Annotated in this window: 64 protein-coding genes and 2 pseudogenes (1 of these 66 cut by a window edge); 37 read left to right on the top strand and 29 right to left on the bottom strand. The window is 36.6% G+C overall.

Annotated features, from left to right (window positions below; translation table 11 throughout):
- From hemY to GH715_RS03040, 6 genes are all read left to right on the top strand, one after another.
- Window positions 1-778 carry the 3' portion of a protoporphyrinogen oxidase gene (gene hemY, locus GH715_RS03065; protein ID WP_153833904.1) on the top strand. Its footprint begins 620 nt before the window's first position, so 778 of the gene's 1,398 nt are visible here — the last part of the coding sequence; its start codon lies off the left edge, out of view; it ends in the stop codon at window positions 776-778.
- A gap of 252 nt (window positions 779-1,030) precedes the next feature.
- A complete protein-coding gene (locus tag GH715_RS22005; protein ID WP_476729757.1) occupies window positions 1,031-1,339 on the top strand; it encodes a hypothetical protein in 309 nt (102 codons plus the stop codon).
- A 70-nt stretch (window positions 1,340-1,409) separates the two neighbouring features.
- Window positions 1,410-2,405, top strand: a complete 996-nt coding sequence (locus tag GH715_RS03055; protein ID WP_153833905.1) for a lipoate--protein ligase — start codon at window positions 1,410-1,412, stop codon at window positions 2,403-2,405.
- A 154-nt stretch (window positions 2,406-2,559) separates the two neighbouring features.
- Window positions 2,560-3,717 (top strand): M48 family metalloprotease, encoded by a 1,158-nt coding sequence (locus GH715_RS03050; protein WP_153833906.1) that lies wholly within the window; start codon window positions 2,560-2,562, stop codon window positions 3,715-3,717.
- Window positions 3,718-3,749: 32 nt separating this feature from the next.
- The gene (locus tag GH715_RS03045) at window positions 3,750-4,688 is read left to right on the top strand and encodes a hypothetical protein (protein WP_153833907.1); all 939 of its coding nucleotides are present in this window, start codon (window positions 3,750-3,752) and stop codon (window positions 4,686-4,688) included.
- Window positions 4,689-4,801: 113 nt separating this feature from the next.
- Window positions 4,802-5,674, top strand: coding sequence for an AraC family transcriptional regulator (locus GH715_RS03040; protein WP_153833908.1), 873 nt, complete (start codon window positions 4,802-4,804; stop codon window positions 5,672-5,674).
- Between the two features lie 196 nt (window positions 5,675-5,870).
- Here the strand turns inward: GH715_RS03040 and GH715_RS03035 are convergent, their stop codons facing one another.
- The gene (locus GH715_RS03035; RefSeq protein ID WP_153833909.1) at window positions 5,871-6,506 is read right to left on the bottom strand and encodes an O-methyltransferase; all 636 of its coding nucleotides are present in this window, start codon (window positions 6,504-6,506) and stop codon (window positions 5,871-5,873) included.
- Window positions 6,493-6,768 (bottom strand): hypothetical protein, encoded by a 276-nt coding sequence (locus GH715_RS03030; protein WP_153833910.1) that lies wholly within the window; start codon window positions 6,766-6,768, stop codon window positions 6,493-6,495. Before GH715_RS03030 ends, GH715_RS03035 begins: the two co-directional genes overlap by 14 nt.
- Before the next feature lie 127 nt (window positions 6,769-6,895).
- Here GH715_RS03030 and GH715_RS03025 point away from each other — a divergent pair, with 127 nt between their 5' ends.
- Window positions 6,896-7,342, top strand: a complete 447-nt coding sequence (locus tag GH715_RS03025; RefSeq protein WP_153833911.1) for a hypothetical protein — start codon at window positions 6,896-6,898, stop codon at window positions 7,340-7,342.
- 24 nt (window positions 7,343-7,366) lie between these two features.
- Window positions 7,367-7,780, top strand: a complete 414-nt coding sequence (locus GH715_RS03020; RefSeq protein WP_153833912.1) for a GNAT family N-acetyltransferase — start codon at window positions 7,367-7,369, stop codon at window positions 7,778-7,780.
- A 95-nt stretch (window positions 7,781-7,875) separates the two neighbouring features.
- Here GH715_RS03020 and GH715_RS03015 read toward each other — a convergent pair whose 3' ends face one another.
- The 4 genes from GH715_RS03015 to GH715_RS03000 form a co-directional block, all read right to left on the bottom strand.
- Complete coding sequence (locus GH715_RS03015; RefSeq protein ID WP_153833913.1) at window positions 7,876-8,733, bottom strand: LCP family glycopolymer transferase; 858 nt, start codon at window positions 8,731-8,733, stop codon at window positions 7,876-7,878.
- Entirely contained in the window at window positions 8,723-9,244 is a 522-nt protein-coding gene (locus GH715_RS03010) for a sigma-70 family RNA polymerase sigma factor (RefSeq protein WP_153833914.1), read from the bottom strand. Before GH715_RS03010 ends, GH715_RS03015 begins: the two co-directional genes overlap by 11 nt.
- A gap of 105 nt (window positions 9,245-9,349) precedes the next feature.
- Window positions 9,350-9,604: a DUF2651 family protein gene (locus tag GH715_RS21915; protein WP_153833915.1), complete on the bottom strand. Its 255-nt coding sequence runs from the start codon at window positions 9,602-9,604 to the stop codon at window positions 9,350-9,352.
- 83 nt (window positions 9,605-9,687) lie between these two features.
- Entirely contained in the window at window positions 9,688-10,140 is a 453-nt protein-coding gene (locus GH715_RS03000) for a DUF3939 domain-containing protein (RefSeq protein ID WP_153833916.1), read from the bottom strand.
- A gap of 192 nt (window positions 10,141-10,332) precedes the next feature.
- Between GH715_RS03000 and GH715_RS02995 the strand changes: the two genes are divergently transcribed.
- Window positions 10,333-10,863, top strand: coding sequence for a competence protein ComK (locus GH715_RS02995; RefSeq protein ID WP_153833917.1), 531 nt, complete (start codon window positions 10,333-10,335; stop codon window positions 10,861-10,863).
- Window positions 10,864-10,926: 63 nt separating this feature from the next.
- Here the strand turns inward: GH715_RS02995 and GH715_RS02990 are convergent, their stop codons facing one another.
- From GH715_RS02990 to GH715_RS02975, 4 genes are all read right to left on the bottom strand, one after another.
- Window positions 10,927-11,157 carry a hypothetical protein gene (locus GH715_RS02990; protein ID WP_153833918.1) on the bottom strand — a complete coding sequence of 77 codons (231 nt, stop codon included), beginning with the start codon at window positions 11,155-11,157 and terminating at the stop codon, window positions 10,927-10,929.
- Window positions 11,147-11,644: an RNA polymerase sigma factor gene (locus GH715_RS02985; RefSeq protein ID WP_153833919.1), complete on the bottom strand. Its 498-nt coding sequence runs from the start codon at window positions 11,642-11,644 to the stop codon at window positions 11,147-11,149. Before GH715_RS02985 ends, GH715_RS02990 begins: the two co-directional genes overlap by 11 nt.
- The gene (locus GH715_RS02980) at window positions 11,631-12,002 is read right to left on the bottom strand and encodes a hypothetical protein (protein WP_153833920.1); all 372 of its coding nucleotides are present in this window, start codon (window positions 12,000-12,002) and stop codon (window positions 11,631-11,633) included. Before GH715_RS02980 ends, GH715_RS02985 begins: the two co-directional genes overlap by 14 nt.
- A gap of 67 nt (window positions 12,003-12,069) precedes the next feature.
- Window positions 12,070-12,465, bottom strand: coding sequence for a YhjD family protein (locus tag GH715_RS02975; protein WP_153833921.1), 396 nt, complete (start codon window positions 12,463-12,465; stop codon window positions 12,070-12,072).
- A 187-nt stretch (window positions 12,466-12,652) separates the two neighbouring features.
- Between GH715_RS02975 and GH715_RS02970 the strand changes: the two genes are divergently transcribed.
- From GH715_RS02970 to GH715_RS02950, 5 genes and pseudogenes are all read left to right on the top strand, one after another.
- Window positions 12,653-13,321 (top strand): TVP38/TMEM64 family protein, encoded by a 669-nt coding sequence (locus tag GH715_RS02970; protein WP_153833922.1) that lies wholly within the window; start codon window positions 12,653-12,655, stop codon window positions 13,319-13,321.
- Between the two features lie 58 nt (window positions 13,322-13,379).
- Window positions 13,380-13,925, top strand: coding sequence for a signal peptidase I (gene lepB, locus GH715_RS02965; protein WP_018933408.1), 546 nt, complete (start codon window positions 13,380-13,382; stop codon window positions 13,923-13,925).
- Window positions 13,926-14,058: 133 nt separating this feature from the next.
- Window positions 14,059-14,884, top strand: a pseudogene (locus tag GH715_RS02960) (GNAT family N-acetyltransferase).
- 14 nt (window positions 14,885-14,898) lie between these two features.
- Window positions 14,899-15,801 (top strand): alpha/beta fold hydrolase, encoded by a 903-nt coding sequence (locus GH715_RS02955; protein WP_153833923.1) that lies wholly within the window; start codon window positions 14,899-14,901, stop codon window positions 15,799-15,801.
- An 87-nt stretch (window positions 15,802-15,888) separates the two neighbouring features.
- Complete coding sequence (locus GH715_RS02950) at window positions 15,889-16,506, top strand: DJ-1/PfpI family protein (protein ID WP_153833924.1); 618 nt, start codon at window positions 15,889-15,891, stop codon at window positions 16,504-16,506.
- 259 nt (window positions 16,507-16,765) lie between these two features.
- Here GH715_RS02950 and GH715_RS02945 read toward each other — a convergent pair whose 3' ends face one another.
- Genes GH715_RS02945 through GH715_RS02935 form a run of 3 tightly spaced genes read right to left on the bottom strand, consistent with a single transcriptional unit; the run spans window position 16,766 to window position 20,294 of the window.
- Window positions 16,766-18,199, bottom strand: a complete 1,434-nt coding sequence (locus GH715_RS02945; protein WP_153833925.1) for a PASTA domain-containing protein — start codon at window positions 18,197-18,199, stop codon at window positions 16,766-16,768.
- Window positions 18,192-18,863 carry an ABC transporter ATP-binding protein gene (locus GH715_RS02940; protein ID WP_153833926.1) on the bottom strand — a complete coding sequence of 224 codons (672 nt, stop codon included), beginning with the start codon at window positions 18,861-18,863 and terminating at the stop codon, window positions 18,192-18,194. The genes GH715_RS02945 and GH715_RS02940 overlap by 8 nt, the downstream gene beginning before the upstream one ends.
- Before the next feature lie 15 nt (window positions 18,864-18,878).
- Window positions 18,879-20,294, bottom strand: a complete 1,416-nt coding sequence (locus tag GH715_RS02935; RefSeq protein ID WP_153833927.1) for an ABC transporter permease — start codon at window positions 20,292-20,294, stop codon at window positions 18,879-18,881.
- A 391-nt stretch (window positions 20,295-20,685) separates the two neighbouring features.
- Between GH715_RS02935 and GH715_RS02930 the strand changes: the two genes are divergently transcribed.
- From GH715_RS02930 to addA, 7 genes and pseudogenes are all read left to right on the top strand, one after another.
- Window positions 20,686-21,168 (top strand): hypothetical protein, encoded by a 483-nt coding sequence (locus GH715_RS02930; RefSeq protein ID WP_153833928.1) that lies wholly within the window; start codon window positions 20,686-20,688, stop codon window positions 21,166-21,168.
- A 276-nt stretch (window positions 21,169-21,444) separates the two neighbouring features.
- Complete coding sequence (locus GH715_RS02925) at window positions 21,445-21,807, top strand: VOC family protein (RefSeq protein ID WP_153833929.1); 363 nt, start codon at window positions 21,445-21,447, stop codon at window positions 21,805-21,807.
- A 24-nt stretch (window positions 21,808-21,831) separates the two neighbouring features.
- On the top strand, window positions 21,832-22,407 hold the full coding sequence (locus tag GH715_RS02920) for an NUDIX hydrolase (protein WP_153833930.1): 576 nt from the start codon (window positions 21,832-21,834) through the stop codon (window positions 22,405-22,407).
- 9 nt (window positions 22,408-22,416) lie between these two features.
- Window positions 22,417-22,961, top strand: a pseudogene (locus GH715_RS02915) (GrpB family protein).
- Window positions 22,962-23,064: 103 nt separating this feature from the next.
- The gene (locus tag GH715_RS02910; RefSeq protein ID WP_153833931.1) at window positions 23,065-23,685 is read left to right on the top strand and encodes an HAD-IA family hydrolase; all 621 of its coding nucleotides are present in this window, start codon (window positions 23,065-23,067) and stop codon (window positions 23,683-23,685) included.
- A gap of 238 nt (window positions 23,686-23,923) precedes the next feature.
- On the top strand, window positions 23,924-27,397 hold the full coding sequence (addB, locus tag GH715_RS02905; protein WP_324186971.1) for a helicase-exonuclease AddAB subunit AddB: 3,474 nt from the start codon (window positions 23,924-23,926) through the stop codon (window positions 27,395-27,397).
- Window positions 27,397-31,101 carry a helicase-exonuclease AddAB subunit AddA gene (addA, locus tag GH715_RS02900; RefSeq protein ID WP_153833933.1) on the top strand — a complete coding sequence of 1,235 codons (3,705 nt, stop codon included), beginning with the start codon at window positions 27,397-27,399 and terminating at the stop codon, window positions 31,099-31,101. Before addB ends, addA begins: the two co-directional genes overlap by 1 nt.
- Before the next feature lie 20 nt (window positions 31,102-31,121).
- On the opposite strand, the gene GH715_RS02895 is transcribed toward addA, so the two are convergent.
- Genes GH715_RS02895 through GH715_RS02870 form a run of 6 tightly spaced genes read right to left on the bottom strand, consistent with a single transcriptional unit; the run spans window position 31,122 to window position 32,964 of the window.
- Complete coding sequence (locus tag GH715_RS02895) at window positions 31,122-31,340, bottom strand: spore germination protein (protein WP_100359577.1); 219 nt, start codon at window positions 31,338-31,340, stop codon at window positions 31,122-31,124.
- Window positions 31,341-31,389: 49 nt separating this feature from the next.
- Window positions 31,390-31,767: a spore germination protein GerPE gene (locus tag GH715_RS02890; RefSeq protein ID WP_163578426.1), complete on the bottom strand. Its 378-nt coding sequence runs from the start codon at window positions 31,765-31,767 to the stop codon at window positions 31,390-31,392.
- Window positions 31,751-31,957, bottom strand: a complete 207-nt coding sequence (locus GH715_RS02885) for a spore gernimation protein GerPD (protein ID WP_153833935.1) — start codon at window positions 31,955-31,957, stop codon at window positions 31,751-31,753. The genes GH715_RS02890 and GH715_RS02885 overlap by 17 nt, the downstream gene beginning before the upstream one ends.
- Before the next feature lie 6 nt (window positions 31,958-31,963).
- The gene (gene gerPC, locus GH715_RS02880) at window positions 31,964-32,503 is read right to left on the bottom strand and encodes a spore germination protein GerPC (RefSeq protein ID WP_153833936.1); all 540 of its coding nucleotides are present in this window, start codon (window positions 32,501-32,503) and stop codon (window positions 31,964-31,966) included.
- Between the two features lie 24 nt (window positions 32,504-32,527).
- A complete protein-coding gene (locus tag GH715_RS02875; protein WP_026287354.1) occupies window positions 32,528-32,734 on the bottom strand; it encodes a spore germination protein GerPB in 207 nt (68 codons plus the stop codon).
- Between the two features lie 11 nt (window positions 32,735-32,745).
- On the bottom strand, window positions 32,746-32,964 hold the full coding sequence (locus tag GH715_RS02870; protein ID WP_153833937.1) for a spore germination protein: 219 nt from the start codon (window positions 32,962-32,964) through the stop codon (window positions 32,746-32,748).
- Between the two features lie 157 nt (window positions 32,965-33,121).
- Here GH715_RS02870 and GH715_RS02865 point away from each other — a divergent pair, with 157 nt between their 5' ends.
- From GH715_RS02865 to GH715_RS02845, 5 genes are all read left to right on the top strand, one after another.
- On the top strand, window positions 33,122-34,300 hold the full coding sequence (locus GH715_RS02865; protein WP_163578425.1) for a DUF418 domain-containing protein: 1,179 nt from the start codon (window positions 33,122-33,124) through the stop codon (window positions 34,298-34,300).
- Between the two features lie 113 nt (window positions 34,301-34,413).
- Window positions 34,414-34,794: a YisL family protein gene (locus GH715_RS02860; RefSeq protein ID WP_018933387.1), complete on the top strand. Its 381-nt coding sequence runs from the start codon at window positions 34,414-34,416 to the stop codon at window positions 34,792-34,794.
- 245 nt (window positions 34,795-35,039) lie between these two features.
- The gene (gene asnB / locus GH715_RS02855; RefSeq protein WP_153833938.1) at window positions 35,040-36,887 is read left to right on the top strand and encodes an asparagine synthase (glutamine-hydrolyzing); all 1,848 of its coding nucleotides are present in this window, start codon (window positions 35,040-35,042) and stop codon (window positions 36,885-36,887) included.
- 38 nt (window positions 36,888-36,925) lie between these two features.
- Window positions 36,926-37,372, top strand: a complete 447-nt coding sequence (locus GH715_RS02850; protein WP_153833939.1) for a hypothetical protein — start codon at window positions 36,926-36,928, stop codon at window positions 37,370-37,372.
- A 185-nt stretch (window positions 37,373-37,557) separates the two neighbouring features.
- The gene (locus GH715_RS02845) at window positions 37,558-38,913 is read left to right on the top strand and encodes an alpha-amylase family glycosyl hydrolase (protein WP_163578424.1); all 1,356 of its coding nucleotides are present in this window, start codon (window positions 37,558-37,560) and stop codon (window positions 38,911-38,913) included.
- Between the two features lie 445 nt (window positions 38,914-39,358).
- On the opposite strand, the gene GH715_RS02840 is transcribed toward GH715_RS02845, so the two are convergent.
- On the bottom strand, window positions 39,359-40,069 hold the full coding sequence (locus tag GH715_RS02840) for an ArsR/SmtB family transcription factor (protein ID WP_153833941.1): 711 nt from the start codon (window positions 40,067-40,069) through the stop codon (window positions 39,359-39,361).
- 114 nt (window positions 40,070-40,183) lie between these two features.
- On the opposite strand from GH715_RS02840, the gene GH715_RS02835 reads away from it, so the two are divergent.
- Both GH715_RS02835 and GH715_RS02830 read left to right on the top strand, forming a co-directional pair.
- The gene (locus GH715_RS02835; protein ID WP_153834073.1) at window positions 40,184-40,786 is read left to right on the top strand and encodes a flavin reductase family protein; all 603 of its coding nucleotides are present in this window, start codon (window positions 40,184-40,186) and stop codon (window positions 40,784-40,786) included.
- Window positions 40,787-41,323: 537 nt separating this feature from the next.
- The gene (locus tag GH715_RS02830; protein WP_163578423.1) at window positions 41,324-42,232 is read left to right on the top strand and encodes a macrolide 2'-phosphotransferase; all 909 of its coding nucleotides are present in this window, start codon (window positions 41,324-41,326) and stop codon (window positions 42,230-42,232) included.
- A 49-nt stretch (window positions 42,233-42,281) separates the two neighbouring features.
- Here the strand turns inward: GH715_RS02830 and GH715_RS02825 are convergent, their stop codons facing one another.
- Window positions 42,282-43,646 carry an MATE family efflux transporter gene (locus GH715_RS02825; RefSeq protein WP_153833942.1) on the bottom strand — a complete coding sequence of 455 codons (1,365 nt, stop codon included), beginning with the start codon at window positions 43,644-43,646 and terminating at the stop codon, window positions 42,282-42,284.
- A gap of 237 nt (window positions 43,647-43,883) precedes the next feature.
- Here GH715_RS02825 and GH715_RS02820 point away from each other — a divergent pair, with 237 nt between their 5' ends.
- Window positions 43,884-44,087 carry a transcription initiation factor TFIIIB gene (locus GH715_RS02820; protein ID WP_153833943.1) on the top strand — a complete coding sequence of 68 codons (204 nt, stop codon included), beginning with the start codon at window positions 43,884-43,886 and terminating at the stop codon, window positions 44,085-44,087.
- Window positions 44,088-44,105: 18 nt separating this feature from the next.
- Window positions 44,106-44,609, top strand: coding sequence for a DinB family protein (locus GH715_RS02815; RefSeq protein ID WP_153833944.1), 504 nt, complete (start codon window positions 44,106-44,108; stop codon window positions 44,607-44,609).
- Here the strand turns inward: GH715_RS02815 and GH715_RS02810 are convergent.
- Window positions 44,602-45,462, bottom strand: a complete 861-nt coding sequence (locus GH715_RS02810; RefSeq protein ID WP_153833945.1) for an SDR family oxidoreductase — start codon at window positions 45,460-45,462, stop codon at window positions 44,602-44,604. The genes GH715_RS02815 and GH715_RS02810 overlap by 8 nt on opposite strands.
- A gap of 246 nt (window positions 45,463-45,708) precedes the next feature.
- Window positions 45,709-46,569, bottom strand: a complete 861-nt coding sequence (locus GH715_RS02805) for a DegV family protein (RefSeq protein ID WP_153833946.1) — start codon at window positions 46,567-46,569, stop codon at window positions 45,709-45,711.
- 233 nt (window positions 46,570-46,802) lie between these two features.
- On the opposite strand from GH715_RS02805, the gene GH715_RS02800 reads away from it, so the two are divergent.
- Together GH715_RS02800 and GH715_RS02795 are read left to right on the top strand one after the other, a co-directional pair.
- Complete coding sequence (locus GH715_RS02800; RefSeq protein WP_153833947.1) at window positions 46,803-47,651, top strand: YitT family protein; 849 nt, start codon at window positions 46,803-46,805, stop codon at window positions 47,649-47,651.
- Between the two features lie 50 nt (window positions 47,652-47,701).
- Complete coding sequence (locus GH715_RS02795; RefSeq protein ID WP_153833948.1) at window positions 47,702-48,562, top strand: BsuPI-related putative proteinase inhibitor; 861 nt, start codon at window positions 47,702-47,704, stop codon at window positions 48,560-48,562.
- A gap of 247 nt (window positions 48,563-48,809) precedes the next feature.
- Here GH715_RS02795 and GH715_RS02790 read toward each other — a convergent pair whose 3' ends face one another.
- From GH715_RS02790 to GH715_RS02780, 3 genes are all read right to left on the bottom strand, one after another.
- The gene (locus GH715_RS02790; protein ID WP_153833949.1) at window positions 48,810-49,073 is read right to left on the bottom strand and encodes a NifU N-terminal domain-containing protein; all 264 of its coding nucleotides are present in this window, start codon (window positions 49,071-49,073) and stop codon (window positions 48,810-48,812) included.
- Between the two features lie 133 nt (window positions 49,074-49,206).
- Window positions 49,207-49,404, bottom strand: a complete 198-nt coding sequence (locus tag GH715_RS02785) for a DUF3813 family protein (RefSeq protein WP_018933361.1) — start codon at window positions 49,402-49,404, stop codon at window positions 49,207-49,209.
- Window positions 49,405-49,590: 186 nt separating this feature from the next.
- On the bottom strand, window positions 49,591-50,445 hold the full coding sequence (locus GH715_RS02780) for a Cof-type HAD-IIB family hydrolase (protein ID WP_153833950.1): 855 nt from the start codon (window positions 50,443-50,445) through the stop codon (window positions 49,591-49,593).
- A gap of 145 nt (window positions 50,446-50,590) precedes the next feature.
- Between GH715_RS02780 and GH715_RS02775 the strand changes: the two genes are divergently transcribed.
- On the top strand, window positions 50,591-51,355 hold the full coding sequence (locus GH715_RS02775; RefSeq protein ID WP_153833951.1) for an alpha/beta fold hydrolase: 765 nt from the start codon (window positions 50,591-50,593) through the stop codon (window positions 51,353-51,355).
- A 68-nt stretch (window positions 51,356-51,423) separates the two neighbouring features.
- Entirely contained in the window at window positions 51,424-51,735 is a 312-nt protein-coding gene (locus tag GH715_RS02770; protein WP_018933358.1) for a metal-sulfur cluster assembly factor, read from the top strand.
- Window positions 51,736-52,095: 360 nt separating this feature from the next.
- Here the strand turns inward: GH715_RS02770 and GH715_RS02765 are convergent, their stop codons facing one another.
- The gene (locus tag GH715_RS02765) at window positions 52,096-52,911 is read right to left on the bottom strand and encodes an undecaprenyl-diphosphate phosphatase (protein ID WP_153833952.1); all 816 of its coding nucleotides are present in this window, start codon (window positions 52,909-52,911) and stop codon (window positions 52,096-52,098) included.
- Between the two features lie 98 nt (window positions 52,912-53,009).
- Window positions 53,010-53,183: a DUF2929 family protein gene (locus GH715_RS02760; protein WP_018933355.1), complete on the bottom strand. Its 174-nt coding sequence runs from the start codon at window positions 53,181-53,183 to the stop codon at window positions 53,010-53,012.
- A gap of 286 nt (window positions 53,184-53,469) precedes the next feature.
- Here GH715_RS02760 and GH715_RS02755 point away from each other — a divergent pair, with 286 nt between their 5' ends.
- Window positions 53,470-54,441: a BMP family ABC transporter substrate-binding protein gene (locus GH715_RS02755; protein WP_153833953.1), complete on the top strand. Its 972-nt coding sequence runs from the start codon at window positions 53,470-53,472 to the stop codon at window positions 54,439-54,441.
- Between the two features lie 44 nt (window positions 54,442-54,485).
- Here the strand turns inward: GH715_RS02755 and GH715_RS02750 are convergent, their stop codons facing one another.
- Window positions 54,486-54,671 carry a hypothetical protein gene (locus GH715_RS02750; RefSeq protein ID WP_153833954.1) on the bottom strand — a complete coding sequence of 62 codons (186 nt, stop codon included), beginning with the start codon at window positions 54,669-54,671 and terminating at the stop codon, window positions 54,486-54,488.
- A gap of 195 nt (window positions 54,672-54,866) precedes the next feature.
- On the opposite strand from GH715_RS02750, the gene GH715_RS02745 reads away from it, so the two are divergent.
- On the top strand, window positions 54,867-55,802 hold the full coding sequence (locus GH715_RS02745; RefSeq protein WP_018933352.1) for a beta-ketoacyl-ACP synthase III: 936 nt from the start codon (window positions 54,867-54,869) through the stop codon (window positions 55,800-55,802).
- Window positions 55,803-55,822: 20 nt separating this feature from the next.
- Window positions 55,823-57,061, top strand: coding sequence for a beta-ketoacyl-ACP synthase II (gene fabF / locus GH715_RS02740; protein ID WP_153833955.1), 1,239 nt, complete (start codon window positions 55,823-55,825; stop codon window positions 57,059-57,061).
- The last annotated feature ends 156 nt before the right edge of the window (window positions 57,062-57,217 follow it).

Below are 57,217 nucleotides of genomic sequence, written 5' to 3'. Positions count from 1 at the left end.
ACCAGTACCGAAACAACCAAGTGGTAAGAAGAAAAGTATGTTTTACAGTTTGGAAGGTGGACTGGAAACATTAGTAGAAGCGATGGAAGAGTCATTGTCGGAAGGCGTTGTGCAAAAAGGGAGAGCAGTTAATAAGATTAACAAATCTGAAGATGGCTACGAGTTAGAGTTAAAAGGTGGTTCTACGTTATCATCTGATGTTATTTTAATTGCTACGCCTTATCCTGTGATGAAACAGATGCTCAAATCTTATAATTTTGTAGCAGATCTGCATAATATGAAAGCTACTTCAGTTGCCAATGTGGCTTTAGCGTTTGCTCAATCTGCCATTAAGGAAGATATTGATGGTACTGGATTTGTAGTGTCACGTAATAGCAATTATCGTATTACTGCTTGTACATGGACACATAAAAAATGGCCGGATACAGCTGCACCAGCAGGAAAAGCGTTACTAAGATGCTATGTTGGACGTCCAGGTGATGAAGAAGTAGTGGATCTTTCTGATGAAGCATTAGAAGAAATCGTTTTACATGATTTAAACAAAATTATGAAGATTGACGGTGATCCTTTGTTTTCTGTTGTATCTCGCTGGAAAGATGCGATGCCGCAATATAGCATTGGTCATAAACAAGTAGTAGAAAATTTGGAGAATGGTCTAGCTTCAGAGCTTCCTGGTGTATTCGTAGCAGGTAGCCCATATCGAGGCATCGGAATCCCGGACTGTATCGATCAAGGAGAAGCAGCCGTTGAGAAAATATTAGATTATTTAGCAGAGTGACTTTAAGTGCTCTGCTTTTTCGACTATATCCAGGGAAGAGAAGGAAATATCCCCGGAAGCGCCCGTGCTGTTCCGAGGAAAAAGTGTTCTCTTCCGGGGATAATCGACTATATCCAGGGAAGGGAAGGAAACATCCCCGGAAGCGCCGCCTGTTCCGAGGAATATGTATTAACTGTGTAATTGTACAAGTTTTTAGATGCAAAAAAAAGCAGCTACATTAATAGCTGCAGGTGTCTGTCTTTTACATATATCTTGATTAATTGGATGGGAATGTTCATCATCCTTGTTCAGCAGGATAAGAAGGATGAAAGAAACGAAAGATATGGTTGTAAAAGACGTAACAGGTTAGATGGCGGGATGACTGCAGTTGTCACAGATGTTATGATAACAATCTGCTTGTTCTACAATATCATTTCCGCACTTACTACACTTTTTTCTGGGAATGTTGCGAAAGAACTCAACGATGCTCTGCATAACGGACCTCCCAAAAGCGTGTCTTGTTATTATTGTATTATAACAAGTGTAAAAAATCAACTATTTGTATTAGTACAATTTCTTTAAAATTGTTTTCTCTCTGTAATTCTTTTATACTTGTAGTGAGAATCAGCTAACAATAGGAGTGAAATAACAGATGAAATTTATCGATAATAAAGGAATTACTGATCCATATATTAATCTAGCCATTGAGGAGTATGTACTCAAAAACTTTGGTGAGGAAGATACATATTTATTATTTTATATAAATGGACCATCGATCATTATTGGTAAAAATCAGAATACAGTAGAAGAAATTAATACCGATTATGTGGATGAACATGGTATCAAAGTTGTTCGTCGTTTGTCTGGCGGTGGCGCAGTATATCATGATGAAGGGAACTTGAACTTTAGTTTTATTACAAAAGATGATGGGAACAGTTTCCACAACTTCGCCAAATTCACGGAACCAGTAGTAGAAGCATTGAATAAATTAGGCGTTCCAGCAGAATTAAAGGGACGTAATGATTTAGTTGCCGATGGACGCAAAATTTCGGGGAATGCCCAATTCACGACAAAAGGACGTATGTTTAGTCATGGGACATTAATGTATGATTCAGAAATCGAAAATGTTGTACGTTCTCTAAATGTAAAAACTGAAAAAATTAAGTCAAAAGGGATTAAATCAATCCGTAGCCGTGTTGCTAACATTACTGAATTTATGGATGAGAAATTATCGATGGATGATTTAAAGGCACATATTTTGAAACACGTTTTTGACGTTGAAAACGTGGAAGATGTTCCACAATACGTGTTAACAGATGAAGATTGGGACAACATCCATCAATTATCCAAAGAACGTTACCAAAAGTGGGAATGGAATTATGGCAAATCACCGAAATTTAATATTCAACATTCTCATAAGTTTGATGGTGGATTAGTAGACGTTCGCCTTGATGTTCATAAAGGTATCGTTGAACAATGTACGATCTATGGGGACTTCTTCGGTGTCGGCGATGTCAAAGAATTAGAAGATCGACTACAAGGTGTTCGCTATGAGCGTCAGGCAATTGACGAAGTGTTAAGTGACTTAGATGTTTCCCACTACTTAGGGAAAATTACAAAAGAAGACTTCTTAGGGCTTATATATTAGTGTGAAAAATCCTCTTATCTTAGTTTTGATGGGAGGATTTTTTAATTTAATCCTATTTGTTGAGTTTTTTCAAAAAAAGATAAAATGATAAGATTAAAAATACAAATTTTATCCATATAATAGTAATAACTTTTAAGTTTAGGGGCTTATATCGATGAAAAAATGGATGATAGGATATACAGTATATGTAATGCTGATTTTTCTCTACTTTTATTATTTTTATCCACTTACATCATTTAGTGATACACGCTTTGGAGCATTAGCACATGCTTTTTTCTTTGCGATGTGGCCATTACAGCTATTGATGTTATACATGCTAATCAAGAAAACAAATTTGATGGAACAACTGGAACAAATTCGGTCAGAAATAAAAAAGGTGCTGTTATATGTTACATTACTAACGGTATTAGATTATCTGATCCATTTTCCTTTTCGCTTTCTTTGGTATAGCATCGGGGTAAAAGAAGGAATTGGAACGCAAGGATTTCTTTCATGGCTAGTTGAACAATTACTACATACAGGAATGTTGTGGTTATCTCTTTCGTTCATTGTCCTGATTACACGAGCCGTTATGAAAAGATGGCCGAAAATCTGGGGGGTTATTCTTTGGTTCCTTGCGATCCCGGTAGTCTTGTTCGTTGTCTTCGTGCAACCGATTTGGATTGATCCACTTTTCGATGATTTCAGTCTATTGCAAGAAGGAGAGTTACGAGAAGAAATCGAAATGTTAACTGCAGATGCTGGAATTAATGAAGCAACACTACTTGTTGTCAATAAAAGTGAGAAAGTGTCCACCTATAATGCTTATGTGACAGGTATTTTCAACCATGCTCGTATTGTATTATGGGACACCACCATTGCTGGCATGCAGCAGAATGAAATTTTATTTATTATGGCCCATGAGATCGCGCACTACATCTATCATCACGTTTACTGGGGAGTAGGTTTATATCTTTTGTTAACACTTGTTGTATTAATGGTATTACAACAGTGGACTCGCTCGTGGAAAAGTGTCTATTCTTTGTCATCTTTAACAAAATTATTATTTATGACAGTAGCTATACTCATGCTTTTGCAGCCTTTGTCATTATGGGTATCTCGAGAAATGGAAAATCAAGCAGACCAATATGCAATTAATCATACGGAAGATTTATCTCCAGCATTGACAAGCTATAGACAACTTGCTGAACAATCGAAAGCAGATATTTCTCCAGCTCCATGGATTCGATGGTTCCGTTCCAGTCATCCATCAATAGCGGATCGTATCGAACGAATCAAAAAAGAAATAGAAAATCGTGAAACGAACCCGTAATTTGATTCGTATATAGAGTAGAGGTGGTTGAATTGGATACTTATTATCAAAAAATAGTAAAAGCTCAGGAAGATAAGCGCAAATTAAATCGACTTAAGCACGAGCGAAAAGAATTAGCAGTTGAATTAGAAAAATTGGAGAAGCAAAAGCAGGAATTCTATCAACAATTGCAAGATGAGAAAGTAGACGTCGAAAAACTAGAATCCTTTAGTGTAGCGAATATTTTTTATTCGATCACTGGCCAAAAGTTAGAAAAACTTGATGAAGAGAAACAGGAAGTCGCAAGAGCACAATTACGCTACCAGGAAGCGAAAGCGTCTGTTCAGGACTTGCAAGAGGATATCTCTGTATTAGATCAGCAAATTCGTGAATTGGGAGAGCCTGATGTTCGTTATCAGCACTTATTAGAAGAAAAATATCATCATTTGTTAGATACCAATCATGAAAGTGGACAACAAGCACTTGAAGTATTAGAAAAATTGGGAAATATGCAAGATGAGAAATCTGAAATTGCCGAAGCGATTGATGCAGGAGAAAAAGTAAAACGTGCGCTATCATCCGCTCTCTCTTCTCTAGATAGTGCGAAAAACTGGGGAACGGTTGATATGTTTGGCGGTGGCTTAATTTCGACTTCGTTAAAACATAGTCATATTGATGATGCCAAACAAGCTACACACGATGCCCAGCGGTTATTACGGAAATTTTCACATGAGTTAAATGACATCGGCAAATCATTTCAGGCTAATGTCGAGATTTCTGGTGGGTTAACTTTTGCTGATTATTTTTTCGACGGTCTTATCATGGACTGGTTTGTGCAAGACAAAATCAACCAGTCAGAACAACAAGTCAGTGAAATGTATCAAAAAGTAGATGAGACGATTTCGCAATTAAAGCGTCTTAACCAAGATGTTAACAACACTATCGATCAAGCAAATCATAAATGGGAACAGATTATATATCATGCATCATAAGTAAACCCCTCGATTGGAAGTCGAGGGGTTTTTCGATCCGACACTTTTGTGCACCAAAAGTCGGAAGAGCTTCTTTTATTCCTGCTATTCTTTAATCAAGGGAGGTCATTTTGATGAATGGATTAAGAGAAATGAACAATGCATTGGAATATATCGAGGAGAATTTAACCAATCAAATAGATTACACAAAAATAGCGAGTATTGCCTATTGCTCCGAATACCATTTTAAGCGAATGTTTTCTTTTCTGGCAGGTATTACTTTATCGGAATATATTCGCCGTCGACGCTTAACTGTCGCAGCATTTGAACTACAAAATAGCGATGCTAGAGTAATTGATATTGCCATTAAATATGGCTATCAATCTCCTGATTCCTTTGCCAGAGCTTTTCAAGCTTTGCACGGCATTAAACCGTCAGAAGCAAAACAGCATGGTTCACCACTAAAATCTTTTCCAAAAATGACCTTCCGATTATCAATTGAAGGAGGAAATGAAATGAACTATCGTATCGTAGAAAAAGATCCCTTCCGAATTGTTGGTGTGCAAAAACGGGTGCCAATTATTTTTGAAGGAGAAAATCCAGAGATCACCGCCATGTGGAAATCACTGAACAAGGAGAAAATCGGGCAATTGAAAGAGCTCTCGAACACAAAACCTAATGGGATCATTCAAGCATCCACCAATTTCTCAGAAGGACGTATGGAGGAAAAAGGAGAGCTGGATCATTATATTGGGGTGGCTACAACAGAAGAGTGCCCAGAACAATGGGCTGCTTTAGAGGTTTCTGCCTTTACTTGGGCAGTTTTCGAATCAATTGGTCCGTTTCCACAACACTTGCAGAAGACATGGGGGAGAATTTACGCTGAATGGTTCCCATCATCCAATTATCAGCAGACGAAAGGTCCGGAGATTCTTTGGAATGAAAATAGCGATTTTGGTTCGCCAGACTTTAAAAGTGAGATTTGGATACCGGTAGAGAGGAAATAACGGGGTGCTCTAGCATTCCTCGAGGACAAAAGAAAGCGAAAATGATAAAAAGTGTCTTCGAGAACCACTCTCGAGGACAAAAGAAGGCAAAAATGATAAAAAGTGTCTTTGAGAACCGCTCTCAAAGACAAAAAAGACCAATATGAAAAAAAGTGCTATTATGAAAGAATGAAGGACAAAGTGTATCCTTCATTCTTTATTTTACTTGGGCTACGGTAATGCCATCACCAATCGGAACAAGTATGGATTCTAATTGTGGATGATCTGCGACTGTTTGATTAAACTCCTTCATCAATGTGGTATAACGTTTGGAGTCTATGCTCTGATCAGCGACACTACCTCTTACCAACACATTATCGATAGCAATCACAGCATTGGGTTCCGCCAGTTTAATGCATCGTTCCAGATAATTCGGATAATTTCCTTTATCAGCATCAATAAAGAAAAAATCAAATCGTTTATTTTCAGCTTCCAGCTTTTCAAGACTTTTTAAAGCAGGACCTGTTAAGTATGTAACCTGGTCTTTGAAACCTGCTTTAGCGAGGTTACTTTCCGCTAACTTTGCATATTTCTCCTCTAATTCTAAAGAGGTGAGCGAGCCATTTGGTCCAAAACCTCTTGCAAGACATATCCCACTATATCCACCAAGTGCCCCAATTTCTAGCACTTGTTTAGCACCTGAAATCGATACTAACATCGTTAAAAATTTTCCAGAAGAAGCTGATACAGAAATATTAGGCATTCCATTTTCCTTGATGGAGGTAATTACATCTTCCAGTAAATTATCTTGCGGATTAAAAACGGAGTCAATATACTGATTAATTTTCTTCATTCTGTTCACATCCCTTTTTGTTGTGCGTTTCTGTTTCAACTAATTCAAACAGCTGTTTAAATTCTTCCATCATCATATCAATTGCCTTTAATTCACCTACTAATATTTGTTGGATGGATTGAAATTCGGGTTGCTCCAATTGTTGTTGAATAGTCGAGCGCTTTAGTTTTAAGCGTTCTAAAAAAGCGAGAGCCTTCCCACGACGAAATGTCTTAGCCCCCCTTTTTTTAAAATGAATATGATCTGATTTGTCACTGTTCATTGGTCATCTCCCCTTCTTTTTTGTTGATTGTATACATTTGTATACAATTTGTCAATTAATGCATATACCATTATTTAGAAATGAATGTTAAAATAACCGTATAAATCTCCAAATAAAGGAGCCCGTTATGAAACAGTTTCTTCGTGTTTTGTTCATGATAACTATGGGAGTCTTTTTGTCTACGAACATGGTTTTTGCTACTTCATGGGCGTATCCTTTTGTTGTTTGGGATGATCATACCTATGAAGTGGTGGATGAATCTATTACAAATATTGTTGAAGAGATAGGGGAAGTAACAAGGTATTCAGATATGGAGACGTACTCTGGAAATTTCTCCAATGCTTATCCAAAGGGAACCAAATATTATTCCATACACGGAGTAAGTACAGAGGAAGCTATTGCAGTTGAAATTAGTGAAGGCGAGTATAAAAAAGCAGTACGAAAAGGTGAATTTCAGGCAGATAAACGAGATGTATATCCACTTATACAAACTGTTATCATAAGTGTAGTTGCTATTATTGCTATCGCTGTAATAATTGCGATAGTAATTACATTAAAAAGAAAACATAACTAACGCAAGCAAGGTTGGAGGTATATCATGCTTATCAGGCATTTCAAAATCAGTGATGTTCCACAAATTCTACCTTTAATGAAACAATTAGGCTATCCTACGACAGAAGATCAGTTTCAGCAAAGAATGGCTACCATTCAAACACTACCTAAATATCAAACTTTCGTGGTAGAGGAACAGAATATTATTGTTGGGCTACTAGGGGTATCTCTGCAACATTTCTATGAACACGACGGGACTTTTGTTCAAGTTGGTGTATTTATTGTTGATAAGAAATTTCAAGGACAAGGAATTGGAAGACAATTACTTGTAACCAGTGAAGAGTGGGCTGAGAAACATGGAGCGAGAAAAATATTAATTAATAGTGGTAATCGTGAAGAAAGAAAAACAATAGTAAAAGTCTTGTGGGGAAACACAAGACTTTTTTGTAAGAAAGTATAAAATTTGCGCAGGTGTCTAGCTCGGAGCGCCCAAAAACTATGGCGCGACTTCACGAATCGCCCTCCGATCAGTCATCACCGGTTCGCTTTTCTCAGTTACTTATCTATATGGTTCTGTAAATCATTCTTTAGTTTTTCTAAGAAGCTTGGTTCTAATTCAACATAGTAAATCTCATCTTCAAAGATATTGTTTAATCCTTCTTCCAACTGAATTACATCATATTGGTTTGATTTCTTTTCCATTTGATTGAAAATATCTTCAGTTAGATTTGTTTGATGGTGAGAAATAAGCTCCATTAATTCAGGAAACTTTTGATCCTTCTCTAATAAATTGGCAAGACTATTTTGTTCTTCGATTTCATATATTTTATTTTTATCATCAATTCCTAATAATTGAATTATTTCTTCCATTGGCATCAAAGCATAATAATCAATCGGAATATCTAAATAATGAGATACAGTTTTCACGCTCGCCGCTGGATCATTATCATGAGCTCCAACATGTAATAACTTTGTTTTTTCGAATTTTTCTCCTTCAGCATTATACCTGTCAACATGTAAATCACGGGGAAGGGAAACTACTTTTACACTTTCCTTATCGAAATTAAAGGTAAGCAGAAGATTAAAAGGATTTCTGCGTCTATCTGCATCCTCACCCATTAGCAATAAAACAGAATCCCCATTGCCTTCTTCTGCTGATGTGATACTTTTGTCTGCATCTGAATTTTGTTTTTCGTTAAGAATAAAAGATGGGATTAACGCAATAGCCAATATGAAAACTGCTATAGTTGCCATGATCGGCACTATTGGACGTGTGAAACTACTTTTATTATGATGTTGTGTTGTTGTTTGGCTATGAATTTTGTTGAATGTTTTTTTCCTATCATCTTTTGTAAACGTTAAATCTTCCTGATCTAAATAAGAGGATAATTCTTTCTCGAATTTACTTGCCATAAATATTTTCCTCCTTCATTATAACTTTTAACCGCTGTTTTGCCCGAGTTAATCTAGTTTTCACCGTGTTAAGGTTAACTTCTGTAATGATTGCTATTTCTTCTAATGTGAAAGATTTGTAGTAATAAAGAAAAATCACCTCTCGATACTTTTTTGGCAGTGAAAAAATACAGTCTTTAATTTCATTTTGTTCCTCTGCTTCCATTACCTTACTTTCAGCTGAGAATATCGTCAGCGTATTTTCCACAAAGTTTTTTGCTTGTACTTTTCGGTTATGCCAGCTCCTGAGATGATCCTTACATTCATTGATAGCAATCCGATATAACCATGTTTTAATGGAAGCCTCATTTCTGAATTGCTCAAGGTTTTTATAACACTTTACAAAGGTGTTCTGAACCATGTCTTTAGCTAGCTCTTTATCTTTCACATATTGGAACGCTAACCGTACTAAATCATCACCGTAGTTTATCATGGTTTCTTCTAATAATTGTTCTTTTTCCAGTTCTGTCATGACACCACTCTTCTCTCATTTATCTTACTTTCGCACATTGGACGAAAGCGAGATTTAAATAGTTTCAAAATATAAGAAAACTTTTTAAAAAGTAAAAAGAAGCCTTCATGATAAAGGCTTCCTCCTTTTCATTTTGGTAGTTACCATTTTAGTTAAGAAAGCACCTACAAATGCCAAAAATCCATAGATGAAAATCCAGAAACCGAATGATCTGTTAAACCATAAAAGGGCAGCTATGATTCCAAGCAATATCACTAGAATAATAGGTGCAGTGAGGTTCTTAAGTATCAAGTAACCAACGACCCCAAGTATAATAGATATGATAGGGAATATGAAAATGATCAATGGAACAGTAAGCATACCAGTTCCTCCTGAATATCGGTATCATTGAAAGTAGCTTGTTGTCTTGTTTCATTAGCTGATCTTGTCAAGGACATACCCCTTTACTTAGGCTTTATCGTCGTAACTAACTGTTCTTGGTCCGTAATATAAAAATCCATTTCTGGTCGTTCGCTGATTAAGTTAAGTTGTTCTAGTTTAAAAAAGTTCACTCTGCGATAGGGATCATGATCAATAATCGGTAATTCCTTTTTTTGTGCGATATATTGATCGACTGCTTGCTGGACTTGATCCAAAGCTTGTGCAATATGCTTATCTTCTTCCTCAAATAAGTCATAGGTTTCTTTTGACATATAGTATTCTTTGGATGGAATCGCCTTCAAAATCGGAGCTAGTAAAGTATAGTCTAGCGATAAGTCGTCCTTGATCAATATTTTCAATGGAATATTTGGAGGTAAGTCTCTGCTGTACTCATGAATAGCGGATCGGACTTCTTCTAATGATATGTCTTTTGTAGGGAATTTTTTTGTTTCTTTTTTCTTTTTCTTAAACCACAATTATTTCACCTCATTTTTTTGCAAAAATTTTGTTGAAAATGACCACTCAGTTGCCTCTTTTAAGCAAATTATAGCAAATTTCTGCTAGATTGATAGTCTAACTCGAAATTTCGGGCTATTTTTCGTTATTTTATATCCAATTTTATCAAAAATTGCTACATTATAGTGGAATAATTTAAAGGAGGAAATGAAATGGAAATTTTAATGGAGAAGGTTCGGGAAATCAGTCCAAAGACATTAGCAGTGGTCGGCTATGAAGGAGATGGGAGGTTTTTAACACGTGTGATTGAGTATGAAGAAGTAGATGATTATGAAACGACATTTAGTACACAACAAGTGATGGATGTTACTTGTAAAGCGTTTGGTATTAGTTTAAAAGGGTTGATTGAAGGATCAAGAATGTTAAGTGGCATCACGCATAAACCACCAATTGCGATTGACAGGATAAGTGGCATGTATTTTTTTCCTGTGGAATCCCCCTTAAGAAAAGCTTGTACATGGATTGCGCATTCACACGTTCTCGAAATAGAAAAAATAGAGCAACACTCAACACGGGTCGTTTTTAAAAATGGGCGGGACTTGGTGTTAGAAGTTTCTTATGCTACGATGATCAATCAATTGTACCGTACTGCTCAGTATCGCTACTTACTTAGTAATAAAATGGAAGACATCCTCGAGGCTTCTCAGCATATTGCGGAATCGAAATGGCATAAAAAGAGATAAGATGATGGTGGCTAGAATAAACCCAATAAGGCTCTTGCCTTATTGGGTTTATAGGTTTATTCGCTAAATAAATAGTAAGGGGATGGAACAAAGTAATATGATCATAGGAAGCAAAGCAATTGTTAATGGTGTCCATTGCTTGGAGATAAGATCTACCGGATTTTTCGCTGGCGCATAAAGCCAGTTGGCGATCCGTTGTGATAATGATTTTTTCAATGGAATATCTGGTACATCTACTTCAAATTTATCTAATTTTTGTTTTAATTCCTCGGAAATATCGTGTTTATTCATCATCATCAACCTCCAATAGGTCTTTTAGCTTTTTTAATGAACTGTGTAGTCTTGATTTTACTGTCCCAATAGGAATTTGTAAAATAGCAGCAATCTCTTTTTGACTTAAATCATGATAATAAGTAAAAATAATTACAGCTCTTTGTTCAGGTGGTAGGTGTTGTAAGGTAGTGCGAATCGTAATCTTTTCTTCTAGTGATACTGGTTCTTCTTGGTTCGGTTCATATAAAAAAGGGAGTAGCTTTTTGAACTTGTTCCGTCTTTTTAGTTTCGTCATCGTTAACTGGTAAGCAATTCTGAATAAAAAAGTGCGAATATGGGACTTAGACGGATCAAAGTTCGTTTGATATTTTTGGAATTTGATAAATGTATCCTGGACAATATCATAACTTAACCCTTCATCTTGCGTGTAGCGGTAGGTGAACTGATAAATTTGTTGATGGTAAGTGGTAAATAACTCTTCCACTTGAATATTATCATTTAAACTCATCAGACCACCGCTCTTTAATTCCTTTAAATACATATGCTAAGCGCGTAATAAACCATATTGATGAGAGCATAGAAAACATGAATGCTTGGTGAAGGAAAAATTGCAACCAATTATCATCGATTGTTTGACCCATAAATAAGCAGGTAGCTAATCCAATAATGCAGATAAATGCATAGGCAGCACATATAATCGTGACATAATCCCATCTCGTCCAGTAAAAGTATATATCTGATTTTTTGAAATCAACTTTCTTCTGGTGATCCTTTACTACTTTTTTATTCAATGTAGCAATGATTATTGCAAATACATTACCTAATATCAATGCAACAATCAAGCTAATCAACCAACCTAATTGCATTTTTAATCATCTCCTTTACTAGTTATACCATGAACGGAGATGAAAAGTTCACTATTTTCTTAAAAAATTACAGCTTTACTTCTTCTTTCGAGGAAGACGTTGATTCATAAGCATGTGCAAGTAATTCCTCTAAGATCAGTTCGACTTTTTTACGAATAGCTGGATTAAAGTAATTCCGTTTTTCCTCTTTTCCTTTGCAGAGGAATAGGTAAGATGTGAATGAATCATTTTTTTCTGCTGCAACGACTTTAATTTTCTCCTGATACATTTGTTTGCGTAATTTTCTTCGTTCTTCGGTTGCGTTTTTTTCCATCTTTTCCAACAGCGCAATATATGGTTCATTTATCTTAAAAGGGGATAGTTGGTTCATTTTTTGTAAATCATGTTTAATAACCTTTAAGGCCATTGATAAAAATAGAAAACGTGATGCTAATTTCCACTCTTGTTCGTTTAAATATCTCATTTTCCATTTCCACCTCCAAGGGAACGTTTGTTCTATTATATACCCGAACCGCTAAAAAATGCAACAAAATTGTAAAAAAATCAAATAGAAATTCAAGGATTTATGTGAAAGATTAGGAAAACAGCGAAAAAAATATTAAAATGAAAATAACTCATTTTTTTGGTCAGTTGAAGGAGTTAAACAAGGTATGATTACATATAATATAAGTAATTTAGATAATATTGATGTGGAAGAGATAAAAGATCTAGTCGAAGCAAATGAGTTTGGGCAGTTAGTAAACTTCTTATTGCAAAGCTATGAAAGCTTAGGCCCCATTCCAGGCTTTTTACTCCCATTTATTGAAGCATTTCTTCCTTTTTTGCCGGTTATCGTATTTGTGATGACAAATGCAGCGGCATATGGGTTATTGGAAGGGTTTATTTTGTCATGGACAGGGGCCAGTTCAGGGGCAATAGCAGTATTTATGTTGGTTCGTCGTTTCAAACATATTCGGCTATTGCAGTGGATTAGCAGAAATAAACAGGTGAAAAAGGTAACCAATTGGTTGGAACGTCATGGGTTTGGGCCATTATTTCTTTTACTTTGTTTTCCATTTTCCCCTTCTGCCGTGATTAATTTAGTAGCTGCGATATCAGGAGTAAGCTTTTACCAATTTGTATTGGCAGTATTATTAGGAAAAGGTGTCATGATCTTAACCTTATCCTTCATTGGAGATAGTATAGTCTCCTTTGCACAAAATCCTGTTAAAACCATAGTATTAGCAATAGGAATCTCCATACTCTGGATCGTAGGTAAATATATAGAGCAACGCCTGCAAAAAAGAGCTAAGGAAAAAAGTGGAGGTAAAAAGGATTAGAATCTTCCAAAAGGGGGTAAATTAGTTAATAAAGAGAGTCCCTTTGGAGGGAAGGTATATGGATAAGAAACGTATTTGGTCAATTGTGCGAATTGTTGTTATTGCATTGGTGTTGGCATTCTTTTTTCGATCTTATTTATTTGCAAGTTATGTTGTAAATGGTAAGTCGATGGAACCAACACTGCATGATGGAAATTTATTAATGGTCAATAAGATAGTATATGATTTAAAGGATATCAACCGTTTTGATGTCATTGTTTTCCACGCCAATGATAAGGAAGATTATGTGAAAAGGGTAATCGGAAAACCTGGTGATCATATTGCTTATCAAGATGATAGGTTATATATCAATGGAGAAGCAATTGATGAACCATATTTGGATCCATATCGGGAACCGAATAAAGTACTTACAGAAGATTTTACTTTAGAAGAAATAACCGGTGAAGAAGTCGTACCAGAAGGGAATTTGTTTGTATTAGGGGACAACCGAACGAAAAGCTATGACAGCAGAGCGATTGGTTTCGTGAAAGAAGAAACAGTGGTAGGAAAAGTAGATATCCGTTATTGGCCGATGTCAGAGCTTAACTTCCAATTTATAAACTAAATAAAGGAAAGCGCTTTAATAAGGAACTCAATCCACAACTGTTGATGAATGGATTGAGTTTTTTGGTGGAATTTCATGGTATAATATGGTGGGGATAAAAGGGGGAAATCATAATGGGGAAGGAGATATAGCAATGATCTCTGAATTAAAAATGAGCGATTATAATAGGTGTAAGCATTTGATAAATAAAGATGGGCATATGGAAGTGGAAGCTGTCATTCTGGGCAATAATCCAGGGCGTATCTTTGTAGACAACCCAGAATCTCCTGATGCTGCATTGATGTGGCTTGGGAATAATGATGGATTTTTTTTTATTAGGTAATGAGGAAAACGTGGTGTTTAGAAAACAATTAGACCACTTCATAGAGAAAAATATTTTCCCCGAAGCAAAAATGCAAGGCTTGAATGATCTAGAAATAATAGCACATCATCCGGAATGGAACCCTGTAATAGAAAACATCTTTAAGCACCGAAAATTAGAAAGTTGGAATCAGCGAGTATATCAGCTCTCTCAAGCGAATTATAGAGCAGACAAAGAGCCAATCATGGATCACCAATATCAAATGCTGAAAATAGATAAGGAACTTTATGAAAATAATGCGATTGAAAATATGGAATTCTTACACAGCAATCTTTCAGAGTTTTGGACTTCATCTTCACGTTTTTTTGAAATAGGTATTGGTTATTGTATGGTTTATGCTCATCAGATCGTCAGTATTTGTTTTTCTGGTTTTGTGGCTAACAAACTTCAGTGCATAAATATCGAAACAGTAGAAGAGCATCAAGGCCAAAAGTTAGCACAAAAGGCTGCTCATCTTTTTGTGCAAGAATGTTTCGAGAAAAATGAAATACCATATTGGGATTGCATGGTAGAGAATAGTCCATCTGTTGCGGTTGCTGAGAAGTTAGGATTCACTAAAAAATTTGAATATAAAGGTTATCAATTTCCGATTGGATAAAAGAGAGGTGTAAGATGACAACTATCTATAAGAGTAAAGAAGGCAAACGAATAATAACTGAGAAGTACGAAAAGTATTTGGACAATCTCCCTTTCGATGTAGAACGTGAATATGTCGATACAAGCTTTGGCACAACCCATATACTTGTAGCTGGTCCAGAAAATGCTCAGCCTGTTATTATTCTTCAAGGTGGTAACTGTATTAATCCCATGACGCTTTCATGGTTTTCTCCATTAGCAGAGCAATATCGAATTTATGCCCCAGATACAGTTGGTCATCCAGGATTTAGTGCAGAAAAAAGAGTATCTGCAAAGGATCAGAGTTTTGCCCATTGGATTGAGGAATTAATGAATCACTATCAAATCTCCAAAAGTGCATTTATTGGCCCGTCTTATGGTGGTGGGATAATACTAAGATTAGCTACTTTTATACCTGACAAGATAGCATCTGCTATTTTAGTTGCACCAGCTGGATTAAAACTCGGTTCTAAATGGCAAATGATAAGGGATATATTATACCCGCTTATTTGTTTCCATATCACCTCATCTAACAAACATCTCCAAAAAATGACAAATGTAATGTCGGATAACAGCATGAAAGAAATCGATGTAGAGTTGATCGGCGATGTGATGAAATATGTAAAGCTAGAACAGAACATGCCGAAGCTGACAGAAAAGGAAGAGTTAGTAAACTATAATGCTCCTACCTTAGTGATAGCTGGGACAAAGGATGTCTACTTTCCCGAAAGCAAAATACATCATAGAGCAAAAGAGATTATTCCTAATCTAGTCGCATTTAAAAGTTATGAAATGGGACATTTTCCTTCAGAAGAATATCTAGCAAAAATGAATCAGCAAATCGAGAAGTTTCTGGAGGAATATTATGAAGAAGTTGATATAGTACAAAGTTCTATCTAATCAACTATTTTGTTCATGGATATGGGAAACAAGAGTCTTCCAAACTAATTTAATTTATACATGATACCGGAAAGAGTGGAGAAAAATATGTCACAACGTACAGTTGGTATTTTACTATTTAATGAAGTAGAGGTATTGGATTTTGCAGGTCCATTTGAAGTTTTTTCATTAACAACGAAAACGGATTTAGAAACAAAGGCTTTTAACGTGATCACTATTTCAGAAGATGGAGAAATGATTAAAGCCAGAAATGGTCTGAAGGTGATCCCGGATTATAATTTTCATCATCATCCTGCATTAGATGTTTTGGTTGTGCCAGGAGGTTACGGTGCAGAAGAAATTGAAATAAATAATTCTAACCTGATTGAGTGGATTAATCAGCAATACTCACAAGTCGAATGTATCGCATCTGTATGCACAGGAGCATTACTCTTAGCTAAAGCAGGATTATTAAATGGAAGGAAGGCAACGACACATTGGATGGACCAAGACAGATTGGCAAAGGAGTTTCCATTAGTAGCTGTTCAGCGTAATGTAAAGTTCATAGATGAGGGAAAGGTTATTACTTCTGGAGGGATCTCGGCAGGGATTGATATGTCTTTTTATCTTATCTCGCGTATTTATGGAAGAAACGTTATTTATGGAAGAAACGTTGCAGCGGAAACAGCGAAGAGGATGGAATATGATAGCTTTTTCCAAGGATAGATCTTAGTAATTTTTTTGCTGATAATTCATTAATCTTATAAAATCTCCTGATAGTAGATTCACAAACTATCAGGAGATTGTTTTATAGGATAAGAAAATATAAAATTTGCGCAGATGTCTAGCTCCGAGCGCCAAAAACTAGGCGACTTCACGAATCGCCCTACGATAAGTCATCATCGGTTCGTAAACTCACCGTGATTCCTTTATCTCAGTTGATGCTGAAGTCGCTACGTTTCTAAACGGGCGCTCTGCGCTTTTCTTATTTCTCGATCTGTTCTTCTGCTGGTTCCTCTGTTTGCGGACTTAACTCTTCTTCGATTTCTTCAGGTGCTTCATTTCCACCTGGGCTGTCAAAGGATCCAGGATCAGCGTCTTTATTGTTGCTCACGCGAATTTCTACGGTGTAGTCCATGGAAACAAAGGAATTAAAGTTGCTCATACCGACAATTGTACCCTTCACTTCAGGTGCATCGACATATTTAACTATGTAAGAGATATCTGCTCCTTTGGATTGATAGTCCTCATAGAACAAACGTGGTAAATCTCCTTCTAATTGTCCACGGTAATCTCTTAAATATGGTTTGCCCTCTGAATAAGTGACAGTAATACTTTTATTATCTTGATCGGTTAATTCTGTTCCTGGTTCGATAGACTGGGCGATTAAATTTCCGTACTTTACTTTATTATGGAATCGTTGTCTCACTGTTACGGATAGACCTTCAAAGCTTGCCGCCTCTTCCATGGAGAGCGACGCAAAATTTGGTACTTCAACAGATTTTCCAAGTGAAATCGTGACTTCCATTTCGTCCTTTTTGGCAATCATTGTTTCCGGATCAATATTTTGCTTACTAACTAATCCAGCTTCAATGTCATTGGATGCTTCTTCGTTGTAGGTTATTTCAATTTCGTTGGTATCAGCCCATTGCTCTACTTCTTGTTTGCCTTTATTAACAAAATCAGGTACTTCTATATCTTCTTCAAAGACTTCTTCCCCTTTGGAGAAATAAACACTGGCATTATCTTGGCGTCGATACTCTTCTTCACTTATATCTTCATCTCTTATAACGAAGCGGGTGAATTCTCCTTCTTCCACTTCATCACTGAATTCGGTAACAATTTGTAAGTTTTCTGCTCTGTTTTCTTCCTTCCAAGCTTCGACTTCGCTTCTAGTCATTTCGGAAAATTCAGGTAATTCAATATGCTCTTCTGGATCTGCACCAATGCTACTGGTTAGGGTAATCGTTGATCCTTTTTTAACCTTTTTTCCTTTTGCTATGCCTTGTTCGATAATATGATTGGCATCATATTCCATACTGTGTTCCTGCGTTAATTCTATCTCCATATCGTTCTCATCTGCCCATGCTCTTGCATCGGCAACTGGCCCGCCAACAAAATCCTCCATATCGACATAGCGAATGCTGTAGTATAAGAAGGCAATTAACAATAATGCAAGAACTCCAAGAGCAATATAAATGATTAATTTCTTGCGTTTCTTCCATTGGTAATCTGGATCGATTTCAATATGTTCATGGTTGTCACGTGGAGAATTTCTCACGCTTTTTTGCTCAGTAGGAAACGATTCTTCTTTAGGCAGCTCTTGGTCCGGTTTCTCATTACTAGTTGGTGGCTCTTTTTTTTCTTTAGGCAGTTTATCGTAATTATCTTTGTCAAAATTAGAAAGAAAATCACTCATTGGTATTCAAGACGCCTTTCTTTAAATAAAATGTTTGGTCAGACTGTTCCGCAATATCATTGGAGTGCGTAACCATAATCACACACTTTTCATGCTCATGCGCCAATTTCTTAAAAATATTGATGATTTCCTGTTCCATTTCTTCATCTAAATTTCCGGTAGGCTCATCAGCAAGAATCAGTTCAACGTTAGTAGATAGCGCCCGTGCAATGGCCACACGCTGCTGCTCTCCACCTGACAGTTTATTAACCGTACGATTTGCTTTATCTTGGGAAATGCCAATATAATCTAACAAATTATATGCAACAGTTTTGTGATCATCTGGTAATTCATTTTCGGTAATGGACATAGAAACTAATACATTCTCAACAGCGGTAAAGGTAGGTATCAGGTTGTAGCTTTGAAAAATAATACCAACTTTATTTCTGCGATAATTATCATGGCCAATTTCTAGAATGTTTCTTCCGTCGAAAACAACTTCTCCGTTGTGCGGCGTATCCATTGCACTAAGTAAAGACAACAGCGTCGTTTTTCCAGAGCCGGATTGTCCTAATATCGTGTAAAATTTTCCTTTGTCAAAGGAAACATTAGTATTCTTTAAGACAAAACGACGACTTTCACCGTCTTGGTAGTAATAATTCAAGTCTTTTGCTTCTAAGATCATCTGTTTAACCTCCTCTTACATCATTATTTTTTTAGGATTTAATCGAATAATATAAATTAAAGGAATTACGGTTGATAGAAGAATCGTAATAATTCCAACGGCATAAAATAGTAAAATAAAGTCTCCTGTTAAGCTCACTTCATAAGCGTCTATTACATCTTCTGTTGTAAGATTTGTTTGCATCTCTGTGTAATAGATTCCTTCTTCATTTTGATTATTGTTATTATCAATTAAAGAATCAGAAACGGTTTGCGCTAATAGATTCCCGGTAAATAAAGATAGTGTCATTCCTATAATGGAAATAATCAATACTTCTGTAATGATTTGTCCAACTACTCGGATACGTGACTCCCCTAGTGATAAGTAAATACCTAACTCACGCTTACGATCTCTAAGGAACAGCAAGACAACTAACCCAATAATAAGAATGGTCATGATGACCGAAGCAATCAATACATACTTAGATAAATTGGACATAGATTCCATCGGTGAAGCAATCGAATCATAAGAATCTGTTGCGTGTCTAACTATAAATAGTTCTGGTAGTAATGGAATTACTTCCTCTTCAAAAGCTTCTGCATCTTCTGGTTTATTTAAGACAAAGAATGGTACATAACGATCTTCATATTCTGGCATATCACCAACTGCAAATTCTATTTCTTGTGAAACAAGTGCATTGGCTACATAGATTGTGTTTTGAAAATTCATATCCATGAAATCGGATTCTTCTTGGTTTTCAGAATCACTATTTACGGTTTTAGGTTCAAAAATACCAATTAATTCTAGTGGTACATCTCGAGAGTCTGTAACTTTTTGTTCGCCTGATTCACTAAATTCATATATTTGGTTTGATAAGGAAAAAGTATCTCCAACCTGAATATTATTTAATTCTGCTAGTTTTTTAGAAATAATGGCTACAGGCGTTCCATTTTCAATCTCTTCATCTGTGAAGACACGTCCATCGACAAGTTCACTTTTACCTTCTTCAATATCAAGTAGTGGGGCATAATTGACCCCTTTTAGTTGAAATTGAGGTCCCATCCCTTCCATTTCGACTTCTCCTTCTGCTTCTTCCATCATGGGATTATAGCTTTCGATTTCTTCAGAAGCTAAGAAGGTAGTAATATTATAATCATAGTATTTAACATAAGGAAGTTCACCAATTTGATTAATTAATTCCTCACTTAAATTTGGAAGCTCGAAATTCATCATTTCTGATTCATCCATACTATCAAGTGCTTCATAATCTAGCTCAAGTGTTGCACCTGTTCCGAGTCGTTCTTTAATAGATTCTTCGACATTAGCTGTCGCTTGTGAAATGGAGATGGCTCCTGCTATCACGTTTCCTAAAATAAAAAGGACAGCAAGTAAAATTAGAGATTTTCCTTTTCTTCTAGTAATACTTAATAAACCACGTTTGAAAAAATTCATATCGTTCCCCCTGTTCTAGTTTCTTATTGAATGAATGGTTGAGTCATGATGAAGATAATTGCGGAAAATGGAAGTGAAGATTTGTCTTGGTGATTTTTGCACATAATATCCCCATTAATGTTAGACGAATTCTTACTGTAAAAAGTTTCATATAATAGAAAATTTTTATGTATTATTAGGATAAAAAGAGGAGAGAAATGACAAAAAACGATACTGAAAACCTACATTTGTGCATTTTTCTACGAATATATCTATTACTATTCAACTATTCTAGCCTTATTCAGGCATTTCAAAAGTTAGGTTTCCAATTAATGGAGATAATGGTATACTAAGTTTGTTAAAGGCAATGGAATGCTCGTGTGAGACTAGACAATAAAAAGGCTGATGGACAATGACATGGAAAGAAGAAATACAAATAGCTAGAAAAATAGTGGTCGCTTCTGTTTCCGGATCATTATATCCGATCATTCTATTCATCTTTGTACCTACTCCATTTGGTGGAAGCATGCAAACGGTTGGGGAATATATAGAAGCCTTTACTATAACTATACCAGCTTACTTGATGTACAGTTTTCCTGTAATTTTAGTCTATGGAACGATCACTTCTATCATCAGTGATGTAGTGGCAAGTTTAATAGCGAAATGCACGAGAGAACATCTAAAAATATATTACTCGTTTATTTTACACATTCTTTTTGGGCTAATCTTGCTTTGGTATAGTTTGCTGGCAGCTGGTATATTTTTCATAACAGATTATTTAATACGAGGAAAGAATCTGAATAAATGGAGTCATGCGCTAAAAAGTTTAGGATTACCTATTTTAGTTTGGGTAGTGTTTATGGGATTAGCACATCTAGTAAGTTTCTTTAATTAGGACTAGGGTGATCTAAAATAAATATCTCACATTCAACTTATAATTCAAACCAAGAAAACAATGAAGTGGGATTTTCTGATATAGATTTGGAGGCAATTTCTGTACATAGCGATTTAGTTGATTTAGAAGACTTTCAGCAGCAATTTCAACCAAAGAGATTTGAAGCCTTTTACAGGATGGTATCTTAACTCAAGATGAATTTCTAAGTATAGAAAAGGCTTTTATGTTTTTTCGGATAGATTATGGAACAAAAACTTATTTTCAGGAGGAATTGAAATGATTCTAGGATTACATCATGCACAAATTACGATTCCAAAAGGTGCAGAAGAAGAAGGGAAAAACTTTTATTGTAGTGTACTAGGTTTACCTGAAGCTGAAAAACCTGATGCTTTAAAAGGCCGTGGAGGATTCTGGTTAAAAGTTGGTGATAGAGATGTACATGTAGGAACGGAAGATGGGGTGGACAGAACTAAAACCAAAGCACATTTAGCATACCAAGTAGAAGATGTTGATTATTGGCGAGAGGTTCTGGGACAGCATCATATTGAAATATTTGATTCCGTACCAATTCCAAATTTCAAACGTTTTGAATTTAGAGATCCTTTTGGTAATCGGGTAGAGATGATACAAGAAATTTAATGAATATTTGTTTGGAGGAGAACAATGGATAAATGGAAAACATTAAAAACAGAGTATTTACATAAAAGTCGATTTGGGAATATTAGAAAAGATAGCTGTGAACTTCCAAATGGGATAGTGATTGATGAATATTATGTGAATGAATACTCCGATTGGGTGAATGGGGTTGTCATAACGAATGAGAATCAGATTGTACTGGTAGAGCAATATCGTCATGCAGGAGGAGACTTCTTCTTAGAAGTACCTGCTGGAAAAAGAGAGGGGAAAGAAACACATGAGGAAGGTTTGATCAGAGAAGTGAAGGAGGAAACGGGATACTCTTCGTTGCAAAAACCTATTTTCTTAGGTGAATATTATGTTAATCCAGCTACACAAAATAATAAAATAAAAACTTTTCTAATATTGGAAGCGTTTAAATCACAAGAACAAGACCTAGATGATACGGAGAACATTAAAGTTAGGGTGTTGGATTTCGATCATTTTGGTAATCAATTATTAGGAAATGAAGTGAAAAGTCAGCTATTTACTGTAACAGCTTACCTAATGGCGAAAAATTATATGATGGATTCCTTTTTTCAATCTAGTGAAAGGCTAAAATAACAAGTGGTGATGGAACAGAAAAGAGATAAGGATAACAAGATGACAAAACCAACTGTTACTATTCGTGATTATAACCCTAAATGGACAGAAAAGTTTACTAACGAGAGAAATAGAATTATAGAAGTCTTAGGTGATAAAGTTGTTGCAATGGAGCACATAGGAAGCACTTCTGTAAAAGGATTAGCAGCAAAACCAATCATCGACATTCTAGTAGGTATACAAAAATTAGATGAGGTAGATCAATTGGTGAACCCTTTGAAGGAAATTGAGTATGAGTATGTTCTTAAACCAGAGCTTAAGAATAGAAAGTTTTTTAGAAAGGGCGAGTGGGGAAAGGGCACTTCCCATTTGCATATCTGTGAATATGATAGTAAGGAATGGATTAAAAGCTATTATTTCGAGATTATCTTAGATTACACCCAAAAGCAGCTCGAGAATATGAAGTCTTAAAGAAAAGTCTTGCTTCTGCATATAAGCATGATCGACATACATATACAAAGGAAAAAGAACCTTTTATCAAAAATATTGTGGAAAGAGCGGAGAAGGAGAGATAAGACTACCGCAAGCAGGGATCAATGGATGGAGATACGTTTTTGTTCCTAAAAAATTTTAAATACATAATATTTTATAAATTTTCGTAGAACTGGAGTGCATTTGATGGTAAAATACGTTATTTTTGATTTTGATGGGACACTGGCAGATTCTCGAACAGCACTTTTGAAAAGTTGGAATATTATAGCGAAACAGTATTATTTTAGAGAAATAAACTTGAATGAAATGGAAAAGATGAAGAAACTGTCTATCAAGGAAAGAGGTAGATATTTGCAGTTTCCGATGTTTAAAATGCCAATCGTGATGCCTAAGTTTTATCAATTATATCGAGAATCCATAAATGAAGTGAAGCTATATGATGGTATTGCTGAAATGTTAGCTGAATTAGAGAGAAAAGGCTATAAGACTATCATTATATCATCTAATTCAAAAGAAAATATTATGACTTTTCTAAAAAGCAACAAGTTAACGAGTATAGCAAATGTTATCTGTTCAAGCAGTATATTTGGAAAAAATAAGTTAATCCACAGATTTTTAAGAGGAAATAACTTGAAGCCCTCAGAAGTAATTTATGTAGGGGACGAAAAAAGAGATATCCTAGCTTGTAAAAAAACTGGCGTTAAAATAATCTGGGTTAGCTGGGGGTATGACTCTTTTGAAGTGGTAAAAAAAATGAAACCTGATTTTCGAGTAAATACTCCAGCTGAGATATTGAAAGTGATTTAAAAGAGAAAGCAGTTATAAAGCAATATAAATACTCCTTTGTTGAATTACTCTGTGTAAGTCGATGTTGATTCTAGGATGTGATAAAAATAAAGGGAATTTCTAGCGATTCTATTTCCCGGAGAAGATAAGTAAGTAGCCTATTATTAATTAAACCAAACACCATTCTTCACAACAGAACATTCGTTTGCTATAATCTATGGTAAAATAGACGTGAAGATAGAGAAAGTAGGTGTTTTCTTTGTTGCGATTTTTAACTGGAAGTGCAACGGTGAATAAAAGTGAGCAATGCTTACAAGAGATAAGACAAGAACTCAAGCAAAATCCTCAAGGCCCCCCGATTATCTATTTAGTTCCAGATCAAATGACCTTCCAACAGGAATATGCGTTATTAAATGATCCTGAAATAAATGGCTCAATTCGCGGACAAGTCTATAGTTTTTCGCGATTAGCTTGGCGTGTTATGCAGCTAACTGGCGGAGCAACAAAGAAATACATTACATCAACAGGGATGCAAATGATGCTTCGTAAAATTGTCGAGGAGCGGACTGATGAATGGAAAGTATTCCAGAAGGCCATTGAAAAGCAAGGTTTTATCGAACAACTGGAGGATATGATCACCGAATTCAAACGCTATTGTGTTACACCAGAATTAATTAGTGAACAGTTACAAGAAATGAATCGATTCCAGCATAAGACAATTAGTGAAACAGCGTTACAAAATAAATTAGATGATTTAGTTTATATTTATCAGCAGTTGACTACTGCTTTACAAGGTCACTACATGGATAGTGAGGATCAGTTACAGCAGTTAGTAGAAAAACTAGAAATGACTAATTTTTTAGAAGGCGCATCTGTTTACATAGATGGCTTTCACCAATTTACGCCACAAGAATTATTAGTGATAGAAGCAATGCTCAAAAAGTGCGAAAATGTCACAGTAACGTTAACGGTTGATGATGTACACGACCCTGAAGTAGTACCGTTAGACCTTTTTTATCAAACAAAGGAAACGTATCATCAATTAGAGCAGCTAGCAGAACAAACGATGGTGGAAACAGAAGTCACTCCTCTAACAACTAATGAAAATGCGACAACACCATTTGTTCATTTAGACCGTTATTTTGATAGTCGTCCTGTTCAGAGCTATTCGGAACAAGCACCCGTTCGGATCGCGGAAGCGGTGCACCCACGTGCTGAGGTTGAAGGAACAGCACAGGAAATTGTTCGGTTAGTAAGAGATGAAGGGTATCGTTATCGTGATCTTGCTATTCTGATTCGCGAACCGGATGTGTATCATGATCTCATTACTACTGTTTTTGATGATTATCAGATTCCGACATTTGTGGATGAAAAAAGGACGATGCTCAATCATCCGTTAATTGAAACGATCAGATCATTGCTCGATGTCATTGAAGGAAACTGGCGATATGATGCAGTCTTTCGCTTGTTAAAAGCAGGGTTTATTCCGAAAGGAGAAGGGAAGCATCCCTTAGATCAAGAGGCAATTGATGAGTTAGAAAATTATGTGTTGGAGTATGGCGTAGGAGGTAGAAACAGATGGTTAACTGATAAGCCTTGGATATTCCAACGTTTTAAAGGCTTTGATCAATCAGCACAGACAGATCGTGAATTAGCAACACAAGAGCGCATTAATGCTTATCGGGAGAAAGTAACAGCAGCACTTGCGGATATTGATCAATTGCTACGGGAATTACCAACGATAAAAGAAAAAACAATTGCCCTATTTGAATGGCTAGAAACAATTGGAGCACCTGGACGATTGGAGAATATGCGTGATCAATATGATGAAGAAGGAAGAGTCGAAAAAGGACGTGAGCAAGACCAGGTGTGGGATGCGGTGATTCAATTGTTAGAAGAGATTACGGAAGTCGCCGGTGAAGAAACAATGGACTTGCAAACATTCCGTAACGTGTTAGAGTCTGGCTTTGATTCACTAAGATTTTCTCACGTGCCACCGAGTATTGATCATGTTGTGGTAGGTTCCATTGACCGTTCGCGTATGCATGGCATTAAGGTTGCCTTTTTGTTAGGTGTAAATGAAGGAACCTGGCCGATGAAACCTGGTGGAGATGGTCTCATATCAGAAGAAGAACGTGCCTTACTGCAAACGCATGGCTTACAATTGGCAGAGGGAAATAAACGTCAATTATTGGATGATTGGTTTTATGTTTATTTAGCGTTTACGCTGCCGTCTGATTATTTATGGGTGAGTTACCCAATCAGTAATGAGGAAGGAAAACAAAAAGTTGCCTCTCCATTAATCAAAAGAATCGAAGAAATTTTTCCGGTTCAAAAAGAGCGGTTATTTTTACAAGATCCAGAAGAGATGACAGAAGCAAGTCGTTTTGTAACGACACCAAATAAAACAAGGGGGGCATTAACTGCCCAACTTGCAAGAAAGTTAAGAGGCTATCCAATCGATGATGTCTGGGATTATGTCTTAAACTGGTTTATTGAAAAATCCGATCAACCATCGATTAATCAACGTGTATTTAAAAGTCTCTTTTACCAAAATAAGCCGACAGATTTAGCAGAAGACACGGTCGATGCATTATACCAGAAAGAAATCAATGCAAGTGTTTCGAGAGTGGAAATGTATCATCGCTGTTCCTATCAGCATTTTGCCAAATATAGCTTAGGACTTAAGGAACGACCAACATATAAGCTTGATGCACCAGATATCGGCCAACTTTTCCACGAAGCATTAAAGCAAATTACCGAATGGGTTCAAAAAGAAGGGCTTGGTTTTTCTGATATATATGATCAAGAAGCGAAGAAATATGCCCATCGTGCAGTTGGAAAGTTAGCACCAGTATTACAGCATCAGATTTTACACAGTTCGAATCGTTATCAATATATTCAACGCAAATTGGAAAATGTCATCGCGAGGGCAACGTATGTGTTAAGTGAACAGGCTCGAAAAACCAACTTTTCGCCTGTCGGTTTAGAAGTCGGATTTGGTTACCCAGATCAATTGGAACCACTGACTGTCAACCTGCCAAATGATTATACGTTAATGTTAAGAGGCAGGATTGACCGTGTTGACCAAGCAATCGAGAATGAGCAATTGTATTTGCGAATCATTGATTATAAATCTAGTTCAAAAGGGTTGAATTTAACAGAAGTTTATTATGGACTAGCTCTACAAATGTTAGCTTATTTAGATGTTGTCTTACAAAATGCAGAAAATTGGTTAGGACAAAAGGCATCACCAGCTGGTGTACTCTATTTCCACGTCCATAATCCAATGATTTCAGCTAGTGATTTTCTGACAGAAGATAAAATCGAACAGGAAATATTTAAAAAGTTTAAAATGAAAGGACTTTTAGTTGATCAGGAAGATGTTGTCCGCATGATGGATACATCACTGGAATCAGGAAGAAGTAATATTATTCCGGCAGGATTTAGTAAAAGTGGTTCCTTTTATAAAGGTTCTGATGTAGCAGAACGGGAAATTTTTGACCAGCTCCAAGGCTATATCCATCAATTAATGGAAAATGCGGGACTTGCAATCACAGAAGGAAAAGTTGATCTGAATCCATATCAACAGCAACAATTAACAGCTTGTACATTCTGTGAATTCCGTTCTGTCTGTCAATTTGATCCGACACTGGCAGAAAATAATTATCGCAGGATTAAAGAGATGAAAGATGAAGAAGTAATCGAAGCAATCAAGCGGGGTGAAGGGTAATGCCGCAATGGACAAAAGAACAAGAAGAAGCGATCTATCAATCAGGTCAAAATATTTTAGTAGCAGCTGCCGCGGGATCAGGGAAAACGGCTGTACTTGTAGAACGAATCATTCAAAAATTATTAAATAAAGAACAGCCAATCGATATCGACACTTTGCTTGTCGTAACTTTTACTAATGCAGCAGCACAGGAAATGCGAAATCGGGTTGGATCCGCCATCGAATCAGCACTAGAGAATAATCCGACTTCTAATCATTTAAAGAAACAATTGTCATTATTACAAAATGCGTCGATTTCTACCCTTCATGCCTTTTGTATGGAGCTTGTACGAAAATACGCTTATCAAATCGATATTGATCCGAATTTCCGCATTGCAGACAGCATCGAAGCAGATTTAATTCGCCAAGATGTGTTAGAACAACTGTTTGAAACATGGTATGGAGAAGCCGATGAAGCAGAGCAGGAGGCTTTTTTTGCTGTTGTGGATCGTTTCAGTAATGATCGAAATGATTTAGAAGTAGAATCGTTAATTTTAAAAATGTATGAATTCGCCATCCAGCACCCGAATCCTGATTACTGGTTGGATCAAATGGCGTCCATTTATCAGGTAGATGACAAGATGATAGAATCGGAGATTCCCTGGCTGCAATTATTAAAGCAAGAAGTGGTCGATCAATTAGAGGTAATGGAAACATTAGCTGAACAAGCGCTTGAAGTTACTCGTGAAAGTGACGGACCTTACCATTATGCAGAAGCAATAGATGCGGACAAGGAAATGATTCAGCAAGCAAAAGGTGCGATTAATATATCATGGGAAGAAGCACGTACCATTTTTGCTGGTGGGAAATTTAAAGCATTATCTCGTAAAAAAGTGGAATGTGCAGAGGATAAAAAAGATCAGGTTAAAGCAATTCGTGATCAAATCAAAAAAAGATGGAGCAATATTGCCAAGGATTGGTTCACAAGAAGTTTAGTAGATCATCTTCGCGATATGCAGGAGCTTCATCCAACTATCGTCCAATTAACGAAAATGATTAAACAGTTTAAGGCTGGCTATCAAGAAGCAAAGAAAGAAAAAGGACTTGTCGATTTTGCTGACTTAGAGCATTTTGCTTTAGATATTTTGTTAGAAGATAAAGAAAGTAACACGCCATCGTCTGTTGCATTAGACTTGCAACGGAAGTTTACAGAGGTAATGGTCGATGAATATCAGGATACCAATATTGTGCAAGAGACGATCTTGTCGCTAGTATCCAATCAAGAGGATGGCGGCAATATGTTTATGGTTGGTGATGTCAAACAAAGTATTTATCGCTTTCGCCATGCCGAACCAACTCTTTTTATTGATAAATACAAACGATTTGCGACAGCTGAAGATCCAGGCTATCGCATTGATCTGGCACGAAATTTCCGTAGTCGAGAACAAGTATTAACGGCTGCAAATTATATTTTTAGACAGTTATTTGATCAGAAAGTTGGAGATATTGACTATGATGAGGATGCCGAATTAATATACGGCAACAAAGATTATGAAAATGTCCCTTTTCCAGACGTTGATACCGAATTGCTTATCATTGATCAGGAATTCAATGAAAATGACCAACCTGATGAAGAGATCGAGAATGAAGAAGATTTGGAAAAAGCTCAACTGGAAGCACGGGCTTACGCAGCCAAGATTAAACAGTGGATTGGTGCAAATGGAGATGCGCCAACAGAAATTATGGACAAAGGTACTGGTCAGCCACGAAACGTAGAATATCGTGATATTGTTATTTTATTGCGTTCTATGACGTGGGCACCAACGATTATGGAAGAGTTTAAGAAACAGGGAATCCCAGTTTATGCAGAGCTTTCAACAGGATATCTTGAAGCTATCGAAATTCAAGTGATGATTAGCTTACTGAAAGTGATCGATAATCCAAGACAGGATATTCCACTTGCGTCTGTATTGAAATCACCAATTGTCGGGCTGAATGAAGATCAACTGGCGCAAATCCGTTTAGCTAAAAAAGGTGCAACTTACTACGAAGCACTCCAAGAATATGTTAAAACAACGAATAATGAGACAATTGAGCATTTTATCGAACAGTTGAATCAGTGGCGCAAAGAAGCACGACAAGGAGCGTTGTCACATTTAATCTGGGATATTTTTCAGGAAACAGGCTATTATGATTTTGTTGGTGGCATTCCAGGAGGACGCCAACGCCAAGCAAATTTACGCGCCTTATATGACCGTGCCAAAAGTTATGAATCTACTTCTTTCCGCGGATTATTTCGTTTCTTACGTTTTATCGAACGAATGGAAGAGAAAGGCGACGATTTAGGAGCAGCGAAAGCATTAGGAGAACAGGAAGATGTTGTCCGGATTATGACGATTCACAAGAGTAAAGGGTTAGAATTCCCGTTAGTAATTGTCGGTGCAATGGATAAGCAATTTAATCAACAAGATTTACGTGCCAAATATTTGTTACACAAAGAACTAGGTTTTGCTACGAAATATATTGATCCTGTTAAACGGATTATGTATCCGACGTTGATCTATCATGGGATAAAAAAACAAATGCAACGAGAAATGCTAGCCGAGGAAATGCGAGTGCTTTATGTTGCGTTAACACGTGCGAAAGAAAAAGTAGTAATGATCGGTACAGTAGGGTCATTAGAGAAGAAGAAAAAGAAATGGACAAATATTATCACACACCAAGACTGGGTTCTTCCATCCTATTATCGATTAGAATCGCTATCTTATCTAGACTGGGTAGGTGCGAGCTTAGTCCGTCATCAAAAAGGTGAGATATTAAGAGAGGAAGATCAACCATTAAACATTCCACAAGAAATAGCGGAGGATGTTTCGGTCTGGCGGGTGGATCGTGTCCATCAAAGTGAATACCAGGACATTGATGAAACAAATCGTGAACAGATCGAAGCATTAGAAACAGCCATTCACAAGTGGAAAGGTTTAACACTTACAGATCAAGATTTAGAGCAAAAAGTGGCCAATCATTTAGAATTTCAGTATCCATACCAGGATTCTATCTTTTACCGTGCAAAACAAACGGTAACAGAAATGAAACGACAGCATGAAATGATCGACAGCTATAGTGATCAGAAAATCATCGAACCTTTTCGTGCTCCGATCCGTAAAAGACCACGTTTTATGCAGAAAGAGCAGAAGTTGACTCGTGCAGAAATTGGTACAGCAATGCATACCGTCATGCAGCATTTACCATTAAGAAATGATTGGACAGAAATGGCATTAGTAGAATTTATTGCTCAATTAGAAGCGAAAGAAATGATCACATCAGATGAGGCAAGTGTTATTGATACAGAGGCAATCCTTTCCTTTATGGAGACTGATATCGGCAAGAGAATGGTGGAAGCAGAACAAGTGGAAAGAGAAATTCCTTTCAGTCTAACCTTGCCAGCACAAGAAGTATATCCACAGTGGCAGGAAGACCGTCAGGAACGAATCTTTCTGCAAGGTGTGATTGATTGTGTCATCAAAACAGATCAAGGTCTAGTTCTACTGGATTATAAAACAGATCAGATTCATGAGGAGATCAGTTCACAAGTAGAAGAAAAACTAAAAAACCGATATCAAATCCAAATTGACCTTTATGCGAAAGCACTGGAGCAAATTTGGAAACAACCGGTCATTGAAAAATATTTATATTTCTTTGATAAAAGTTTGCTTATAAAGGTATAGCATAAGGAGAATCATTCTCCTTATGCATTTCCACCTACTATTTGATCAACGGCGTCAGGATCAACTGCATTGGTAATATTAAAGCCGGTATTCGTGTTTAAGAAATCTCCGGTATTATTGGCACCAGCACCTGATGCAGATTTTTCAGCGCTTTTTGGTGCTAAATAAAAGCTGTCACCAAAATTGATTACGCCACCGCCTACACTATTAATTTTGATTGGTCCTACAATCGAAGGCAAAACTATCACAACCTTTCTATTAGGCGCTACACAAATTTAAAAACTCCTCTTAATCCTCTTCTTCATTCTCATCCTTTAAAATCCGAATATGTTTTAGTCGAGCAAGTGAATTAATTTTTTTACTGCTTCCAAATTGCGTAATAGCAGATGTTGATATTGCCGTAACATCAATGTTAGAGACATAAATATTCTGATGATGGTGATGACTACCGACTACTATTTCAGGGTCAGGTATTGATTGGGTCGTGGTATTGAAGATTCGATATTGATTTAATTCAAATCCTTTATCAGAGGAAATGCCTCCTTCTTTTTGTACTGCGAGAACATCTGCTTGAGGTTCTATCTCTTTCGTATCACCAATTTGAAATAAGGAACTATGGGATATACTGTTGATTTTTGCTTGCTTGACATTAGTCGTTCGTGGCATCATGATCAATTATTTCCTCTTCTCTATTATTAGTACCAGAACCAACAATAAAAGATTCAGGAGGTGTGTCAAAAAGCGAGGATAGTTGTATTTCATGACTGTCACCGACAATAAAGAGAGAGGAACTTGAAACACCGACAACCGATATGTTTCCGACGCCTAAGTTCCAATTATTCACTGTATAATACATGACGATTTACTCCTTTTGCTTGTTTTCAAACCATTTTCTAAGACCTATTTGAAATTCATTTTTCACATTAGAAAGTATGTGCTGATTCATTTGTTCAGGAGGAACATTTGCTTGTTGATAGTGAGCAATCCTGCTAGAAATTTGCTGTTTGATATCGTCTAATAATGTTTGCCGATAGCCTGAATCTAACGGGTAGTGATATTGCTGTTCCAATGATTGTAAATAGTCAGGTAATTCGTGGTCAACATACTGTTCTAATGTCTGGTGTACAGATGGTAATGGTCCTCCGTTATGATTAGGTAAAGAAAAATCATCCATAGATTGTAAGTCTTCAGGGGTCACCCCGATATGAAGCGTTCCGTCTAATCGTTCAATTTTTAATTGGTCAAAATGGTATTCCAACTTTTCAATTGTGGTATTTTTGTTAGGAGAATTCGTTTGTTCTAATTGCTGAATACGGTTCTCTAAGGAGTTGATGTGATTATATAGTTGCTGGACTTGCTGTTGTAGTTGGGTAATATAATATACCATCATCTGATAATCCATCAGAAATCACTCCTTAAGAGAATTTTAATAAGGTGATAAAGGGACTAATGGTGGTTCTGATACACCTTGTGGAACTGCTTCCTCGGCAGGTTCTTCAAATTCACCTGTATTGTATAATTGAGATACTGCTTGCATTTTTCCGGTACTACCAATTTGTAAAACAGACGAATTCGTGACACTTCCAACTTTTAAAAAATGAATATAAATCGATTGGTTTACTGTTAAATTCACATGATCACCTACTAAATTCCCGATATATTTTGATCAAATTCGTCATTATCTACCATTGTTGTCTGCGCATTTTTCAACTGTACACGTATACCATCCCCTGTATTAAAGGACCCCCCACCAGCGAAGGTTTTGGATAGTGTATACGGATGTACTTTGTAAATATCACCAATATGAAAAATGCTGGAATTACCAATGCTGATCACTTTTACAGCACCAACAATTGCGGGCATAGACATCATCCTAACGTTGATACTTCATTCCATAATTATTTTATGAATTCTTCGGCAGTATGTGAAAATAGTGTACCGGTTTTCCTAATAATGCTAGTTTATTTTTCCAAAATAAAGTAAAATAAATGCAGACAGTAATTAGGGAGAGTGGAAAATTGTGAATAATGCAACACCATTAGCAGATGCAAAAAGATTACCATGGATAGATACTGCAAGAGGATTTGCGATCTTTGGTATTTTTATGGTGAATTTACCAACTTTTCATGCACCGTACATGATTTATGGCAATGGTATTAACTTTTGGGGAATAGGCGAACCGGGATTTTGGCAAATGATTATCGATATATTTTTTCAAGCGAGTTTTTATTCCTTATTTTCCTTTTTGTTTGGCTTTGGCATGCAAATCATTAATGAAAATTTACATACCAAAAACGTTGAAGCACCTCAAAAATGGATGGCCCGCCGTTTGTTTATCTTGCTTGGGTTCGGTCTGATTCATGCATTTTTAATTTGGTATGGTGATATTCTCATTACTTATGCAATAACCGGATTTTTGTTACTGTTATTTATGAATCGTAAAAATGTTACCTTAGTCGTCTGGAGTATCTGCCTTTTACTAATTCCGACACTTATGTTGACTGGTTTATTATTTTTAGCAAGTTTAATAGAAGATATCAGTAATTTAGCCGATATGGCAGCTATTGAAAGTTCATTTCAGCATTATGGGCAAGGTAGTTGGGGCGAGATATTAACTCAAAATGCTAATGATTGGCTGTATGGTAATAATCTATTTGTTTTCATTTTAGGACTATTTAATATTTTGCCGATTTTTTTAATAGGTTTACTTTTTGCTCGAAAAAAATGGCTGCATGACTTACAAGGACATAAAAAAATATTGCGGAAATGGTGGATTTACTCCTTGATTCTGTTTGTGGTGTTCAAGGCTGGGCCATATGCATTTGGAAATCCATATTGGTTTTCAAGATTACAAGATGCAATTGGTGGTAGTGCTTCTGCTATTTTTTACGTCATTACGATTGCTTTTCTTTTTGATAAACTTACTAAATTTTTTAGAATGGTTGGATATGTCGGCAAAATGGCATTATCGAATTATATTCTGCAATCGATTATCGGTGTAACCATATTTTATTCGATTGGATTTGGACTATATGGTCAGCTGACTCCTTTTCAAACGATATTAATCGGACTTATCGTCTATCCGGTCCAAATGATACTTAGTTACTTATGGTTGAACAAATATAAACGCGGTCCACTGGAATGGATATGGAGAAGTTTGACTTATGGAAAAAAGCTGTCAAATCAGCGGAACGATTAAAAATAGAAAGAGATATTCTTGACAATACAGTGAAAGGTTCTCTTGATAAATGAAATCTGTGACATTTCATGATATGATACATTCATGAGAATATAATTGGGGGTGTACTTAAGATGACACACATGCACATAACGGCATGGGTAGTGGGATTAATTCTACTATTGGTATCCTATGCCATGTACAAGACTGGAAATAAGTCCGGAAAAATATTACATATGATCTTGCGGTTAGTTTATTTATTGATTATTATCACTGGTTTCCTATTATTTATCAACAATACTGGAGTATATACAAATTCAGCTGGCATACTAGGTGAAGTAATAGTCAAAATGATTGCTGGAATCTGGGTGATCGGCGCAATGGAAATGGTATTAAGCAAGATAAGTAAAGCAAAACCTGCAAAAAGTGCTTGGATACAACTCATTGTAGCTCTTTTAATCGTACTAGTTCTAGGTTTTGGCAGACTACCATTTGGAGTACAATTTATGGGGTAATTTCGGTCACGGAGACAATTCCGTGATCTTTTTTATTTCGAGTGAAGTGGATAATTTTATTGGCGGACATCTGATCACTTATTTATTGAAATAAATGTTCGTTTTTACCTCAAACATAAGTACTAGCTTAGCTGTTGGCAGCGGTTGTTGCGGTCGTTTAAATTCGTTTGTCTTGTTCATTTTCTCACTTTTGCTGCATACATTATTAAGAGCTACTATGATAGGGAAAGGTGTGTCATTACAGTATGTGTGGGATTACAGGTTGGATCGACTTTACCCGAAATATTGAGCATGAACGTGAACAAGTACAGCGTATGGCAAGTAAAATCAGTCATCGAGGACCAGACGAAACGGATTTTTATTTGGAGACACATGTTGGATTCGGACATCAGCGTTTAATTGTTGTTGATCCAGCTGGTGGCAAACAGCCGATGAGCCATACAAAAGACCAACATTCTTACGTATTAGTGTATAACGGTGAGCTTTATAATACAGAGGATATTCGTAGTGAACTGTTGAAACAAGGATGGCAATTCAATTCTCACTCCGATACAGAAGTCCTGTTGAAAAGCTATATCGAATGGGGAGAGGCACACGTCGAGAAGTTAAACGGTATTTTTGCATATGCTATCTGGGATCCATCTAAGCAGCAGCTATTTCTTGCTCGTGACCGTCTTGGTGTAAAACCGTTATTTTACAAGCAACATCACAATGGCTTACTATTTGGCTCTGAAATAAAAGCGATTCTCGCACATGATGAAGTAGATCCTGTCATCAAAGAGGAAGGATTATCTGAGATTTTTGCACTTGGTCCTTCACGTACTCCAGGTCATGGTGTATTTGGCGGATTGAAGGAATTGCGTGCAGCACATGTAGGCATCTTTAACCGAGATGGCTGGAAAACAAGACGTTATTGGAATGTGGAAAGTAAGCCACACGAAGAATCCGTAGAAGAAACTGCCGAAAAGGTTCGCCATTTACTAGTGGATGCAGTCGAGAGACAGCTCGTATCTGATGTTCCACTGGGCACTTTTTTATCAGGGGGAGTGGATTCTAGTGCGATCACAGCTATAGCGGCACAATATCTCGAAAACAATCAAAAAGATGCACTTCAAACCTTTTCTATTGATTATGAGGATAACGACAAATATTTTAAGAAAAGTAGTTTCCAGCCCAATCAGGACAAAACCTATATCGAAAAAATGGTACAGTCATTGGGAACTGAGCATCATAACTTTGTGATAGACAATGCTACATTGGTAGATTTATTAAAAGACGCAGTACGATATCGTGATTTGCCGGGGATGGCTGATGTTGATTCTTCGTTATTATGGTTTTGTGAGCAAACCAAAAAAGAAGTGACTGTTGCACTATCCGGTGAATGTGCCGATGAAATATTTGGTGGCTATCCATGGTTTTATCTAGAAGATGATCTTAATCGTGAAGGATTCCCTTGGATTCGTTCTTCAGAAGTCAGACAAAATCTATTACGGTCAGATGTGAGTCAACAATTAAATCTAGCAGCATATACGAAACAAAGATATGAAGATACCGTGAAAGAAGCTCCTTTATTAGATGGAGAAGGGGCAGAAGCCAAAGCAAGAAGACAAATGTTTTACTTAAATATGCAATGGTTTATGCCGACATTATTAGATCGTAAGGATCGTATGAGTATGGGAGCAAGTTTTGAAGCACGTGTTCCGTTCAGTGATCATCACCTAGTTGAGTATGTGTGGAATATTCCCTGGGAAATAAAAACTCACGGAGATCGTGAAAAGGGCATACTAAGAAAAGCGTTAGAAGGAATTTTGCCAGATGAAATTCTTTACCGTAAGAAAAGCCCTTATCCAAAAACACATCACCCCGCTTATACCAATGCAGTCATCAACTGGATGAATGAGATCATTGATGATAAGAATGCACGTCTATTCGAGATATTGGATCGCTCTAAAGTAAAAGCATTGGTCGACCAGAAAGCAGCAAATATCAGTGCGCCATGGTTTGGCCAATTAATGACTGGACCACAACTGTTGGCTCATCTCGCCCAAATTGAATACTGGTTGCAAGAAAATGATGTGATGATTGATATATGATGTTGTAACGTCGAAACTGGAAGAAAGTAGTGACGGTTATGAAGAAATTATCTATCGGCATGTTGCTTCTATTACTTATTCCAACCACCTTACATGCACTAGAATGGGCGTATCCGTTTGTAGTGTTAGACGGCCGTGTATATGAAGTTACTGACGAACAAGTCAATCAATCTCTTATCGGTCAATCGATTGGAGAAGTAACCACCCAAGCTGATGATCGCACCGGTAAATATTATGGCAATGGATCTAATTATTATCCTGTAGGTACTAAGTATTTTAAAGTAGAAGGCGTGGACATTTCCGAGGCAATTGCGGTTGAAGAACAAGGGACGTATATGAAAGCTGAATTTGTCCAACGTGTTCCTTTACACTGGCGTAATATTGTCTATTATCTTACACCGCTCCTCTTTTTAACTGGCTTAATTATCACGTACCGAATTCGGGAAAAAGTAAAGAAAAAATACCAAAACTCTCTATCTATTTAAGATAGGGAGTTTTTCAATCACAAAAAATTCATGTTATTTTTCAATAAGGGTATTTGACTTTCTTTGATTGTCTAGGATAATAGAAGACGAATATAATTTGAGAAAAGGGGACCATTATGCTCTACATAAGAAAAGTATTACTAGTTATGGTTCTATGCCTGTTTTTAATTCCGAATGTAACTGTCATGGCAGAAGAACAAACAGAAGAAGGAATCTATTATATTTTAGTAGACCGATTTGTAAATGGGGACAGTAGCAATGATATAGAGATTAATATTGATGATCCTTCTGCATATCATGGTGGGGATTTACAGGGTGTTATCGACAAAATTCCTTATTTAAGCGAATTAGGTATAACTACAATTAACCTCAGTCCTATCATGACGGCGGCTTCTTACCATGGATTTGATCCTTTAGATGGTCAAAGTGTCGATCCTCAATTTGGAAACATCGCGGTGCTGCAAAATCTAGTAGCCGAAGCAAATGAGAATGACATCAAGGTAATCTTAGATTTTGTTTTATCACATGTAGATAATGAACATCTCTGGGTAAATGAACAGTCTGATTGGGTGTCTCAACCTTCCGTCAATCAATTGAATGAAGAATTGCCAACCGTTAATTTGCAAAATGAAGATGTACAGCAATATTTTTTGGAAACAGCAGTATATTGGATGAATAGTACTGGAATTGATGGTTTTCATGTTTATGTAGATGAACAGACACCTCAATCCTTTATCGATGAACTGCGTCAACGTATACAAGCTGAGAAAGAAGATGCGTTTTTAATAGTAGATGGAATGGAAGACGAAAATAATATCGATCATGATTTTCGAAAGGAAGCGGTTGATATCCTGAAACAACCGGGAGTATCCTTGGAGCCATTATTTTCTCACGAGATAACTGGTGTACATTACATGGAATCTGTCCTTACTTCACGCTTTACGCATGAAACAGTGAAAGAAGGCTATCATCCTGTCACAAGGTGGAAGCTTGCATCTACATTACTCTATACATTACCAGGATCTTCTTTGTTTTATCAGGGAGTAGAAGTGCCAATGGATAATGGTGTAGATGAACCAGATCACCGCATGGCCGAATTAAATAAAGAGGACGAAGAAATAGCCCAACATTTAGAAAAGCTAGCAGCCATTCGTCAAGATTCCTCTGCGTTACAAAATGGGGAAATGGATCTAGTAGCTCAAGCGGGAGCAATGTCAGTTTACAAGAGAAGTGCCGAGGATCAAACAATGTATATTGCGATTAATAATGATACCGAAACACAGACAGCCTCATTGGACGGAATCGGTGAGGATATGCAACTGAGAGGTTTGCTGGAAGATAATATCGTCAGACAACAAAATGATGGTACATATCGAGTGATTCTAGAGCGCGAAACAAGTAATATCTTTGTTTTAGAAGAAGACAGGGGGTTTAACTGGTTCTTTATTGCCATGATGGTTGTGATTCTTGGTGGGTTTGTCGCGTTTATAGTGGCGGTTAGTGTGAAGAATCGTAGAATGCAAGCAAAATCAAAGAACTGAGCAGCACTTTACTGTGGACATACTTCAAATTATATACTAAATGTAATGCAGAAGCTGGGTGTAAGTAGAAGAACCTTACGAGCTGTAGTGGAAATATTGCCAATGATCGAGTTAGGCTCTAGATGAAAACCAGTTATTCTCCAAAAAGAATAACTGGTTTTCTAGAAAGGTAAGAAAGTATAACATTTAAGTATTTGTCTAGCTCCGAGCGCCCAGAAACTAGGCGACTTCACGAATTGCCCTACGATAAGTCATCATAGGTTCGCAAGTTTACCCTGATTCCTTTATCTCAATTAATTCGTTCCAGTCGCTACGTTTCTACGGGCGCTCTGCGCTTTTCTTAGCTAAATTTTTTGCTTACGCTTATTACTCTAGTTTGACAAGAGAAACGCTTGGGCTCACTATAATAGAATTTTAACCAAACGTTTTCTTATAAATTCTCTAGTTAACTTTCTTCAAAAGTATAAAGATTATTTTCGTAATCGAATTTGAAAAGTTTCTGTAATTCAATTTTTCCGGTTGGAGTTACTTTAACAGCTCGTATCTTAGGTGTACGTGTTATCCATTGTCGTTCGATCATCTTTAAAAGCAACGCATTACCAAGTGCTCCAGCAAGATGATGTTGTCGTTCACTCCAATCTAAACAACAACGTGCAAATGCCCTCCGTTTCTTTTTTTGTTCCTCAAGATTAATACCGAAATCACGAAAAAACTCGATGCCTTCGGGAGTTACTTCAAAGTTTAAATCTACCTTTTTTATAAAGCCTTGTTCCAGTAAAGAATTTGTAATTTGTACACCGAGATAGCCTGCTAAATGATCATAACAAGTTCTAGCGAAATGAATAGCCTCTTTTTCTCTGGATTCTCTAAATGAAGTAACAGGAGAGTTAGGAGAAATACTTAACATTTGTTCTATCACTTTGGCTACATCACTATTAATCAACTTATAATAACGATGCCTTCCGTGTTTTTCCACATTAATTAGGTTAGCCTCGAGCATTTTATGGAGATGGAAACTTGCTGTTTGAGGTTTTACCTTTGCAAGAAAAGCCAATTCACTAGCAGGGTGGATTCTTCCGTCCATAAGGCTAAGTAAAATAGCCGATCGAGTTGAATCAGATAATAATGAAGCGATTTTAGAAATATTGGGATTCATCATTTTTCCTCCTTACATCCATATTTCGATGATAGTTGAATATTTAAAGATTTACAATATAAATGTAATGAAGTTAAAGGAGGAAAAAACTTGAATAAGACAACAAATGTGGACATGTTAAGTTTTAAAGAAATTAAGCCTAAAATTATGTATTATGGAACACCAACATTGCTTCTTAACACGTTAAATGAAGACGGGACAACAAACATAAGTCCAATGTCTTCTTCTTGGGCTCTAGGTGATTGTATTGTTCTTGGTATAGGACTTGGAGGGAAGGCTATTGAAAACTTAGAAAGGCATAAAGAATGTGTTATTAATTTACCCAGTCCAAACCTTTGGGAAAATGTTGAGAAAATCTCTTCTTATAGCGGAAAAAAAGTTATACCGTCTTATAAGCAAGAGATTGGATTCACTTATAAAAAAGATAAATACGAATCTTCAGGGTTAACTCCCTTAGATTCAAAAACTGTCTTTCCTACTCGGATAGAAGAATGTCCTATTCAAATCGAAGCATTAGTTAAAAACATTCGAATACCCGAATATAATCCATTGTTTGCAATTGTTGAAACGCAAGTATTACATTTTCATGCGGAAGATAATATTATACAAAATGAAAATTATATTGATCCATCAAAGTGGAGTCCATTAATATATAATTTTAGGCATTACTTTGAATTAGGTAAAGAGGTAGGAAAAACTTTCCGTTCAGAAACTTGAAAATTATTAATATGTATACAATATTATAGAAAAGATAGTTACAGATAAAACGTTTGGATCGATAATCTAATCCAAGCGTTTTTAGTTATTAAGGTTTAAGTTGATCTGAAATCCTCTTGAACAATTTCTTCTTAATATTGATGTAAATATTGCAAGACATCGTCGCTTCTGCTATGATTGGATTAACTTAATGGAACGGAGGGTTGCTTAAAAATGGGTATCTGCTATATTAGAATCCGATTTTAATCTTTATGCTACTAATTTTATAGTGTTTAAAGGCTCTGCCTGTGTGTAGAGTAATCGGATAGGTCTGCCTATTTTTAAGTAATCATCATCATAAACAAATAAATTGTATATTTCGATAACTCAATATATAATTCTTAACGAGCGAAAGGAATTCTTTTATTTTGAATCCGGTTTTCTTGTTATGTCTTTATGGATGATTTTTATAACTCACAAAGCGATAATCCGATTATTCAGCACAGGATAGTACCTGTGTTTTTTTATTTGAGAAATATTATAAGGATGTGATGTTAAGTGAGTATAACAATAAAAGAAGTGATGGACATAACAAGGAAGCAAGGTCTTCAACTACAAGAGGATTCTTTAGAATTTAATGAGTCAGGGCTAGATTTTCAGGTTGTCTTTGCAAAAGATCAGGAAGGAAATGAGTGGACGTTACGTATCCCGAGAAGACCAGATGTGATGCCAAGAACGAAAGTGGAGAAAAACGCTTTAGATGTTGTGAATGAGCAGGTATCTACTTTTCAAGCTCCGAATTGGTCGATATATGCAGAGGATTTGATTGCATATAAAAAATTAGATGGAATACCTGCTGGGACAATTGATCATGAGATTCAAAATTATGTATGGGAAATTGATATTAACGATGTACCAGCTAATTTTCATAAAACATTAGCAAGTGCGCTGGCAGATCTGCACAGTATTCCATTAGAGAAAGTAGCAAAAGCTGACTTAATGGTACACAGCTCAGAAGAAGCGAGACAGTCAATGATCGAAAGAATGGAGGCTGTGAAGGAAAAGTTCGGGGTAGGAGAAGCTTTATGGCATCGCTGGCAAACATGGGTAAATAATGATGAAATGTGGCCAAAACGAACAGGTTTCATTCATGGAGATATTCATGCAGGTCACCTATTAATTGATAAGGATGCCAACGTAACAGGGATAATCGATTGGACAGAAGTGAAAGTGACAGATATATCCAATGACTTTGTGGGGTACTATCAACTTTTTGGAGAAGATGGCCTTGTTTCTCTTATCGACGCTTACAAAGAAGCTGGAGGATATAGCTGGCCCTTGATGAAAGAGCATATTATCGAGCTGAGTGCTGCTTATCCAGTAGCCATCGCAGAGTTTGCCTTAATTTCAGGCCTGGAAGAGTATGAGGAAATGGCAAAACAAGCGTTAGAGGTTACTGATAAATAACTAAAACAAAAAGCATACCATTCACCACGTGTGCTGGTATGCTTTTAATTTATTCCGCCACAGCTTCTGTTTCTTTTTTGACAAATGCTTTCTTCATCCAAGTTCTTGAACGCCATCTTCTTAGCATTAAGACACCTCTTAGCCATTCATCGGCAATAAAAGCTATCCAGACACCTACCAATCCTAAATCTAAAAAGATTCCAAAAAACCATGCAAAGGTAACACTGACACCCCACATCGAGGCAATCCCAATCACAACAGGAAACTTGACATCTCCAGCAGCTCTCAGTGAGTTAATAACTACAAGGTTAAATGCGCGACCAGGTTCAAGAATAATCGTAATGAGTAAAAGGAACATCCCTTTTTCAATAATAGTAGCGTCAGTTGTGAAAATACCAAGTAATGTCGAACTGAAACTATAGAAAAGAATTGCCATTAAAGTGCTGATAACAATTGCTATTTTCAAGCTTTTGATACCACGTTTATAAGCACTTTCCATATCTCCTGCTCCGATCATGTGACCGATCAGAATTTGTGAACCTTGCCCAATGGCGATGGAGAACAAGAGAATAAACATCATTAAGTTTTGCACATATACTTTCGTTGTAATTGCGATAGTCCCCATCTGAGCAATAAAATAGGTGATTGCCATCTGACTTGCATTATAGGATAACTGCTCCCCTGCAGATGGTGTGCCAATTTGTAATAGGTCTTTCACATGGCTCTTTTCATAATGGAAAAAAGATTGGAACGGAAGCTGTCGTTCACTACGACGTGCCAAGATAAATAATAAGATGATAAATCCGATAAACCGACTAAGCATTGTGACATAGGCAACCCCTTCGACACCAAGTACTGGAAATCCAAATGGACCAAAAATAACAAAAAAGTTACCAATCACATTTACAATATTCATGCCAATCGTGACAAACATGGTATCCTTGGTAAAGCCATAGCTTCGTAAAATAGCTGATACTGTCATGATCAGTGCTTGAACGAAAATAAATCCGCCGACGATGTTCATATAAGTAGAAGCTTCATTCATTAGTTCTTCAGGCAAATCCATCAAACGTAAAATAAAGTCACTGAAAATAAATAAAGTGAGACTTAATGCTAATGAAAACCATAAATTTAAACTAATCGATGTTACAGCAATCTTTCCAGCTGTTTTTGACCGTTCTGCCCCGAGATTTTGTGCTACGAGTATCGATGCCCCTGCGGCAACAAAACCAAACATTACAATCACAACCGATAACACTTGATTGGATACACCGACCGCAGCAACCGAATGATCGGAGTACTGACTTAACATTAACGTATCGGCATTCCCCATCAACATGTGTAACAGAATTTCAATGAAAATAGGCCATGTTAAAGCAAATAAACTTAAATTTTTAGTCTCAGTTTGTTTCATTATGTTCCTTCTTCCAAATCATTTTTGTTGTAAGAATATTACTTTACACTAAAAAATGAAAAAAGGAAACGGTTTAATCTTTATTATTTGGTGAAAAATTTAAAGATCGATGACATCAAGCATATAATCGTATAGTGTTTGCGGCAGTCTTTGTTGCTATGAAAAATTAGTGAAACACAAATAGCTTTTGAAACGTAATTCTAGCATAACCTGTTAAAGTAGAGGAGTTGTGGTTGGATGCAGTATCGAGGAGTATCTGCGTGCCCGAAATGTGGGGAAACGGAATTGGGGCTTGGTAAGCATAGTGGATATGCAGTAATGCAACCTGTAAATAAAATGAGCTTTGGTTCTGATGTTGAGTATATAATTTGTACAAATTGTGGCTATATTATTGAAGGTTATGTAAAAAAACCGGAGAAATTTAAAGGTACCATCTATTGATTTACAAGGAGTGATCAAATGACAAATAGTCAGGTAATAAAAATGTATGATTATCACGTTTGGGCGAATAAAAAAATATTCGCACATTTAAAGCAATTACCAAATGAAATTTTAAACGGCAAAGTTAAAAGTGTTTTTTCCTCCATTTCTGAAGTGTTGACTCATCTTTATGCTACCGATATAACTTGGCTGGAGGTAATGAAGGGAAGTAACTTTCATACCATTATTAAAAAAGTGGAACATCGAAAATTCAAGGCTTCACAAGCTTCCATTGTTGAGCTAGAAGATATGTATGATCAACTTTCAACAGAGTATTATGATTTTTTCAATATCCATAAGAATTCTGAACATTCGATCACTACAGAGCATCCACAACATGGAGTATGTGAGTTCACCCTTGTTGATTTAGTGCATCATGTCGTTAATCATGGGACATATCATCGTGGCAATCTAACGGCGATGCTTCATCAACAGGGTGAACGGGGAGTACCAACAGACTATGTGTTTTTTCTTTTTAAATGATTTGTCCACCATTAACATGAATCGTTTGACCTGTTACATAACTAGCATCATTACTTGCAAGGTATACATATGCTGGTGCAACTTCTGATGATTCACCAGGTCGTCCCATTTCTGTATCAGAGCCAAAGGTGGCAACTTGATTCTCATCAAAACTAGCTGGAATCAGTGGTGTCCAGATTGGTCCAGGCGCAACACTGTTGACACGAATTCCTTGAGAGACTAGTGATTTTGCCAGAGATTTTGTAAATGTTGTAATGGCTCCCTTGGTACTGGAGTAATCAATCAGACTTTCATTACCTTGGAAAGCGGTAATCGAAGAAGTATTAATGATTGAACTACCTTCTTTTAAATGAGGGAGGGCTGCTCTTGTGAGATAAAAATAACCAAAAATGTTTGTTCGAAATGTTTTTTCTAATTGATCATCAGTAATTTGAAGAAAATCCTGCTGTGGATATTGAACCGCAGCATTATTCACCACAATATCAATTTTTCCATGTTCATCGATTACTTTTTTGACGACATCTTTACTAAACTCACTATGCGAAATATCTCCGCGAAATAGACTACATGCTTTACCTTCATGTTCCACCATTTTCTTCGTATCGTTGGCATCTTGATCTTCATCGAAATAGATGATGACGATATCTGCTCCTTCTTTAGCAAAATGAATCGCAACAGAACGACCAATACCGCTGTCCCCGCCAGAAATGATTGCAACTTTATCTTTCAATTTATTACTACCTTGATAATGTTCATTTACACTGACAGGAAGAGGTGTCATCTTATATTCGAAACCAGGTTGTCGATCTTGATGCTGCTTCGGTAATACTTGTTTTTGCTGATTTGCTGACATTTAGGACACTCCTAGAAGCTTTTTCTCCTAGTATGGCAAAAAAGCAGAGCAACATACGTAAAAAATCCCTGCGTGTGCAGGGATTTTTTTGAGAGTGTCCAGTAAATGATGAAAAGTGTCTAATAAATCCGTGAAAGTGTCCAGTAAATCGTCCAAAGTGTCCAATAACCCCAAAAAAGTGTCCAATAAAAAATGAGGTGACGATGTTATCTCGATCGCTAAACTGCTACTTGGAACAGTCTAACTTTACTTCGGAGAATCATTTAAGAAAAAGAGAGCGATCGTACCTGGTCCGGAATGTGCACCGATGGCAGAACCAACCATGTTAATTTTAATATCTTTGACATTCCATTTTTCCCGAATCATGCTTGCAATATGTTCAGCTGTATCCAATGCATCGCCATGGCTGATCGCTACTAATTGGTTGTCCAGATCTTGACCTCGTTCTTCCATCACTTCGATCATTCGTTTGAACACTTTTTTGGATCCTCTAACTTTTTCTAGTGGGATCAGTTTACCATCTTCCATGTGTAATAAAGGCTTTACTTTTAATAATGTACCGACAAAAGCGGCTGTTTTGCTAACACGACCTCCGCGGTACAAATATTCTAAGTCATCGACAGTGAAAATATGCTCCATATGTTCATAGTGATGTTTGCTTACTTCGAGTATTTCCTCCATACTTGCACCTGTTTGAGCTAATTCTGCGGCCCTTAGCACAACAAGTCCATATCCTAAAGATGCACATTTCGTATCAAGCACATGTAATTCAAAATCAGGATACGCTTCTTTCACTTCTTGCTCCATTAATTTTGCCCCTTGATATGTACCAGACAGTTCTGAAGAAAAAGCTAAATATAAGACCTGGTTTCCTGCCTTGGCATGTTTTTCGAAAGCATCTTTAAAAACTTGAGGACTGACTTGTGCCGTTTTGGGCGCTTTGCCTTCTCTCATGGCATCGTAAACTTTTTTTGAAGAAATACTAATTCCATCTTCGTAATCTTCACCATCCAGTTGAACAGTTAATGGTAACATTTCGATGTCAAATTGTTGAAAATCTTCAGATGAAAGATCACAAGCAGAATCTGCAAGAATTTTTACAGTCAATGTAACCCCTCCTTTTTTCCTTTTTGATCATGTATGATGATCGTGTTTTAGCTTAATATAAGTGTAAGCTTAACGAACAGTTACGTCAAAACAAATTTACAAACTTTTTTGTTCAAACTACTTGGTTTCTAGATCAGATTCTAGTATAGTTTATTCTTGTGCAAAAAAGATTATGTAATGATATAAAAGGGTATGGAATCATGTGGGTTCCGTTAACAGGAGGGATGAACAACATGTTCTTAATGGAAGCAAAACGAATAGTAATTGTCATAGTTGGTGCAATACTAAATGCCATTGGTCTTAATTTTTTCTTAATTGGTGCCAATGTATATGCTAGTGGCTTTACTGGTATTTCACAAATTTTAGCTACTGTTTTTTCTGATTACTTGGGAGTAGAAATTGCTAGTACCGGTATTATTTTATTCATTCTTAATATACCAGTAGCTATTATCGGTTGGTTAATGGTAGGTCGTGGCTTTACAATCTACAGTTTTCTTTCGGTTATTGCTACCTCTTTTTTCCTAGAGGTGCTACCAATTGTTAATTTGTCCGACGATATTTTGCTTAATGCTGTATTTGGTGGAGTTATTGCTGGTGTTGGTGTCGGTATTACCTTAAAGTGGGGTGCTTCAACAGGCGGTTCTGATATTATTGCAATGGTTTTATCTCGGATGAAGGACAAGCCAATTGGTAGTTATCTAATGGCGATTAACGGGATGATTATTGTTATTGCAGGTATCTTAAATGAGCCGGAGAATGCACTTTATACGTTAGTAGGTTTATATGTTACAACACGAGTTATTGATGGTATACATACTCGTCATGAGAAAGTGACAGCAATGATTGTTACGAAAAAAGCTGATGAGCTGCAACAAGCAATTCATGACACAATGATTCGCGGGATTACGATATTGCCGGTTAAAGGTGCTTATACAAAAGAAGATAAGCATATGTTATATTTAGTTATAACTAGATATGAGTTATATGATTTAGAACGGATTATCCATGAAGTAGATGAGAATGCTTTTACGAATGTTATTCAGACAGCAGGTGTCTATGGATTCTTCCGACGAAACGATTGAAACCATTTCTCGTGTCTAACGTCTAATCTTTTAAAGGGGGTCGCAGAAATATGAAGAAATATTTCTCTCTTATATCTATTATCTTGATGTTGTTGTTAATGGCTTGTGGTTCTTCGGATGTGGAAGAAACAGAAACAGATGATTCGGTACCGGTAGATAATTCTACTGAAGAATCACCCGAACCAGAGAATGCTAACGAAGAAGAAACTCAATCCGAAACGGAGGCTCTTTCAGCTATTATGGAAAATTTAGATTTGAAAGTTGCTGCAGAACAACAAGGTACAACGATTAATTTTAAACTTCAATTAATCAACAAAAATGAAGAGGCCGTTGACTTGATGTTTACTTCTGGTCAACAATTTGAAATTAAGTTGTTTCAAGAAGATGAAGTATTTTATCAATATTCAGAAGGGAAAATGTTCACCGAAGCTTTGGTTGAAGAATCATTAGCACCTGGTGAATTCAAGAATTGGGCGGAATCCTGGGATATGATTGAACATTTGGAGCCTGGTGAGTATGAAGTAGAAATGACGCTCTTACCAGCTGAAATAAATGGCCAGCAGGTAGAAGGTGAGCCGTTAAAACAAACAATTACCATTACAATAGAGGATCCTGCAGCTGATGAAGATAGCCCTTTTCGTTCAGTTGACGTTGAAGGAGAAAATGGCGAATATACCGTAACAGGAGAGGTTGATACCAGCGTTGGTGTAACCTATTATGAGGTAGAGGATGGCCATAATTATCTAGTGGAACAAACAGAAATCCCTGTTGAAGGCGATGGATGGCAGGAATTTGAGATCAAAATTTCGATTGACGAGGATATGTTACCTCAAAACGGAGCAGTGGTTATGTTACTGTATACAGAGGATCGTTCCGAACAAAGACCAGTACAATTAGAAGTAATGCCATAAAAGCAACACCCAAAAAGGCTTGGTTAGAGAACCAAGCCTTTTTTAGTTGTAAGGGAAGTATAAAATTTGCGCAGATATCTAGCTCCGAGCGTCCAAAAACTAGACGACTTCACGAATCGCCCTACGATAAGTCATCATCGGTTCGCTTTTCTCAGTGATTCCTTTATCTCAGTTGATTAGCCCCAGCCGCTACGTTTTTAAGCGGGCGCTCTGCGCTTTTCTTAGAAAGTATATATATTCCTTTTGTTTAATAACCATATTTTGTAATAACTTCTTCTACATTACCAATCAGCTCGTCCCATTCGACATCCATTTTTTTATTAACAGTGATAAAGTGTTGGAAGCCAAATACATTATCAACACCTTCTAGTTGCATTAGTTCATTTAAAATATCATATTCACTTGTTTGACCAGGCATAACAGAAATACTATTGTTTCCTTCAAAAATCATTTTGTCACTAGTAAATTTCATTGCGTTTGGATTTGGTGTTGCTTCTACATGAATACTCATCGTCTTTCCTCCTATAAAGCGTACTTTATCACCATCATATCAAAATGTAGTTAATTATGAAAGGAATTCAACAGATGCTGGAATGAAGAAAAGAAGGTATACGGATTCGTATACCTTCTTTAACCAGAGGAGCTTATTTTAATTCATTCTGTTGCTTTAATTGATTCTCTAATTCGCGAAGTTCTTGCTGTTCTTCTGCTGTTGCATTTGTATAAGCAGACTGAATCGCATTTTGAGCGGCTTGCTTATCCTGCTCATTGAAGTTTCCGTTCGCGCGATTCATTAAGCGATTGACGGCATCTCTTGCTTGCTGAAACAATTGGTTTTGCATAATAAATCCTCCTGTCTATTGAATCACTAGGCTTATCAATTGGATTACCGTTATGATCCTTTTTAATGGTGGTAGAGAACTACTGGAAGCTTTGTTCTTTGATATACCACCACTGAAACAGAGCTTAAGGAAAAAGCATGAACACCAATTTGATGTTCATGCTTATTATGGATTAATCACGGATTTCTATTCAGATAGATCTTTGCCAACCTTAACGTTAGCTTCCAATTTTAAATAATCAACAAGGAACTTGCCTATTCCGTCTTCTTCATTAGTTTTGGTTTGATAATTAGCAATTTGTTTTAATTCATCAATAGCATTGCCCATTGCAACACCAACACCTGCATATTCGATCATTTCGAGGTCATTATCTTCGTCACCAAATGCAATGATATTAGCTACAGGGATGTGAAAATAATGTGCAATTTTTTTCAAACCAACTGCTTTGTTAATCCCTTTTCTTACAACTTCAATTACATTCCAAGGCACACCCCATTTTCTATGTTCAATAATGGATGCATGTTTATCATCTAAGTATTGACGTAATTCCTCAATATGGTCATCCTTCGGATGGATTAATAATGAAGTTGGATCCTCTTGTAAGTGATTTTTTAAGCTTCCGATTGTAATCAAATCCTGTTGATTAGGCTCCGAAAAAACATCGATAATTTGTTGGTCAAACTGATCTAAGTACATATTATCCCGGATTTCAGCAAAAATATTATGGACTTCAAAATCATAACATGTTTGAATAATTTTTTTTGCAGTTCGATTTGGGAGTGGTGTGTGTAAAGCGTCCCACTTTTGATCGGTTGGATGATGAATAAGTGCACCGTTGAAGTTAACCATCGGAGTCTGTAAACCAAGTTCTTGATAATACGCAATACTTGCACGATGCGGTCGTCCTGTGGCGATCACCACGATATGTCCTTCTTGGATGATTTGCTGTACAACTGATTTGGTATAAGGACTAATTTCCTTTCGATCAGTTAACAGTGTTCCGTCTAGATCTAATGCAACTAAGTGTCTATTTGTTTGCATATCTTCACCTCACTATTGTAATTATAGTTTAAAGATCTTTCTTTCAGGTGTAAAGTTTTGTATATTTTTATTTCTATATTTTGCATGTTTGATTAAGAAGTTATATCATGAAAAGTAAGAAAAGATACGAGAAAGGATTGTACCGATGATAGCTATAAATAAAGAATATTGGAACGACATACCGTTATTACATGTCGTTGACCAAGAAAAGAAAGAGCAAGCATTACCAACTTTAACATACATACATGGCTTTACAAGTGCGAAAGAACATAACTTACCAATAGCATACTTATTAGCAGAAAAAGGCTATCGAGTATTATTGCCTGATTCGATGTTACACGGTGATAGAGAAACCGATCTTTCACATATGGAAAGAGAGTTTCGCTTCTTCGATATAGTAAAGCAAAATTTGGATGATATTGAAGCAATTTATCAAGAGTTAGTCGCAAAGCAATTACTTGAGGGCAATCGCTTTGGGTTAGCAGGTACAAGTATGGGAGGAATCACGACTGCTGCTGCCTTAACACAATTTTCATGGGTTAAGACTGCTGGAGTGATGATGGGATCCCCGAAAATAACTGCATATGCCGAACAATTAATTGGCTTTATGAAAGCTCAGCATAAAGAACTACCCATCTCTGATGATCAACTTCACTTATTAATAAAGGAATTAAAAGACATTGATTTATCGTTACAAATGGAGAAGCTATTTGGTAGACCATTATTCTTCTGGCATGGGGAAGAGGATGCGGTGGTACCATTTGATCATGCCTATAGCTTTTATGAAGAAGCGATTGAGCATTACAAAAACCCTGAAAATATCACTTTCTTAAAAGAAATAGGACGCGGACATAAAGTTAGCCGTTTTGCGATTTTAGAATTTGTAAAGTGGTTAGAATATCAACTATGATTTAAATCATTTAAAAAGTGTCCGATTTGTTTTATAATAAATGATAAGAGTTTGAAGGAGGGATTGAGATGGATCAAGCATTAGAAGAGAATTTAATGGGAGCACTGGAAAATGTGATTGACCCAGAGCTTGGTATAGATATCGTTAATTTAGGTCTTGTGTATGGTGTAGACCTTGATGATGAAGGTATTGCTACTGTAACAATGACACTAACAGCAATGGGATGTCCTCTTGCAGGTCACATTGAACAAGATGTGAAGCGTGTCATGGAAGATATTCCTGAAGTAAAAGATACAGAAGTGAATATCGTCTGGAATCCGCCATGGTCAAAAGACCGTATGTCGAGATACGCAAAAATCGCACTCGGTATTCCGGATTAATAAGAAAAGCGCCCTTTTAACAGGCGCTTTTTTGTGTTGGTGCTCCGGTAGATGAGTACGGACATTTGTTCCGTTATTTGTGAGGAAAATGGCGTTTTTAGGATAGTAGCGGACATCTATTCCGTTATTCATAGAAAATCAAGCTATTTTTCATCAAAAGTAACCGAATAAGGGATCAAATATCCGCCAACACCGAAAAACGGGTATTATTCCGTCAAATAACGCACTAAATGTCCGCTCAATCTATTTAAACAACTTGTCCTCTATTTTCTCTACATCAATTTTCCACATATTATTTGCTGCTTCAAAATGTGTTATCCTTCTCACTTCATATCATAGTACTAAGGCCAAAGCCTCGCTTTAAAGAAGGATAAAGGCGATAATACCTACGATAAAGCAATAGAAAGCGAAATATTTTAAATTACCTTTCCGCATAATATTCATAAACCAACGCAAGGAATAATAAGTTGCAATAATAGCTGCGATAAAGGCGATAAGATATGGAATCCAAAGTGTATTAAAGTTAGGGTCATTTACTACATCATCAACAGACAGCATCATCGTACCAACACTGACAGGTATAAACATTAAGAATGAAAAACGTAATGCTGTTTCTTGTTTCATTCCTAATAACATCGCCGCTACAATCGTTGCTCCTGAACGGCTAATTCCTGGTAATAAAGCAACAGATTGAGCAAATCCAACGATAATCGCATCTTTCATTGTTAAAGCACCATCATTTTTGTTTCCACGTAAGTTTCGAATAATCCAAAGCGCGATACCTGTAATAACTAAAGTAATTCCAACCATTTTTGCTCGATCAGCAAAGGTTGCTTCAATATAATCATCTAATAGTAAGCCAAGTACTGCTGCTGGAATAGTGGCAACAACCAGATAAATGATAAACATAAAATCATCATGATAGGCATTATCTTTTGTCGTTAGATAGTTAATCCCGTTTTTAGCTATCTGGATAATATCTTTCCAGTAAATCATCAGTACCGCAATTAAGGAACCAAAATTGACTAACACTTCAAACGATAAGCCCCTCACACCTACACCAAATATGTCTTGTAATAACACTAAGTGACCACTTGAAGAAATAGGAATTGGTTCCGTGAAACCTTGTACTAACCCTAAAAATAAATATTTGATCAATAACAGTAGTTCTTCCATTTATGTATCCCCCTAAAATCTGTATTCCATAAAGATAACCCTTGTCACTGTTTGTTGACAAGGGTTATCGGTTAGTCGAAAGTGATCTATCTTTTAAGTTATTCCTCTTCTTTCAGGATGCCATCACCGAGAATGATTGCAACGATACTAAAAATTGCTGCAATGGAAACAGCAGAAGCAAGATTAAACTCTTGACCACCCATACTTGTTAATACATATGATACAACGGTTAAAATAATGACTGCCCAAAAAATAGTTGCGAAATATTTCATTGTCTCACCTCTCTATCTATTATGAATCCTATACTATTTATTATGAATTATGTATACCCTTACGTTTTTCGCCATCTATAGTTTATCAAATTTTATGAATAAAATAAACAAAAATCTTGTGCAAAAGGAAATTTGTGATCTTTTTGTGAATGCTGATGTTACAGGGGTTTCTACACAAATGTAATCTATTTGTAATGTTTTCTTGGTTTACGGAATGTCGACTAAGCGATAAAATAGTCCTAAGGATAGTCTGTTCGTCTATGCCATTCTTTAAGGAGTGCGGATATTGAAAAAATATATGATCTTGCTTATTTTGACTTTTATTATAATTATTCCAATATTATCCGGCTGTAACAACAATGCAAGTGGTGAAAAAATAGAACGTGTTGGAATGCTAATTGAAAACACGATCCATGATCAAAATTGGGGCAATAAAGGTTATCGAGGTTTACTCGATATACAAGAAGAATTTAATATGGATATTTATTTCCGTGAAGGTGTCCAGACGCAACAGCAAGTAAATATTGCCGTTGAAGAATTTGCTAATGAAGGAGTACAGGTTATTATCGGCCATAGTAGCAACTTTGGTGAATTTTTCAACCGAATACAAGCGTCATATCCTGATATTCAATTTATATATGTAAACGGTGGCTATTCAGCAGATAATTTGATTAGTTTAAATTTTAACTCTTTAGCAATGGGGTTTTTTGCTGGAATGGTTGCAGGAGAAATGACAGAAACAAATCATGTAGGAATTATTGCTGCGTATGAATGGCAGCCGGAGGTAGAAGGATTCTACGAGGGCGTTCTCTATCAAAACGATCGGGTGAATGTCGATATTCAATATGTCTATGATTGGGATGAAAAGGATCTGGCAGTGGAGCATTATCAGAAAATGCTTGATCAAAATATGGATGTCATTTACCCAGCTGGCGATGCTTATAGTGTTTCCATCGTGGAGTCTGCTATGAATCAAGGTATATATTCAATTGGCTATGTTAATGATCAACAACCTATTGGTGGGCAGTCTGTATTAACCAGTACGGTGCAACATATTGATAAATTATACGTCTATGCCATTGAACAATTACAAGAGGGCGAATTAGAAGGTGGGATTTATAACTTCGGTTTTGAAGAAGAAGTTATCACTATGGGCCCGTATAGCGAGCATTTGTCAGAAGATTTTATCGATTATTTGAATGAACTAATCGAAGAGTATAAGGAAACAGGCTTATTACCTCATCAAACGGAAAAATAGCTGTCATGTCGATGTGACAGCTATTTTTTTATCACGGTATCATCTCATTTTATGTTTTTGAACATATCTTTGATTGGCGATAATTTCTTATATGTGTCATTTAGTAATTGTACGGTTTGAAATAAGTCAAAAGCATTTTCGTCTTTTTCCTCATTTTCTTCTGGTTCTTCCGACTCTTCCGTTTGCTTTTTACCGAACATTAATTCATCAAAACGATTTTGCTTTTCCATATCTATCCCTCCTAAAGTCATTGTATGGGAGATTCCACTAGAATGTATGGGTACTTTTAAACGTAGATTAACGAGTATTTTGTCAGCGAGTGGATAGACTTTAAATAAATAAACTTGAAAAAAATGAAATCTTACTATAAAATTAGTACCAAGTCTTAATAATTGATAACAATTCCTTTGAGAGGAAGGATAAACATGAAAGCAGGAATAATTGGAACTGGTCATTATGCGCCAGAGAAAGTATTAACTAACGCTGATATGGAAAAAATCGTCGATACAAGTGATGAGTGGATTCGCACAAGAACTGGAATTGAAGAAAGAAGAATCGCTCATGACAATGAAGATACATCAGATATGGCATTTAAAGCAGCAGAACAAGCTTTAGAGGAAGCGGAAATTACAGGGGAAGATTTGGATTTGATTTTAGTTGCAACTGTTACACCAGATCAACCTTTTCCGACAGTATCCTGTAAACTGCAAGAACGATTAGGTGCAACAAAGGCTGCAGCAATGGATATCAGTGCTGCCTGTGCAGGATTTATGTACGGTGTCATTACGGCTAAACAATTCATTGAAACAGGTGCATATCAACATGTTTTAATAATCGGTGCAGATAAATTATCGAAAATCACCGATTGGACAGACCGCAATACATGTGTTTTATTTGGAGATGGTGCAGGTGCGGCAGTAATGGGACCTGTAAGTGAAGATAAAGGTGTGCTATCCTTTGAATTAGGTGCTGATGGTAGTGGCGGCAAGCATTTAGAACAAAATGACGACTATATTTTTATGAATGGTCGAGAAGTTTTTAAGTTTGCAGTACGACAAATGCCAGAATCATCAGTACATGTGGTGGAAAAAGCGGGTTATGCTAAAGAAGATGTTGATTATTTAATTCCACATCAAGCAAATATTCGTATTATGGAAGCTGCTAGACAACGGCTTGGTATTGAAGAGGATCGAATGGCAGTCAACGTTAATAAATATGGTAATACTTCAGCTGCTTCGATACCTATTGCTTTATCTGAAGGAGTTAAAAACGATAAAATAAAGGATAACGATTTGGTCGTCTTGGTTGGCTTCGGTGGAGGTTTAACATGGGGCGCTGTAGCATTAAAATGGGGAAAATAGAAAAATAGGGAGGAATCGATATGAGTAAAAATCGAGTGGTTATTACTGGTATGGGTGCCGTGACACCATTAGGAAATACTGTCGCTCAATTTTGGGATCATTTAAAATCTGGTACTTCGGGAATTGATTATGTGACAAAGGTCAATAAAGACGATTTTCCGGCGAAAGTTGCTGGTGAGGTAAAAGATTGGGAACCAACCAATTATATGGAGAAAAAAGATTCAAAACGTATGGACTTATTTACACAATACGCAGTAGGTGCCGCTAAAATGGCGGTAGAAGATGCTAATCTAGAAATTACTGATGATATTGCTAACCGTGTAGGTGTATGGATTGGCTCTGGTATTGGTGGAATGGCAACGTATGATGAGCAATTTAGAAAATTTGTTGATAAAGGCTATCGTCGGGTTAGTCCATTCTTCGTTCCGATGCTAATTCCAGATATGGCTGCTGGTCAAGTGTCGATTCAACTAGGTGCAAAAGGGATCAATAACTGTTCCGTAACTGCTTGTGCGTCAGGGGCAAATTCAATCGGTGACGCTTTTAAAGTTATCGAACGAGGGGATGCCGATTACATGATCACAGGCGGAGCAGAGGCACCATTAACACCAATGGCTTTCGCAGGCTTCTCAACAGCAAAAGCATTGTCTTTTAATGAAGATCCAAATACAGCAAGTAGACCTTTTGATAAAAACCGTGATGGATTTGTCATGGGAGAAGGAGCAGGTATTTTAATCCTGGAATCATTAGAATCTGCTGAAAAACGTGGCGCTACTATTTATGCTGAAATTGTTGGATATGGCGCTTCTGGTGATGCGTACCATATTACATCACCAGCACCTGAAGGAGAAGGAGCAGCACGCGCAATGCAGCAAGCGCTAGATAGTGCAGAAATATCTCCTGAAGATGTAGACTATGTCAATGCGCATGGTACAAGTACGGAGTACAATGATTCCTTTGAAACACAAGCGATCAAAACGGTTTTCAACGACCATGCATACAAGATGGATGTTTCCTCGACGAAATCCATGACAGGACATTTATTAGGAGCAGCTGGTGCGATTGAATCGATTGCATGTGTCAAAGCACTTCAAGATGGTGTTTTACCACCAACGATTAATTACGAAACACCAGATGAAGCTTGTGATCTTAACTATGTACCAAACGAAGCGGTCGAAAAAGATATCAACATCGCCATTAGTAACTCATTAGGTTTTGGCGGTCATAACGTAACACTCGCATTCAAAAAATATCAATAATATCTATGAAAGAGGACAGGATTACCTGTCCTCTTTTCTTAATTATAAGGGAAGTATATATTACGCGGCATGATAGTGTTTTTGTATCATAGGTGGTCATTTTGAAATGATATGTAGACGAAAAGCATCGCTCCGGCTGCCCGCTTCCTTTTCCGT

This window comes from Gracilibacillus thailandensis, from assembly GCF_010994055.1.
GTDB classification, from domain to species: domain Bacteria; phylum Bacillota; class Bacilli; order Bacillales; family Amphibacillaceae; genus Gracilibacillus; species Gracilibacillus lacisalsi.
This window is presented reverse-complemented; position numbering and strand designations above follow the sequence as displayed.

Excerpts from the sequence above, each read along its gene's own strand:
- GH715_RS03050 (WP_153833906.1), top strand. The coding sequence starts at position 2,560 with ATGAAAAAATGGATGATAGGATATACAGTATATGTAATGCTGATTTTT.
- GH715_RS02795 (WP_153833948.1), top strand. The coding sequence starts at position 47,702 with ATGAAGAAATATTTCTCTCTTATATCTATTATCTTGATGTTGTTGTTA.
- GH715_RS03020 (WP_153833912.1), top strand. The coding sequence starts at position 7,367 with ATGCTTATCAGGCATTTCAAAATCAGTGATGTTCCACAAATTCTACCT.
- GH715_RS02800 (WP_153833947.1), top strand. The coding sequence starts at position 46,803 with ATGTTCTTAATGGAAGCAAAACGAATAGTAATTGTCATAGTTGGTGCA.
- GH715_RS02770 (WP_018933358.1), top strand. The coding sequence starts at position 51,424 with ATGGATCAAGCATTAGAAGAGAATTTAATGGGAGCACTGGAAAATGTG.
- GH715_RS03010 (WP_153833914.1), bottom strand. The coding sequence starts at position 9,244 with ATGACAGAACTGGAAAAAGAACAATTATTAGAAGAAACCATGATAAAC.
- GH715_RS03035 (WP_153833909.1), bottom strand. The coding sequence starts at position 6,506 with ATGAAGAAAATTAATCAGTATATTGACTCCGTTTTTAATCCGCAAGAT.
- GH715_RS02785 (WP_018933361.1), bottom strand. The coding sequence starts at position 49,404 with ATGCAAAACCAATTGTTTCAGCAAGCAAGAGATGCCGTCAATCGCTTA.
- GH715_RS02995 (WP_153833917.1), top strand. The coding sequence starts at position 10,333 with ATGGAAATTTTAATGGAGAAGGTTCGGGAAATCAGTCCAAAGACATTA.
- gerPC (WP_153833936.1), bottom strand. The coding sequence starts at position 32,503 with ATGGATTATCAGATGATGGTATATTATATTACCCAACTACAACAGCAA.
- GH715_RS03015 (WP_153833913.1), bottom strand. The coding sequence starts at position 8,733 with ATGGCAAGTAAATTCGAGAAAGAATTATCCTCTTATTTAGATCAGGAA.
- GH715_RS03030 (WP_153833910.1), bottom strand. The coding sequence starts at position 6,768 with ATGAACAGTGACAAATCAGATCATATTCATTTTAAAAAAAGGGGGGCT.
- GH715_RS02810 (WP_153833945.1), bottom strand. The coding sequence starts at position 45,462 with ATGTCAGCAAATCAGCAAAAACAAGTATTACCGAAGCAGCATCAAGAT.
- GH715_RS02950 (WP_153833924.1), top strand. The coding sequence starts at position 15,889 with ATGTCACAACGTACAGTTGGTATTTTACTATTTAATGAAGTAGAGGTA.
- GH715_RS02975 (WP_153833921.1), bottom strand. The coding sequence starts at position 12,465 with ATGAGATATTTAAACGAACAAGAGTGGAAATTAGCATCACGTTTTCTA.
- GH715_RS02885 (WP_153833935.1), bottom strand. The coding sequence starts at position 31,957 with ATGTATTATACAGTGAATAATTGGAACTTAGGCGTCGGAAACATATCG.
- GH715_RS02780 (WP_153833950.1), bottom strand. The coding sequence starts at position 50,445 with ATGCAAACAAATAGACACTTAGTTGCATTAGATCTAGACGGAACACTG.
- GH715_RS02840 (WP_153833941.1), bottom strand. The coding sequence starts at position 40,069 with ATGAATCCCAATATTTCTAAAATCGCTTCATTATTATCTGATTCAACT.
- addA (WP_153833933.1), top strand. The coding sequence starts at position 27,397 with ATGCCGCAATGGACAAAAGAACAAGAAGAAGCGATCTATCAATCAGGT.
- GH715_RS03025 (WP_153833911.1), top strand. The coding sequence starts at position 6,896 with ATGAAACAGTTTCTTCGTGTTTTGTTCATGATAACTATGGGAGTCTTT.
- GH715_RS02955 (WP_153833923.1), top strand. The coding sequence starts at position 14,899 with ATGACAACTATCTATAAGAGTAAAGAAGGCAAACGAATAATAACTGAG.
- GH715_RS03055 (WP_153833905.1), top strand. The coding sequence starts at position 1,410 with ATGAAATTTATCGATAATAAAGGAATTACTGATCCATATATTAATCTA.
- GH715_RS02910 (WP_153833931.1), top strand. The coding sequence starts at position 23,065 with ATGGTAAAATACGTTATTTTTGATTTTGATGGGACACTGGCAGATTCT.
- GH715_RS02850 (WP_153833939.1), top strand. The coding sequence starts at position 36,926 with ATGAAGAAATTATCTATCGGCATGTTGCTTCTATTACTTATTCCAACC.
- GH715_RS21915 (WP_153833915.1), bottom strand. The coding sequence starts at position 9,604 with ATGCTTACTGTTCCATTGATCATTTTCATATTCCCTATCATATCTATT.
- GH715_RS02825 (WP_153833942.1), bottom strand. The coding sequence starts at position 43,646 with ATGAAACAAACTGAGACTAAAAATTTAAGTTTATTTGCTTTAACATGG.
- GH715_RS02940 (WP_153833926.1), bottom strand. The coding sequence starts at position 18,863 with ATGATCTTAGAAGCAAAAGACTTGAATTATTACTACCAAGACGGTGAA.
- GH715_RS02890 (WP_163578426.1), bottom strand. The coding sequence starts at position 31,767 with ATGCCACGAACGACTAATGTCAAGCAAGCAAAAATCAACAGTATATCC.
- GH715_RS02745 (WP_018933352.1), top strand. The coding sequence starts at position 54,867 with ATGAAAGCAGGAATAATTGGAACTGGTCATTATGCGCCAGAGAAAGTA.
- GH715_RS02790 (WP_153833949.1), bottom strand. The coding sequence starts at position 49,073 with ATGAGTATTCATGTAGAAGCAACACCAAATCCAAACGCAATGAAATTT.
- GH715_RS02980 (WP_153833920.1), bottom strand. The coding sequence starts at position 12,002 with ATGCAATTAGGTTGGTTGATTAGCTTGATTGTTGCATTGATATTAGGT.
- GH715_RS02985 (WP_153833919.1), bottom strand. The coding sequence starts at position 11,644 with ATGAGTTTAAATGATAATATTCAAGTGGAAGAGTTATTTACCACTTAC.
- lepB (WP_018933408.1), top strand. The coding sequence starts at position 13,380 with ATGGATAAGAAACGTATTTGGTCAATTGTGCGAATTGTTGTTATTGCA.
- GH715_RS02990 (WP_153833918.1), bottom strand. The coding sequence starts at position 11,157 with ATGATGAATAAACACGATATTTCCGAGGAATTAAAACAAAAATTAGAT.
- GH715_RS02765 (WP_153833952.1), bottom strand. The coding sequence starts at position 52,911 with ATGGAAGAACTACTGTTATTGATCAAATATTTATTTTTAGGGTTAGTA.
- GH715_RS02815 (WP_153833944.1), top strand. The coding sequence starts at position 44,106 with ATGACAAATAGTCAGGTAATAAAAATGTATGATTATCACGTTTGGGCG.
- GH715_RS02775 (WP_153833951.1), top strand. The coding sequence starts at position 50,591 with ATGATAGCTATAAATAAAGAATATTGGAACGACATACCGTTATTACAT.
- GH715_RS02760 (WP_018933355.1), bottom strand. The coding sequence starts at position 53,183 with ATGAAATATTTCGCAACTATTTTTTGGGCAGTCATTATTTTAACCGTT.
- GH715_RS02920 (WP_153833930.1), top strand. The coding sequence starts at position 21,832 with ATGGATAAATGGAAAACATTAAAAACAGAGTATTTACATAAAAGTCGA.
- GH715_RS02970 (WP_153833922.1), top strand. The coding sequence starts at position 12,653 with ATGATTACATATAATATAAGTAATTTAGATAATATTGATGTGGAAGAG.
- GH715_RS02835 (WP_153834073.1), top strand. The coding sequence starts at position 40,184 with ATGTTAAGTTTTAAAGAAATTAAGCCTAAAATTATGTATTATGGAACA.
- fabF (WP_153833955.1), top strand. The coding sequence starts at position 55,823 with ATGAGTAAAAATCGAGTGGTTATTACTGGTATGGGTGCCGTGACACCA.
- GH715_RS02925 (WP_153833929.1), top strand. The coding sequence starts at position 21,445 with ATGATTCTAGGATTACATCATGCACAAATTACGATTCCAAAAGGTGCA.
- GH715_RS02845 (WP_163578424.1), top strand. The coding sequence starts at position 37,558 with ATGGCAGAAGAACAAACAGAAGAAGGAATCTATTATATTTTAGTAGAC.
- GH715_RS02945 (WP_153833925.1), bottom strand. The coding sequence starts at position 18,199 with ATGAGTGATTTTCTTTCTAATTTTGACAAAGATAATTACGATAAACTG.
- GH715_RS02935 (WP_153833927.1), bottom strand. The coding sequence starts at position 20,294 with ATGAATTTTTTCAAACGTGGTTTATTAAGTATTACTAGAAGAAAAGGA.
- GH715_RS02860 (WP_018933387.1), top strand. The coding sequence starts at position 34,414 with ATGACACACATGCACATAACGGCATGGGTAGTGGGATTAATTCTACTA.
- GH715_RS02820 (WP_153833943.1), top strand. The coding sequence starts at position 43,884 with ATGCAGTATCGAGGAGTATCTGCGTGCCCGAAATGTGGGGAAACGGAA.
- GH715_RS03040 (WP_153833908.1), top strand. The coding sequence starts at position 4,802 with ATGAATGGATTAAGAGAAATGAACAATGCATTGGAATATATCGAGGAG.
- GH715_RS02870 (WP_153833937.1), bottom strand. The coding sequence starts at position 32,964 with ATGCCCGCAATTGTTGGTGCTGTAAAAGTGATCAGCATTGGTAATTCC.
- GH715_RS02750 (WP_153833954.1), bottom strand. The coding sequence starts at position 54,671 with ATGGAAAAGCAAAATCGTTTTGATGAATTAATGTTCGGTAAAAAGCAA.
- asnB (WP_153833938.1), top strand. The coding sequence starts at position 35,040 with ATGTGTGGGATTACAGGTTGGATCGACTTTACCCGAAATATTGAGCAT.
- GH715_RS02930 (WP_153833928.1), top strand. The coding sequence starts at position 20,686 with ATGACATGGAAAGAAGAAATACAAATAGCTAGAAAAATAGTGGTCGCT.